This window comes from Chitinophaga sp. RAB17, assembly GCF_052114225.1.
Lineage (GTDB): Bacteria > Bacteroidota > Bacteroidia > Chitinophagales > Chitinophagaceae > Chitinophaga.
Genome location: NZ_JBFREI010000022.1, coordinates 1 through 57671 on the forward strand (window position 1 = coordinate 1; position 57671 = coordinate 57671).

General features: G+C 45.3%; 52 protein-coding genes and 5 tRNA genes (1 of these 57 running past the window's edge). 37 read left to right on the top strand and 20 right to left on the bottom strand.

What is annotated here, in order from left to right; translation table 11 throughout:
• Positions 1–4275: immunoglobulin domain-containing protein (locus tag AB4Z08_RS34905; protein WP_441578412.1), on the bottom strand; the 4275-nt coding region annotated here is incomplete at its 3' end.
• Positions 4276–4703: 428 nt separating this feature from the next.
• Between AB4Z08_RS34905 and rpmI the strand changes: the two genes are divergently transcribed.
• Positions 4704–4901: a 50S ribosomal protein L35 gene (gene rpmI / locus AB4Z08_RS34910; RefSeq protein ID WP_079471802.1), complete on the top strand. Its 198-nt coding sequence runs from the start codon at positions 4704–4706 to the stop codon at positions 4899–4901.
• Positions 4902–4949: 48 nt separating this feature from the next.
• On the top strand, positions 4950–5294 hold the full coding sequence (gene rplT, locus AB4Z08_RS34915; protein WP_441578413.1) for a 50S ribosomal protein L20: 345 nt from the start codon (positions 4950–4952) through the stop codon (positions 5292–5294).
• Positions 5295–5297: 3 nt separating this feature from the next.
• Here rplT and ispE read toward each other — a convergent pair whose 3' ends face one another.
• The 4 genes from ispE to AB4Z08_RS34935 form a co-directional block, all read right to left on the bottom strand.
• Entirely contained in the window at positions 5298–6107 is an 810-nt protein-coding gene (gene ispE, locus AB4Z08_RS34920; protein ID WP_441578414.1) for a 4-(cytidine 5'-diphospho)-2-C-methyl-D-erythritol kinase, read from the bottom strand.
• Positions 6108–6181: 74 nt separating this feature from the next.
• A complete protein-coding gene (locus AB4Z08_RS34925) occupies positions 6182–6781 on the bottom strand; it encodes a bifunctional nuclease family protein (RefSeq protein ID WP_441578415.1) in 600 nt (199 codons plus the stop codon).
• Positions 6782–6971: 190 nt separating this feature from the next.
• Positions 6972–7943 (bottom strand): electron transfer flavoprotein subunit alpha/FixB family protein, encoded by a 972-nt coding sequence (locus tag AB4Z08_RS34930; protein ID WP_441578416.1) that lies wholly within the window; start codon positions 7941–7943, stop codon positions 6972–6974.
• A 36-nt stretch (positions 7944–7979) separates the two neighbouring features.
• Positions 7980–8720 (bottom strand): electron transfer flavoprotein subunit beta/FixA family protein, encoded by a 741-nt coding sequence (locus AB4Z08_RS34935; RefSeq protein ID WP_441578417.1) that lies wholly within the window; start codon positions 8718–8720, stop codon positions 7980–7982.
• A gap of 135 nt (positions 8721–8855) precedes the next feature.
• Here AB4Z08_RS34935 and AB4Z08_RS34940 point away from each other — a divergent pair, with 135 nt between their 5' ends.
• Both AB4Z08_RS34940 and tilS read left to right on the top strand, forming a co-directional pair.
• Complete coding sequence (locus AB4Z08_RS34940) at positions 8856–9167, top strand: hypothetical protein (RefSeq protein ID WP_331968716.1); 312 nt, start codon at positions 8856–8858, stop codon at positions 9165–9167.
• 24 nt (positions 9168–9191) lie between these two features.
• A complete protein-coding gene (gene tilS / locus AB4Z08_RS34945; RefSeq protein ID WP_441578418.1) occupies positions 9192–10529 on the top strand; it encodes a tRNA lysidine(34) synthetase TilS in 1338 nt (445 codons plus the stop codon).
• 47 nt (positions 10530–10576) lie between these two features.
• On the opposite strand, the gene AB4Z08_RS34950 is transcribed toward tilS, so the two are convergent.
• Together AB4Z08_RS34950 and AB4Z08_RS34955 are read right to left on the bottom strand one after the other, a co-directional pair.
• A complete protein-coding gene (locus AB4Z08_RS34950; RefSeq protein ID WP_441578419.1) occupies positions 10577–11203 on the bottom strand; it encodes a rhomboid family intramembrane serine protease in 627 nt (208 codons plus the stop codon).
• Between the two features lie 32 nt (positions 11204–11235).
• Complete coding sequence (locus tag AB4Z08_RS34955; protein ID WP_441578420.1) at positions 11236–11709, bottom strand: 23S rRNA (pseudouridine(1915)-N(3))-methyltransferase RlmH; 474 nt, start codon at positions 11707–11709, stop codon at positions 11236–11238.
• A 124-nt stretch (positions 11710–11833) separates the two neighbouring features.
• Here AB4Z08_RS34955 and AB4Z08_RS34960 point away from each other — a divergent pair.
• The 12 genes from AB4Z08_RS34960 (at position 11834) to AB4Z08_RS35015 (ending at position 20560) form a co-directional block, all read left to right on the top strand.
• Positions 11834–11907, top strand: a tRNA-Arg gene (locus tag AB4Z08_RS34960).
• Between the two features lie 312 nt (positions 11908–12219).
• Positions 12220–12293, top strand: a tRNA-Arg gene (locus AB4Z08_RS34965).
• A gap of 437 nt (positions 12294–12730) precedes the next feature.
• Positions 12731–12804: transfer RNA gene (locus AB4Z08_RS34970), tRNA-Arg, on the top strand.
• A 260-nt stretch (positions 12805–13064) separates the two neighbouring features.
• On the top strand, positions 13065–14393 hold the full coding sequence (locus AB4Z08_RS34975) for a PQQ-dependent sugar dehydrogenase (RefSeq protein ID WP_441578421.1): 1329 nt from the start codon (positions 13065–13067) through the stop codon (positions 14391–14393).
• Positions 14394–14542: 149 nt separating this feature from the next.
• On the top strand, positions 14543–15391 hold the full coding sequence (locus tag AB4Z08_RS34980) for a beta-1,6-N-acetylglucosaminyltransferase (RefSeq protein ID WP_441578422.1): 849 nt from the start codon (positions 14543–14545) through the stop codon (positions 15389–15391).
• Positions 15384–15755, top strand: a complete 372-nt coding sequence (locus AB4Z08_RS34985; protein WP_441578423.1) for a sugar 3,4-ketoisomerase — start codon at positions 15384–15386, stop codon at positions 15753–15755. Before AB4Z08_RS34980 ends, AB4Z08_RS34985 begins: the two co-directional genes overlap by 8 nt.
• Positions 15742–16833, top strand: a complete 1092-nt coding sequence (locus AB4Z08_RS34990) for a DegT/DnrJ/EryC1/StrS family aminotransferase (RefSeq protein ID WP_441578424.1) — start codon at positions 15742–15744, stop codon at positions 16831–16833. Before AB4Z08_RS34985 ends, AB4Z08_RS34990 begins: the two co-directional genes overlap by 14 nt.
• 77 nt (positions 16834–16910) lie before the next feature.
• Positions 16911–18026 (top strand): acyltransferase family protein, encoded by a 1116-nt coding sequence (locus AB4Z08_RS34995; RefSeq protein WP_441578425.1) that lies wholly within the window; start codon positions 16911–16913, stop codon positions 18024–18026.
• Positions 18027–18224: 198 nt separating this feature from the next.
• Positions 18225–18298: transfer RNA gene (locus tag AB4Z08_RS35000), tRNA-Arg, on the top strand.
• 144 nt (positions 18299–18442) lie between these two features.
• Positions 18443–18519, top strand: a tRNA-Arg gene (locus tag AB4Z08_RS35005).
• A 476-nt stretch (positions 18520–18995) separates the two neighbouring features.
• Positions 18996–19523 carry a hypothetical protein gene (locus AB4Z08_RS35010; protein WP_441578426.1) on the top strand — a complete coding sequence of 176 codons (528 nt, stop codon included), beginning with the start codon at positions 18996–18998 and terminating at the stop codon, positions 19521–19523.
• Between the two features lie 29 nt (positions 19524–19552).
• Positions 19553–20560: a hypothetical protein gene (locus tag AB4Z08_RS35015; RefSeq protein ID WP_441578427.1), complete on the top strand. Its 1008-nt coding sequence runs from the start codon at positions 19553–19555 to the stop codon at positions 20558–20560.
• Here the strand turns inward: AB4Z08_RS35015 and AB4Z08_RS35020 are convergent.
• Positions 20545–21294, bottom strand: coding sequence for an HAD-IIB family hydrolase (locus AB4Z08_RS35020; protein ID WP_441578428.1), 750 nt, complete (start codon positions 21292–21294; stop codon positions 20545–20547). The genes AB4Z08_RS35015 and AB4Z08_RS35020 overlap by 16 nt on opposite strands.
• 9 nt (positions 21295–21303) lie before the next feature.
• Positions 21304–23376 carry a transketolase gene (tkt, locus tag AB4Z08_RS35025; RefSeq protein WP_441578429.1) on the bottom strand — a complete coding sequence of 691 codons (2073 nt, stop codon included), beginning with the start codon at positions 23374–23376 and terminating at the stop codon, positions 21304–21306.
• A 416-nt stretch (positions 23377–23792) separates the two neighbouring features.
• Between tkt and AB4Z08_RS35030 the strand changes: the two genes are divergently transcribed.
• The 6 genes from AB4Z08_RS35030 to soxC are packed head-to-tail and all read left to right on the top strand — an operon-like array spanning position 23793 to position 33214.
• Complete coding sequence (locus AB4Z08_RS35030; RefSeq protein ID WP_441578430.1) at positions 23793–26924, top strand: SusC/RagA family TonB-linked outer membrane protein; 3132 nt, start codon at positions 23793–23795, stop codon at positions 26922–26924.
• 18 nt (positions 26925–26942) lie between these two features.
• The gene (locus AB4Z08_RS35035) at positions 26943–28307 is read left to right on the top strand and encodes a RagB/SusD family nutrient uptake outer membrane protein (RefSeq protein ID WP_441578431.1); all 1365 of its coding nucleotides are present in this window, start codon (positions 26943–26945) and stop codon (positions 28305–28307) included.
• Between the two features lie 26 nt (positions 28308–28333).
• The gene (locus tag AB4Z08_RS35040; protein ID WP_441578432.1) at positions 28334–29683 is read left to right on the top strand and encodes a DoxX family protein; all 1350 of its coding nucleotides are present in this window, start codon (positions 28334–28336) and stop codon (positions 29681–29683) included.
• A 10-nt stretch (positions 29684–29693) separates the two neighbouring features.
• Complete coding sequence (locus AB4Z08_RS35045; RefSeq protein ID WP_441578433.1) at positions 29694–31355, top strand: hypothetical protein; 1662 nt, start codon at positions 29694–29696, stop codon at positions 31353–31355.
• Between the two features lie 8 nt (positions 31356–31363).
• Entirely contained in the window at positions 31364–31930 is a 567-nt protein-coding gene (locus AB4Z08_RS35050; protein ID WP_441578434.1) for a c-type cytochrome, read from the top strand.
• 6 nt (positions 31931–31936) lie between these two features.
• Entirely contained in the window at positions 31937–33214 is a 1278-nt protein-coding gene (gene soxC, locus AB4Z08_RS35055) for a sulfite dehydrogenase (protein ID WP_441578435.1), read from the top strand.
• 1 nt (position 33215) lies between these two features.
• Here the strand turns inward: soxC and AB4Z08_RS35060 are convergent, their stop codons facing one another.
• From AB4Z08_RS35060 to AB4Z08_RS35075, 4 genes are all read right to left on the bottom strand, one after another.
• Positions 33216–33629 (bottom strand): hypothetical protein, encoded by a 414-nt coding sequence (locus AB4Z08_RS35060; RefSeq protein ID WP_441578436.1) that lies wholly within the window; start codon positions 33627–33629, stop codon positions 33216–33218.
• 10 nt (positions 33630–33639) lie between these two features.
• Entirely contained in the window at positions 33640–34002 is a 363-nt protein-coding gene (locus AB4Z08_RS35065; protein WP_441578437.1) for a DUF1304 domain-containing protein, read from the bottom strand.
• 34 nt (positions 34003–34036) lie between these two features.
• Complete coding sequence (locus AB4Z08_RS35070; RefSeq protein WP_441578438.1) at positions 34037–34420, bottom strand: DUF2809 domain-containing protein; 384 nt, start codon at positions 34418–34420, stop codon at positions 34037–34039.
• 112 nt (positions 34421–34532) lie between these two features.
• Positions 34533–34853, bottom strand: coding sequence for a KGG domain-containing protein (locus tag AB4Z08_RS35075; protein ID WP_441578439.1), 321 nt, complete (start codon positions 34851–34853; stop codon positions 34533–34535).
• A 294-nt stretch (positions 34854–35147) separates the two neighbouring features.
• On the opposite strand from AB4Z08_RS35075, the gene AB4Z08_RS35080 reads away from it, so the two are divergent.
• The 3 genes from AB4Z08_RS35080 to AB4Z08_RS35090 all read left to right on the top strand — a co-directional run bounded on the left by AB4Z08_RS35080 (position 35148) and on the right by AB4Z08_RS35090 (position 36891).
• Positions 35148–35582, top strand: a complete 435-nt coding sequence (locus tag AB4Z08_RS35080; RefSeq protein ID WP_441578440.1) for a DUF6496 domain-containing protein — start codon at positions 35148–35150, stop codon at positions 35580–35582.
• Between the two features lie 107 nt (positions 35583–35689).
• Positions 35690–35944 carry a hypothetical protein gene (locus AB4Z08_RS35085; RefSeq protein ID WP_441578441.1) on the top strand — a complete coding sequence of 85 codons (255 nt, stop codon included), beginning with the start codon at positions 35690–35692 and terminating at the stop codon, positions 35942–35944.
• A 65-nt stretch (positions 35945–36009) separates the two neighbouring features.
• Positions 36010–36891 (top strand): mechanosensitive ion channel family protein, encoded by an 882-nt coding sequence (locus tag AB4Z08_RS35090; protein WP_441578442.1) that lies wholly within the window; start codon positions 36010–36012, stop codon positions 36889–36891.
• On the opposite strand, the gene AB4Z08_RS35095 is transcribed toward AB4Z08_RS35090, so the two are convergent.
• Positions 36888–38018 (bottom strand): histidine decarboxylase, encoded by a 1131-nt coding sequence (locus AB4Z08_RS35095; RefSeq protein WP_441578443.1) that lies wholly within the window; start codon positions 38016–38018, stop codon positions 36888–36890. The genes AB4Z08_RS35090 and AB4Z08_RS35095 overlap by 4 nt on opposite strands.
• A gap of 166 nt (positions 38019–38184) precedes the next feature.
• Here AB4Z08_RS35095 and AB4Z08_RS35100 point away from each other — a divergent pair, with 166 nt between their 5' ends.
• Positions 38185–38649, top strand: a complete 465-nt coding sequence (locus AB4Z08_RS35100) for an Lrp/AsnC family transcriptional regulator (protein ID WP_133809790.1) — start codon at positions 38185–38187, stop codon at positions 38647–38649.
• Here the strand turns inward: AB4Z08_RS35100 and AB4Z08_RS35105 are convergent, their stop codons facing one another.
• Positions 38650–40620 (bottom strand): tetratricopeptide repeat-containing sensor histidine kinase, encoded by a 1971-nt coding sequence (locus tag AB4Z08_RS35105; protein ID WP_441578444.1) that lies wholly within the window; start codon positions 40618–40620, stop codon positions 38650–38652.
• A 281-nt stretch (positions 40621–40901) separates the two neighbouring features.
• Here AB4Z08_RS35105 and AB4Z08_RS35110 point away from each other — a divergent pair, with 281 nt between their 5' ends.
• The 9 genes from AB4Z08_RS35110 (at position 40902) to AB4Z08_RS35150 (ending at position 51340) form a co-directional block, all read left to right on the top strand.
• A complete protein-coding gene (locus AB4Z08_RS35110) occupies positions 40902–41180 on the top strand; it encodes a SelT/SelW/SelH family protein (protein ID WP_441578445.1) in 279 nt (92 codons plus the stop codon).
• Positions 41181–41414: 234 nt separating this feature from the next.
• Positions 41415–42599 (top strand): hypothetical protein, encoded by a 1185-nt coding sequence (locus AB4Z08_RS35115; protein WP_441578446.1) that lies wholly within the window; start codon positions 41415–41417, stop codon positions 42597–42599.
• A gap of 81 nt (positions 42600–42680) precedes the next feature.
• Complete coding sequence (locus AB4Z08_RS35120; protein WP_441578447.1) at positions 42681–43715, top strand: outer membrane beta-barrel protein; 1035 nt, start codon at positions 42681–42683, stop codon at positions 43713–43715.
• Positions 43716–44090: 375 nt separating this feature from the next.
• Complete coding sequence (locus tag AB4Z08_RS35125; RefSeq protein ID WP_441578448.1) at positions 44091–44897, top strand: DUF6630 family protein; 807 nt, start codon at positions 44091–44093, stop codon at positions 44895–44897.
• 88 nt (positions 44898–44985) lie between these two features.
• A complete protein-coding gene (locus AB4Z08_RS35130; protein ID WP_441578449.1) occupies positions 44986–45342 on the top strand; it encodes a hypothetical protein in 357 nt (118 codons plus the stop codon).
• A gap of 48 nt (positions 45343–45390) precedes the next feature.
• Complete coding sequence (locus AB4Z08_RS35135) at positions 45391–46788, top strand: TolC family protein (protein WP_441578450.1); 1398 nt, start codon at positions 45391–45393, stop codon at positions 46786–46788.
• 11 nt (positions 46789–46799) lie between these two features.
• A complete protein-coding gene (locus AB4Z08_RS35140; RefSeq protein WP_441578451.1) occupies positions 46800–50006 on the top strand; it encodes an efflux RND transporter permease subunit in 3207 nt (1068 codons plus the stop codon).
• An 11-nt stretch (positions 50007–50017) separates the two neighbouring features.
• On the top strand, positions 50018–51103 hold the full coding sequence (locus tag AB4Z08_RS35145; protein WP_441578452.1) for an efflux RND transporter periplasmic adaptor subunit: 1086 nt from the start codon (positions 50018–50020) through the stop codon (positions 51101–51103).
• 42 nt (positions 51104–51145) lie between these two features.
• Positions 51146–51340 (top strand): hypothetical protein, encoded by a 195-nt coding sequence (locus tag AB4Z08_RS35150; RefSeq protein ID WP_441578453.1) that lies wholly within the window; start codon positions 51146–51148, stop codon positions 51338–51340.
• Between the two features lie 370 nt (positions 51341–51710).
• On the opposite strand, the gene AB4Z08_RS35155 is transcribed toward AB4Z08_RS35150, so the two are convergent.
• The 3 genes from AB4Z08_RS35155 to AB4Z08_RS35165 all read right to left on the bottom strand — a co-directional run bounded on the left by AB4Z08_RS35155 (position 51711) and on the right by AB4Z08_RS35165 (position 53353).
• Positions 51711–52358 carry a MarC family protein gene (locus AB4Z08_RS35155; protein WP_441578454.1) on the bottom strand — a complete coding sequence of 216 codons (648 nt, stop codon included), beginning with the start codon at positions 52356–52358 and terminating at the stop codon, positions 51711–51713.
• A 53-nt stretch (positions 52359–52411) separates the two neighbouring features.
• Positions 52412–53026 carry a trimeric intracellular cation channel family protein gene (locus tag AB4Z08_RS35160; protein ID WP_441578455.1) on the bottom strand — a complete coding sequence of 205 codons (615 nt, stop codon included), beginning with the start codon at positions 53024–53026 and terminating at the stop codon, positions 52412–52414.
• A gap of 69 nt (positions 53027–53095) precedes the next feature.
• Positions 53096–53353, bottom strand: coding sequence for a hypothetical protein (locus AB4Z08_RS35165; RefSeq protein ID WP_441578456.1), 258 nt, complete (start codon positions 53351–53353; stop codon positions 53096–53098).
• Positions 53354–53625: 272 nt separating this feature from the next.
• Here AB4Z08_RS35165 and AB4Z08_RS35170 point away from each other — a divergent pair, with 272 nt between their 5' ends.
• Both AB4Z08_RS35170 and AB4Z08_RS35175 read left to right on the top strand, forming a co-directional pair.
• Complete coding sequence (locus AB4Z08_RS35170; protein WP_441578457.1) at positions 53626–55788, top strand: S9 family peptidase; 2163 nt, start codon at positions 53626–53628, stop codon at positions 55786–55788.
• Positions 55789–55929: 141 nt separating this feature from the next.
• Complete coding sequence (locus tag AB4Z08_RS35175) at positions 55930–56319, top strand: hypothetical protein (RefSeq protein WP_441578458.1); 390 nt, start codon at positions 55930–55932, stop codon at positions 56317–56319.
• Positions 56320–56436: 117 nt separating this feature from the next.
• Here AB4Z08_RS35175 and AB4Z08_RS35180 read toward each other — a convergent pair whose 3' ends face one another.
• On the bottom strand, positions 56437–57081 hold the full coding sequence (locus AB4Z08_RS35180; RefSeq protein WP_441578459.1) for a VIT1/CCC1 transporter family protein: 645 nt from the start codon (positions 57079–57081) through the stop codon (positions 56437–56439).
• An 11-nt stretch (positions 57082–57092) separates the two neighbouring features.
• Positions 57093–57671, bottom strand: partial view of an ornithine--oxo-acid transaminase gene (gene rocD / locus AB4Z08_RS35185; RefSeq protein ID WP_441578460.1) — the end only. The gene runs 660 nt beyond the window's last position; the window shows 579 of its 1239 coding nt (coding positions 661–1239); its start codon lies beyond the right edge, outside the window — the gene reads right to left on this strand; it ends in the stop codon at positions 57093–57095.

Consider the following 57671-nt stretch of genomic DNA (forward strand, 5'->3'; position numbering starts at 1 on the left):
ACTGTCCACGCGCACTGTCCACGCGCCGTAAGCACCAAATTCAGTAGGCTTGTTGGCCGCCATGGTAAAGATGGAGTCATTACAATGTATCTGGTTCACATTTGCTTTCGCAACTGCCGGTACATCGTAATTGGTCAGTAACACGGTATCGGTAGTAGCGGCGCAGGTACCGTTGGAGATAGTCCATACCAGGGTAGCGGTATGGCCAGCGAGTACTTTAACTTTTGTAGTATTTAAAGTGGTGTCGGTAATGGTTGCCCATGTTGGTTTACCTACTACTGTCCAGGTGCCATTAGCTCCATATTCGGTTGGCTTGTTAGCGGCCATAGTGAAGATAGAGTCGTTACAATGTAACTGATCCACGTTTGCTTTCGCAACAGCAGGTACATCGTAGTTGGTGAGCAGCACGGTGTCGGTAGTAGCGGCGCAGGTACCGTTGGCAATAGTCCATACCAGGGTAGCGGTATGGCCAGCGAGTACTTTAACTTTTGTATTGTTTAAAGTGGTATCGGTAATAGTTGCCCATGTTGGTTTACCTACCACAGTCCACGCACCATATGCTCCATATTCAGTAGGCTTGTTAGCGGCCATGGTGAAGATAGAGTCATTACAATGTAACTGATCCACATTTGCCTTCGCAACAGCAGGAACATCATAGTTGGTGAGCAGCACGGTATCCGTAGTAGCGGCGCAGGTACCGTTAGTGATGGTCCATACTAATGTAGCAGTATGTCCAGCCAATACTTTAACCTTGGTGGTATTTAAAGTAGTATCGGTAATAGTTGCCCATGTTGGTTTACCCACCACGGTCCATGCACCATACGCGCCATATTCAGTAGGCTTGTTAGCCGCCATGGTGAAGATGGAGTCGTTACAATGTTTCTGATCTGTACCGGCAGTTGCTGCTACTGGTTTTTTGAAGTTGGTGATAAACATGGTATCCGTTGTTGTTAAACAAGGACCATTTGCAATTGTCCAAAACAAAGTAGCGGTATCACCAATATTTACTTTTACAGTAGCATTGGGTAGGGTAGGGTTAGTGATAATTGCATTGGAATTCCAGGTAGTCCACAAGCCGTTAACACCAGGAACTCCTGTTGTGTTACCATTTAACAGGAAGTCAGTAGTACGTTCACATGCACGTTGATCCACATTTGCATTTGCTTTATTCGGTTGAGCAAATACTTTTACTGTCACGGAAGCACAGGTAGTACTGGCACAAGGGCCGGTGCTTGGTGCCATCACAAAGTAAGTAGTGGTAGCGGTAACATTATTAAAGGTAACAACAGAGCTGTCTGCATTGGAAGAAGCAGGATAAACACGTTTGCTGCCCGGATCGCCAGGGCAAGCACCGGTATACCATTTCCAGGTGGCTGCTTTGCCAGTAGAGTCTTTTCCGAGCGAACCTCCAACAACGGTTAGTGTAGTACTACCGCTTACGCATATACTATCTACAGATGCAGTTACACTTGCAGGAGCTTTAGACGGTTCTTCTACAGATAATGAGAAGTAGACTGTTGTATTACATCCATTCAATGAATCTTCTCTCGCAGAAAGTACAAAATCATAATTGCCGGCAGGTGTTCCTGCAGGCAGTGGTACGGTAAAGGAACCAGCCGGAGTTGCAGCGGGCCATGCACCTGTGATTTTTGTGAAGTTCGGCATCTTTCTGGAAGCCAATGCAGCCGGGTTCACATCCAGTATATAGTTCAGGATAGTTCCTGTTTGACTATTATAGGATACAGTAAATGTGGTAACGGTGTTACATACTGGCGCGGCAGTTACTTTAACGGTAGGAGGGTTCTTAACCGTCAACTTGATGATACTGGAACTAGCACCAGCACATACACCGTTGGAAATACTCCAGACGAGTTGCACTGTCTTAGGACGGGTAGCACCAAGAATAGTAGCGATCGCATTGTATGCTGTGTCGTAATTCAACGAAACATCCGCAGCGGTTGTACCTGCACCTAATGTCCATTTACCTTTTTCGCCAACGCCTGGTTTGGTGGCATTCAACTGGAAAGTAGTGATACCACATTGTACTGAATCTCTACCTGCATTACTTGGTGTAAGTGGTTTGGTATTGATCAGCGTAACTCTGTTGGTATCAGTACAGGCAGCCAGCGCTTTATTGGTAATCACCCAGAAGAGATGAACGGTATCTCCGGGTTGTACACCTGTAACGGTGGTTTGTGGGTTAGTGGTATTGGTGATCACCTCCAGTTTATGAGGGCCATCAAACATCCAGGTACCCTGTTGATCTACCGGTGGTGTGCTTCTCTTAATAGTGAAGTCCGGTATATTACATTGTCTGTAGATGGTATCCACATCTGCGTTCGGTACAGATCTGACATTGACAGACACCGTATCGTAGGCGTTACAGGTATGATTATTCAGTGCAATCGTATATTGCTGCGTACCTACAGCTGGAGGTGTATGGTTTAACGATACATCACTCAGGTTACCGATATTGGTACCATTATATTGCCATCTCCAGGAGATACTATCTGCCGGAGCACCTGCGTGGGTTTGAGTGAGATTGATTGTTTTACCCAAACAGATATCGGTTGGTGTAGCCGTCATATCAATGGTCGGCTTCAGATCCACGATCACATTGGCATAACCGGTGTCTCTACATTGTCTTGGTGATTTTGTGACACTATTCCACCCATAGTCAGCAATACCGATAGCAGCAAAGGTGGTATTGACCAATGGATAAGCGGTCATCTTAGGGCCCTTGATAATGGGCAATGTTTGCCATTCATAGGTACTGTATCCGCCGTTGGCCGTTAATATTACTGAGTCGCCTATACATATCCTACCCGAGGAGATAGTTACTTTCGGTTTAGGGAGTACAGAAATTTTTGTGTACAAAGATGGAGAAGCACAGTTGCTGGGGTTATCCTTTTCCAGGATGTTTACCCGGAAATAATAATCCACAATCTGATTGGGATCTCCTTTCAGTGTTCCTACCGGAAAAGTAAGTACATCTGTGTTAATGCCTGTAACGCCGGCTGGAAAAACAGAAACGGCAGGCCAGTTGAGTGTATCCTTGGTATATTGCCATTGGTAAGTAGGATTTGTAAAATAATCCAGCGGGCTATATACTGCTTTAATGGTAACAGGGGCTCCCTCACACAACGAATCCGCCCTTAAAGGCGGYTTTGATTGTCCATCAATAAATGAATAGATATAAGGACTACAATATTTGAAGCTGATATCATCAATGGCGATGTCATTACCGCAATCTCCCAATTTGTCATTTAGAATGCTCAGGGTTACGTTAGTTACATTCGCCGGTGTTTTAAATGCGCCTCCATATTCCTGCCAGGTGGGTGCATCCAGATTCATGGATACATCATAGGTTTTGAACTTAGCAAGCACTGTTCCGGTGGCATCATCCGTGATCTGGAAGGTAACACCGGCATAGTGGTATCCGTCCACGTTACCGGATGCGCAGGTGGAGTTAAATACCTCCTTACTATTGACGTTCATAAACCAGGCACTGAAATTATACATAGAGCCTGGACATACCGGAACTGCTTTTTTAACAAAGAATGTTTTTTTCTCAACAGCAGAGTTAGCGAGCAGCATGCCACCTACTCTGGCAGGATTTGTATTTGGTGTGTGATCGTAAGCTTTCACCCATTCTGATCGGATCTGCGTGTGCCAGAAAACAGTATAACTATTATCTGCAAAATTAGGGTTGCTGCCACTACCATTGGTATAAGTAACATAGTTGTATCCGGTGGGGCTTGGAGGTACGCTGGCGTTGCTGACACTATTGGCAGCACCTGTCGGAAACGTACCAAAGTTTTCCAGGAAATCTCCCACACCTGTATTTTGGCCCAGGCAGGTGGCCATCGAGCAATCCTTTACATATATACTTTTAGAAACGGTGGTTTTAACTCCATTGACATACCCAACGGCCTTGATAGTATATTGACCTTTATCAAGGAATTGTATCGTCAGCGCGTTCTTGTTACTGGGTGCCTCCGGCTTCTGACCAAGCAATTTAGGGCTCAGATCGGGATTCCGCTGGCTGGCATATAGGATATTATAGCTCCCTCCTGTAATGGTCCAATCCACAGAATCAGGGATCTGGCTTACTTTCCAGAAGAATACGTTAGTACTGGCAAAGCTCTTCCAACAAGCAGAATCGGGGAGGTTCATGAACCAATCCCCCGTAGAAGGGTTTTGCCTTGCACTCGCCTGCTTATTCAGCAGGACAAGCCCCAGTAGGAGGAATAAAAAGGTTAATAGTCGTTTCATAGGTGCAAGCAGTTAAGTAAAAAAAGTATCAGGTCTGGTAGTCGGTTTTCTACTCAGTCCTATTGTTCCTCAACTCTTTACATCGATAGAAATAACCGGCGAGGGATTTCCGGTCCATGTTGGGTAATGTGTAAAATGGTTTCATAGGCGTCAGGTGTTTATACATGGTATGGCTAAAATATATAATTAAATTAAGATTAAAATTATAAATAATATAGAGAAATAAAAAAAGTGTTATTATTTATAATATGAATAAGCACGAGATAAGTTGGAAAGAGGGTCAATCGAAAATTGATAGTCAATCGCTTGTGGAGGGGTAAAAAAATATTAATAAGTTATCCACATTCCGAATGGGCGTTTAATTATTTGCACAAGACTGTGCTTTATTGAATTATTTTCATACCTTTGCAGACCAAATTTGATGTAAGATGCCCAAAGTAAAGACACATTCCCGTGCCAAGAAAACGTTCAAGGTTGGTGGGAACGGACAGATTAAGCGGTTCATGGCCTTCAAAAGCCACTTACTGACTAAAAAATCTACGAAAAGAAAACGTAGCTTAAGAGGTAGTACGCTGGTTCACGAAGCAAATCTTAACCTGGTTAAGAGAATGCTCGGAATGCGCTAGTATCTGTCAAAAGAATCGAATTTTATAACCTGAGAAAAAACAAAGCAAATGCCTCGTTCAGTTAATGCCGTAGCTTCAAGAGCCCGGAGAAAAAGGATCTTAAAGCAAGCCAAAGGCTTCTACGGTAAAAGAAAAAATGTTTACACAGTAGCGAAGAACGTTCTTGAGAAAGGACTTACTTACAGCTATGTTGGTCGTAAATTAAAGAAAAGAAACTACCGCCAGCTGTGGATCGCCCGTATCAACGCTGCTGTTAGAGCAGAAGGGTTGACCTATTCTGTGTTTATGAACAAATTAGCCAGCAAAAACATCGACCTGAACAGAAAAGTTCTGGCTGATCTGGCTATGAATGAACCAGAAACTTTCAAAACACTGGTAGCTTCTGTAAAGTAAGACTTACCTGATAGTAAATACCCGATAGCTGACATCCCACAAGATGTCAGCTATTTTGTTTTTAGGAAAGATGCCCAACAAAGCGGAGCCACTCCCGCTCATCGTTGCATACACCGCTCCCGCAGCATATAATTGCTCCTTTATCTTTGCCAGCGCCGGATGTGCTTCAAACACCGGACCTTCAAAATCATTGGTCATCCTGTTTTTCCACTCCGCCACCGGTAATTGTATCATGTCTCTCAGCGCATAAGCAGGAACTTTAGGTGTTAACTGCTTAAAAGCCCAGCCAGTATTCACATGAATACCCGGATGTACTAACAGGAACGAATATCCGGAAAGGTCCAGCGTAATAGGGGTCATTATTTCACCCCGACCTGTAGCAAAACAGGGCTTGTTGATAATAAAAAACGGGCAATCACTTCCCAGTTGCGCCGCATAGTCTACCAGTGCCGCTTCCGTTAACCCCAGCTGAAATTTCTGATTGATTAATTGCAGCATGAAAGCTGCATCAGCAGAACCACCGCCCAAGCCGGCACCTATAGGTATGTGTTTATGCAGATGAATATTTAAAGGTTGTACCTGTGGAAAATCCTGCTGCAGCAAATGAAATGCTTTCAGGCAAAGATTATCGTTTGCATTGCCAGGCACCGTAATACCGCTGCTTTCAAATTGCAAGGAATGGTGTGTAATGGCTTCCAGCGCATCACAGACAGGCAGGGGGTAAAAAACAGTTTCCAGGTCATGAAAACCATCCGGGCGCTTATTGGTAATATGCAAGCCCAGGTTTATTTTACAATTGGGAAATACAATCATGTAACATTCATTGCATAGCAAAACAACAGCTACAGTCTTCAACTGCCGGCTGCATTGATTTTACTGAAAAGAAATTATTTGCTTTTGCGGCTGTTAATCTCATCGCGTATGGCGATGGCACGGATATAATCCTCCTGTTCCAATACTTCCTGTAACAGTGTCGTTAATTCCTCTACATTCATCGCTTTGAGGTCATCCTCTGCACCTTTTTCATGCTCTGAAATGGTAGGGGTTACCGGTTTGTTACTCTTCTTACCGGCAGGATCATCCAGTAAGATACCTGCACTGTTGAGAATATTCTCAAAGGTGTAAATAGGGCAGCCAAAACGAACAGCGAGGGCTAAAGCATCAGATGTACGGGAATCTATCTCGATGGTTTCATCGTTATTGGAACAGATAAGCTTGGAATAAAAAATGCCTTCCTGTAAATTACTGATGACCACCTCTTGCAATTCCACATTAAAGGCGTTCATGAAGTTCTTCATCAGGTCATGTGTTAAAGGCCGGCTGGGTTGCATTTTCTCAAGAGCTACTGCAATCGCCTGCGCTTCAAAGCCACCAATCACAATAGGTAAACGGCGTAATCCATTTACTTCTCCCAGTACCACGGCATATGAATGAGTCTGCGTAATGCTGTGCGATAAAGCAACTATTTCCAGTTCTATTTTTCTCATATCTGTCTTGCGTTGTCGCTGAATAGTTTGTAAGACCGTGAAGTTAGAAAAATATTCCTTATCTAAAAAAAATCTATAATGATAAATGCCTAATATACAAATTACGAATTAAGAATTACGAATTACAGGATCAACACGATCTTAAAGTTTGAACCCATAATTCGTAATTCTTAATTCGTAATTGATGGTCTTATCCTTCTTTAAATTTCTTCACTGCTTTTGTGAGCGCAGGCACTACTTCAAATGCATCACCTACAATACCATAGTCTGCTGCTTTAAAGAAAGGCGCTTCCGGATCCTTATTGATCACTACAATCACCTTACTGCCATTCACACCTGCCAGGTGCTGTATAGCACCGGAAATGCCAATAGCGATGTAAAGATTGGGCCTTACGGTTAAGCCGGTCTGACCCACATGCTCATGGTGTGGACGCCATCCTGCATCTGCAACCGGACGGGAGCTCGCTGTTGCCGCACCCAGGGCTTTCGCCAGATCTTCCAGTATACCCCAGTTCTCAGGTCCTTTTAGTCCGCGGCCGCCGCTGACAATGATTTCAGCCTCCGTTAACGGAATATCCCCACTCACAGTTTCTGTTTTTACCACCTTTACTTTAAAGTCCGCATCGCTGATAGCAGGCGTGAAAGCCTCTACAGTAGCAGTTGCAGTACCTGGAGCTACCGGGAAGGTATTGGGTATAATAGCAATTACCTTGATATCAGATGTAATATTGATGTTGGCAAACGCCTTACCGGAGAACACATTTTTCTTTACCACAAAGCCATTGCTGGTATCCGGATAGGAGATAGCTCCCGATACCAGACCCGCTTTGAGCTTAGCGGCCACTCTTGGCGCCACTGCTTTACCATCAAAATTATGAGGGAAGATGATCACCTTGCTGCCTTCTTTGCCTGCCGCTTCAGCAATAATCTTTGTGTATACAATACTTTCTACTTCATGTAAACGCGCATCTGCAGCGTGTAATACCTTTTGTGCGCCATAATTTCCCAGTGCAGCCAGCTCGTTGGCATCAACAGGGCCCAGCACCAGTGCTGTTGCTGTTGTACCCAGTTGCTCCGCTACTTTAGCGCCATATTGGATGGCTTCCAGCGCCGCTTTCTTGATTTTACCCTGTGCCTGATCGGCAAATATTAATATAGACATGAATAATTTAATTAGTAGTTGAGAGATAGTTTACCCTTAGATCACTTTTGCTTCTTCATGCAGTAACTTCACCAGTTCTTCCACATTATCAGGACTGATGAGCTTAACGCCGGCTTTAGCCGGTGGCAGTTCAAAGCCTACTATGGCAGTAAGACTATCTGCAGCAACAGGTTCTACTACAGTCAATGGTTTGGTTCTCGCAGCCATGATGCCGCGCATATTAGGGATACGGGCTTCTGCCATTCCTTTCTGGCAGGATACTACAACCGGGAGTGATACTTCACATACTTCTTCGCCGCCCTCAATTTCCCTGTTCACCGTAGCCACGGTACCATTCAGATCGAATTTAGCAGCAATGGATACATAGGGCAGTTCCAGCAGTTCGGCCACCATGCCACCTATGCCGGATCCGTTATAATCGATGGTTTCTTTACCGGTAAAAATAATATCGTATTGTTTGTCCCGGGCATGTGCCGCGATCTGGGACGCAATGTAATAACTGTCAGCACTATCTGCATTTACACGGAAAGCCTCATCGCCACCCAGTGCCAGGGCTTTGCGGATAACAGGATCACAATCTGCAGCTCCTACCGTAATAAGATGCACATCTGCCCCTATGGTTTCTTTCAGCTCCAGCGCCCTCACCAATGCATACCATTCATCGTACGGATTAATAATAAACTGTACACCAGCCTCATTGAATTTCGTGTTATTGTCCGTGAAAGCTATTTTTGCAGTCGTGTCCGGAGTTTTGCTGATACATACTAAAATCTTCATGGCCTTAAACTGTTTTATTTAAAAATGCGGTAATAGCAAATATATCTAAATAATGTACGCCAACCGCAGAGGGAGAAGATGATTTTAATCAGCATAACAATTGACATATTGTATAATTAAATAATAACAAACGGCATGGACAGAATCGCACAAATAAAGCAGTTACTGTTGGCAACACCCAACGACAGCTTTCTGAAACACGCACTGGGACTGGAATATATTAAGATCAACGATGACGTGGCGGCACGGCAGCAGTTTGAAGAACTGCTCGCATATGAGCCTGGTTACGTAGGCTCCTATTATCATCTGGGTAAGTTGCTGGAACGTGCAGGCGACAATACAGCTGCCATGAAGGTGTACGAAACAGGAATGGCCATGGCTAAAGCCGGCAACGAAAGACATGCTTATAACGAATTACAGTCCGCCTACGAAGAACTGGCCTATTGATATTTTAAATCCAACAAACAACGGATGCCTCAACATTTAGTAACTAATTTTTCCGCCTACATTTCCCGGCAGCAATTATTCGATCCTGCGCAGAAGGTCCTCCTTGCCGTTAGTGGAGGAGTCGATTCCATTGTGATGGCCTGGTTGTTTAAGCAAGCCGGTTACCAGGCAGGGATTGCCCATTGCAACTTTCAGCTCCGTGGAGCAGAGTCAGAGCGGGACGAAGCATTTGTAAAACAGATGGCGGCCAGCCTGGAATTGCCACTGCACACCATACGGTTTGATACCAACGCATACGTGGCCGAAAATCGTGTAGCCATTCAGGTAGCCGCCAGGGAACTGCGTTATGCCTGGCTGGAACAGGTGCGTGCGGCAGAAGGGTATGCTTTTATCGCCACCGCACATCATATGCAGGACAGCGTTGAAACTGCCCTGATGAACTTTACCAAAGGTACAGGCATCGCCGGTTTGCATGGGATACTTCCCAGGCAGGAACATCTTATCCGCCCTTTGTTATTTACAGAGAAAGATACCCTGGTGGCTTATGCGGCCATGCATAATATTGCTTACGTAGAAGATAGTTCCAACATAACGGATAAGTATACACGTAATTACTACCGTCACCTGGTCATCCCGCGATTGCAGGAAGCTTTTCCGGGTGCGGTGAAAAATATGGCGGCCACGATTGAGCGGATGAAAGAAGCCGAAATCCTTTACCAGGAAGCACTGGAAAAACATCGCAAACGGCTGCTTTTCCAGGAGGGCAATACCTGGAAGGTGCCGGTACTGAAGCTGCAGAAAAGTATACCATTACAAACCATTGCCTGGGAACTGTTTCGTGTATTTGGTTGCTCTTCTGCTCAAGCGCAGCAGGTGCTGTCTTTATTGGACAGCGAATCCGGCAGATACGTAGAAACCGCCAGCCATCGCATTATCCGTAATCGTCAATGGTTGCTCATCACACCACTGGCCACCGTGGATGCGCCATTGGTAGTGATTGAACCGGAACAGGCACATATCCATTTCGGTGGAGGACAATTACATCTGCGCAGGCAGGAAAGGGGCACGAATGCTATTCCTGCCGCCGCAGAAGCAGCCTGGCTGGATGCCGCCCAGGTAAGCTATCCGCTGATCCTGAGAAAATGGAAACAGGGCGATTATTTTTATCCGCTGGGGATGCCCAAGAAGAAAAAGGTAAGCCGATTCCTGATAGATCAGAAATTATCATTGCCGCAGAAGGAAAATGTATGGGTGCTGGAATCTAACAAACGTATTGTGTGGATAGTAGGAATGAGGGTAGACGACCGGGTGAAAATAACCCCTAAAACAAAAGAAGTATTGAGCGTGGAATTTGTTAAATAAGGAAGATGGATTTAGTTACGGAAGAAGTAACTAAATCCATCAACATATTATCTTACAAACTGCGAACGATGCATCAGCATATAAATAAAATCAGTACCTAATTCAGGATGAAACAGCAGTGGGAATACAACACCGAACAAGGCCCCCCACAGATGCGCATCGTGGTTGATATTTCCTCCTCCTTTCCGGGACATATAAGCTGATATACCCAGAAATAAAACACCATAAACAACTGCTGGCATTTTAAGCGCGAAGAATAAATAAATAGACGCCCATGGATTAACAATAATCGCAGTAAATACAATCGCAGAAATAGCCCCGGAAGCGCCCAGCGAAGAATAATCCGAATTGTTGCGATTCTTGATATAGGAAGGTATATTGGCTACCACAATTCCCAGGATATAATATAATACATACACTAGTTTATTATGAAATAAACTGGTGAAAACATCTTCTATAAATCTACCAAAAAACCATAGGGTCAGCATGTTGAACAGCAGGTGCTGAAAATCGGCATGCACGAAGCCAGAAGTGACAAAGCGGTAATATTGCCTGTACCGGTTTACCATATATGGTTGCAGACTTAGTTTATTCAACTGATCATAGTTCTGTAGGGCCGTGTAGGAAATAAGGCAGGTAATAATGATGATAACTAAGCTAATAGAGAATGTCATATAAGCGGGTTGTTATTGAATAATAAATGTAGTTATTGATGGTGATATTTCTCCCTGTTTAAAACGGTATAGGCACGATACAATTGTTCGGTGAAAATAAGCCGTACCAGCTGATGTGGAAAGGTAAGGGGAGACAAGGACATTTGTAACTGCGCCCTTTGCAGCAAGGTGGCATCAATGCCAAAAGCGCCACCTATCAATATAATCAGCTGCCTCGTGCCCGCATTATTGCGCTGCTGCAAAAAATCGGCAAATTGCACGGTAGTCATCATCTTTCCTTTTTCATCCAACGCCAGCAAAAAGTCGGTGGGCTGCAACATATCCATGATAATTTTGGCCTCCTGCTTTTTCAGTTCAGGTACAGATAAACTGGCGGCCTGTTTCACCGTAGGAATCAGTTTTACCTCAAAATCCACGTAATGTTGCAGCCTTTTTTGAAAAACCGCAATGCCATCCCTGATGTAGGGATCATGTTCCTTTCCTATGCTCCAGAGTTGAATTTTCACGTCTTCTAATAATTAATCAATTATTGTAAAAGTAAGTGTAAATCAGAAGATTGCAGCGATTTTTTTAGTAAGTATTTGGCATTTTCGAAAAAACGTATAACTTTGGAATACATTGATATTTATTGGCTCCGTAGCTCAATTGAATAGAGCATCTGACTACGGATCAGAAGGTTTCAGGTTTGAATCCTGACGGGGTCACAAAAGGACAAGGCAGATTTTTTCTCCTTGTCCTTTTTTTATTTATCCCGGAGTGAAATAAAGCAAGCCACCCGGTTTGTGTGGTAGAAGCTCCCGACTCCCGCTCAGCGCTGACTTTCCGGTGTGTATTTGTATAGACTATACTGTTAATTAAGAAATCATTTATCATCTTTTAATATCCGGTAAATAGGCTATGGTAGTCGTTTCGCTGGATATTTTAGGTGGCGTATATACATGCTGGATAGTAGGGTGTAAATTTTTTTTGGTTTAAATAAAAAGTTATTTCATATTTGCACTCCCAAATAGGGAAATGGCTCCGTAGCTCAACTGAATAGAGCATTTGACTACGAATCAAAAGGTTTCTGGTTTGAATCCAGACGGAGTCACAAAAAGAAAAAAAGCCTTCCTGTTATTTACCGGAAGGCTTTTTTATTGCGTGTAATTTTTTCAGTTTTTCTTCACACGTTCCACTCTTCTGTTTTGGGCCATTCCGTTTTTGGTTTCATTGGAAGCCCAAAGGGATAAGGGGCCTACGCCGCCCGCCGTTACCTGGTTTTGTTGATGCCGTATTTGGTGACTGGTTCATTGACTACCGCGTTCACCCGATCTTTTTGATAAAGTCATGTTATGATTAAATTCGCCTGCATTGTCCGTGCGGCCTACTATATAAACATTCCCGCGATATCGGCCGGATCAACCGTTGTCAATATACGCGATGACCGTTCAAATAACGTATATACGTTGCCGGTAGTCACCAAAAAAGTGAAATTTTTTTTGTTAAGTTTAAAACAAATCCTACGTTTGCACTCCCAAACAGGGAAACGGCTCCGTAGCTCAACTGAATAGAGCATTTGACTACGAATCAAAAGGTTTCTGGTTTGAATCCAGACGGAGTCACAAAAAAGGTCTCAGCATTTGCTGAGACTTTTTTTTATGCACCTAAATGAAGGCCAGCACCCAATTGGAGAAAGGTTATTTTAATTGGTCATAACGCAGCCTAAATTGATACCGGGGTTTGTTGAAATAGCCGATGATACTTGGTATTGATGGATTTTTGGTTTAAATTCAGAGGGGAATTATTTAATGAAGGAATTGTTCTTATGACTGAGATAGTCTCAGTGCTATGGTGATTATTTGCCATGTATAATTTATAATTTATGGAAAGGTCCTTTCTGTTTCTAAGTCTTGCCCTGGTAGTAGTTGTTTGGGGTGGGTGTCATGGCGCCCAAACAACATCTTTTCATCCGGTGGAGGATTCTCTGGCCATGGAAAACAATACTCCTCCGGATACGCTTCCTGCACCAGGTGCCACCAAATCGGTGACTAATTTCAGTAATGTAATCGGCTGGCCAAACGATAGCAAACCTATTGCACCGGCGGGTTTTGAGGTCACCAAATTTGCTGACGGCCTGGAGAACCCCAGGTGGATTTATGTGGCGCCCAATGGAGATGTTTTTGTTTCTGAGTCGAATGCTATCAAAAGATTCACGCAGGAAGTGATCAACACGGTGAGCGGTAAAGCTAAATCAGAAAATAACAACATTACCGCTAACCGGATTACGATGTTCCGTGATACCAACAACGATGGACATCCTGATGAACGATACACCTTCCTGAAAAGACTGAATCAGCCATTAGGCATGCTGGTGTTGAATGACGCCTTTTATGTTGCCAATACAGATGGACTGATGCAATATCCTTATAAGGCAGGAATGACAAGCTGTACATCTGAAGGAAAGAAAATCCTGCCTTTGCCTGCAGGTGGCTATAATAATCATTGGACCAGGAATGTGATCAGGAATGAAGAAGGGACTAAGCTGTATGTTTCCGTTGGGTCCGGGACTAATGCTGCTGAACACGGTATGGCTAATGAGAAAGGCCGGGCCAACATACTGGAAGTAAATCCGGATGGTACAAATGTAAAGGTATATGCCAGTGGATTGCGTAATCCGGTAGGGATGGACTGGGCTCCGGGTACGCATACACTCTGGACGGTGGTGAATGAACGTGATCAACTGGGTGATGACCTGGTGCCGGACTATTTTACCAGTGTAAAAGAAGGTGCTTTTTATGGTTGGCCGTACGCTTATTTTGGTCAGCATGAAGATCCCGGCTTCAGGGGGCAGGCAAAAGAACTGGTGAAAACGGCGGTGGTTCCTGATTTTGCGTTAATGGCCCATACAGCTTCTCTCGGCCTGGTTTTTTACAGGAGCAGTGTATTTCCTGAAAAGTACAGAAATGGAGCGTTTATAGGTCAGCATGGCTCATGGAACCGTACTTATCTATCAGGTTATAAGGTGATCTTTGTGCCTTTCCGTGATGGTCGTCCGGCAGGGAAGGCGGAAGACTTTCTGACAGGTTTCATTGCAGATGAATCTAAAAGCAGAGTACACGGTCGCCCGGTTGGTGTGGCTGTTGCTAAAGATGGGGCGCTGCTGGTCGCAGATGATGCATCAAATACGATCTGGCGCGTTGCAATTAAATAGCAGTTGAAAATGCTAGTTTTAATTTCTTTCCTTTTAGTTAAAGATTAGCTGCTACCCCTTACCTTTCAGCATCCAATCAATCGTATGTTGGATTTTACAGATGTTAGTTAATCGAGGTAATCAGTTTACTATTTAACCCTGTAAGAAAAATGCGCATTGCTCATCTCATCTTAACATACACTGATCCCAGACAAACAGAAAGGATGATCAAACGATTGTCCCACAAAAATTTCGACTTTTATATATGCGTAGACAAGAAATATGACATCAAACCGTATCTATTCCTGAAGGCATTATCCAATGTTTATTTCATCAAAAACAGGAAGAGGGTGCAATGGGCCGGATTCAGCACCGTACTTGCAACTTTTGAGTGCATTAAGGAAATTCTCGCCAGCGGCGTTCAATATGATTTTATCAACTTCTTAAGTGGGCAAGATTATCCAATCAAATCAACTACCTTCATCAATGATTTCTTTACTCAACACATCGGGAAGGAATTTTTAAGCTATCGTGATATAGCAAAGGACTGGAAAGAGGGGCTTATCAGAATGGAGAAATACTATCTCAGCGAATACAACTTCATTGGAAAATACAGACTGGAATATCTGATCAATAAAATACTTCCGAAAAGACGATTGCCTTACGGACTGCATCCATACGGTAAGTCTATGTATTGGATGTTAAGCCCGGAAGCAGCCTTATATGTAGTTAATAAAGTCAGCAATGACCCCAAATTACTGCATTTCTTTTCTTTTTGCTGGGGAAGTGATGAGTTTGTTTTCCAGACGGTGCTGCTGAATTCAGTGTATAAAGATAAAGTCGTTAATAATAATTACCGTTATATAGACTGGTCGGCCGGCGGGGCACGGCCCAAAATATTAGATGAAAGTGATGTCGGGAATATGATGAAATCCGATATGCTTTTTGCAAGAAAATTCGATATGGTAAATAGTCCTGAGGTTCTTGATATGATTGACGAACAGTTAACGAATGGCTAATCTGATTAAGATAAAAACGTTTAAAGACAGTAGAGGTATTCTAACTGTGCTGGATAACGTCATCCCATTTGAAATCAAAAGATTGTTTTATATCTATTCAGTGGATAATTCTGATCGGGGAGGGCACCGGCACCATAAGACCTACCAGGCAGCTATCTGCATCAAAGGCTCCTGCAAAATAACTACCAACAACAATAAAATAACAGAGCTGTTTGATCTGAACAGCCCAGAAAAATGTTTATTGTTAATGCCTGAGGATTGGCATGTGATTCATAATTTCTCATCCGATGCGATTCTTTTAGTACTTGCATCTACCGTATTTGATCCTACCGATTATATATATGAGCCGTATGATACTTTATGAAAATCTGAAAAAACTCAATCAACCTTTTGAAGAAGAATTGAAAAAAAAGTTTGCGCTTTTTCTCGATAAAGGCTGGTATATTCTGGGAGAAGAGGTAGCTTTATTTGAACAGGAGTTTGCAGACTATCATCAGGAAAAGTATGCAGTAGGCGTGGCTAACGGCCTTGATGCGCTTATTCTTTCACTTAAGTGTTGTGGTTTTAAAAACGGAGACGAAGTGATCGTGCCTTCCAACACCTATATCGCAACAATTCTTTCGATCATACACTGTGGCTTGGTGCCGGTTTTGGTGGAACCGGATAGCAGTACCTATAATATAGATCCTCAGGCTATCCTGCATTTGCTTACCAGAAAAACAGTGGCCATCATGGTGGTGCATCTATACGGGCAATGTTGTGAAATGAGTGCTATCATGGCAATTGCCCGTGATCATCAGCTGAAAGTAATTGAAGATTGTGCCCAGGCGCATGGCGCAAGATATAAGAATAAACTTGCAGGAACATTCGGTGACTTCGCTGCATTTAGCTTCTATCCCACAAAAAATCTCGGCGCACTCGGTGACGCGGGCGCCATCCTCTGTAAATCAGAAAGTGATTATCTGAGGCTCCGGCAATTGAGAAATTACGGTTCAGAAAAAAAATATTATAATGGTCTGATCGGATATAATTCGAGAATGGATGAACTACAGGCTGCTTTTTTAAGAGTGAAACTTCCCCATCTTAATGAAATTAATGAGCATAAAAGAAAGCTGGCCGCTATTTATACAGCTCATTTAAATAATGCCTTCGTAAAGCCCAGGGTAAATGCGGCTTTTTACAACGTGTACCATATTTACAATATCCTGCATCCGGAAAGAGATAAATTAAAACAGTATTTATCAGAAAATGATATTATCACAGAAATCCACTACCCGGTAGCTCCACAAGATCAACTGGCATTAAAAGGCCATTTAACCGGATATGATTATCCCATTTCTGCAAAAATTCATCAGCACACTTTAAGTCTTCCCTGTTCTTTAATTCATACCGAAGAAGATGTTTTCCATGTTGTATCAGTGCTGAATAAATTCCTTTTGTAGGCAACTTTTCCCCGTTTTTTTTATATTTATAGGAGCAGATATGTGGTGCTGGATAATCAGCAGGTAAAAAACAAATGATGCAGACGATAGCCGTAAAACAAAGATTATTATCCCTGGATTTTTTTCGTGGTCTCACGGTAGCTGCCATGATACTGGTGAATAATCCTGGTAACTGGAGTTATGTATATGCTCCTTTAGAACATTCTAAATGGAACGGCTGTACGCCCACAGATTTGATTTTTCCGTTTTTCCTGTTTATTGCAGGGGTAGCCATTCCCTATGCTTTGGGGAGCCGTAAAGAGGACCCCGGACAACACCGGGCACTCATATGGCAGGCCTTGCGGCGGGGAGCCACCATCATTGCATTGGGCTGGTTCCTGAACCTCTTTCCCAAATTCAACTTTGCACACCTGCGATTTCCGGGGGTATTGCCACGTATAGGGGTCGTGTTTAGTATCTGCGCTATCCTGTTTATTAAAACAAGCCGGCGTACGCAGATCTGTACGGCAGCGGTATTACTGCTGGTCTATTGGGTGATGATGACCTGTATCCCTGTACCGGGAATAGGAGCGCCGAACCTGGAGCCGGAAACCAATCTGGGCGCCTGGCTGGACAGGTTAGTTTTTACACCGGCGCATCTGTGGTCAGGTTCTAAAACCTGGGATCCGGAAGGTATTTTAAGCACCCTTCCTGCCATTGGTACTGGTATATTCGGTATGCTCGTGGGCGCCTGGTTGCGGAGGAAAGACAAAGACGATGCCGTGAAGGTGTCCTGGATGTTTGTGTACGGTTTTGGAAGTGTAGTGCTGGCGCTGATATGGGATCCGTTTTTTCCTATTAATAAATCGTTGTGGACGGGTTCTTTTGTGTTGTATACCGGGGGATTGGCTACCATGGCGCTGGCGGCGAGTTATTGGCTGATTGATGTACAGGGGCATCAGCGCTACCTGGCACCGTTTGTGGCTTTTGGCCGCAACGCGATTACGGCTTTTGTATTATCGGGTCTTGTTCCCAAGCTCCTGGGTTATATTCCGGTAAGGGATACCAATCTGCATGAATGGTTCTATCAGACCGTTTTCGTTAGCTGGTTGTCGCCTTACCATGCTTCCCTGGGCGCAGCCATACTGCTGGTACTGGTAATCCTGGTGCCGGTGGCTATTATGTACCGGAGAAATATCATCATCAAAATTTAAGCGATGTGGTGCCTGTCATCATTAATTCCGTAGGGCTGTACTAACGGGAGCGGCTGCACGAAATATCCCGTTTTTCCCGGCCAATGACCCATTTACCTATTGCGTATATCCATTGACGGTAGTCTGTCAAAAAATATTTTAAGTTTTTTTTGTTTAATTTAAAACAATTCCTACATTTGCAATCCCAAACGGGGAAATGGCTTCATAGCTCAACTGAATAGAGCATTTGACTACGAATCAAAAGGTTTCTGGTTTGAATCCAGATGAGGTCACAAAAAACAGAAAATGCTGCAACACTTGCAGCATTTTCTGTAAAAATGAAAAATCTGAAGAAAAGCTATCAGGTATAAAAAGTTGAAAAATAATTTGTTAGAATAAAAAATTGTTCTACATTTGCAATCCCGAAAGGGAAATACGGCTTCATAGCTCAACTGAATAGAGCATTTGACTACGAATCAAAAGGTTTCTGGTTTGAATCCAGATGAGGTCACCAACTAAAGGACGAATACGAGTAACATCGGGTTCGTCCTTTTTTTATGCCCCCATGTTTTCTCTTTTCCTCGCCTTTTTCTAGTAGGTTGAATAATTTGTATGTGTTATAGTTGTGATATGATTTGTGGAAGGAAGGCCTGCCGGCTGCCCGAAAGCCTGTATCACGGATGTTTTAGGCTGAATTTTATCTCTGTTGTATCTAAATACGCATTTAAAATATTGGGCGTTTTCACTATGATGACTCCGTCGACCTTATGCTTGAGACAGGCTATGTGCATATGGAAGCACCGCAGCAAAGGTGGAGGTGAGGTGGACTTGAGGTGGACTTGATGCGGGGATGACCTCTGGATGTAGAACCGAATCAGAAGAAGGATGGAGGTCAGAACCGGCCATAGCAGCGCTACTTCAGTACGAGGGGATAGCTGCGGAAAGAGATATTGAATTACTGGTTGGTAGGAACAAAATTAAATTTCTCATATGAAAACACTGTTAGTCATTATTCTGTTGAGCGCGGTTTCAAATAATGCTTTGGCGCAGTCTAAACAAAAAGAAAAGATCCGCTTGCTAACCTATGGGCTACCTTATTTTGAAAGAATACCTTTTGAGGAGCAGGTGGCTGCTAAATGGGGCATTGAATTGTATGCCATAGGCGGTTGTGTTATCGAACAACAGCTTATGGATAGTGCCAAACGAGTAAACGAGGTAGCCGAAAAGAAAATAATCGGGAGGTACGGGAAGAACTGGCGTGAAAGATTTAACAAGGAGATAGATGCTTTATTTGCGACACCGGAAAGAGCCGCAGATTTGGTTAATTCCCAGGATTATATCCGGCAGCAGGAGCAGGGTTTAAGAGCATCCGGCGACAGCCTCCACTATACCTGGTCCACCACCCGCAAAAAAGGCGTCTATCACGTATTGGTTTCCGGATCAGTAAAAAATACTATCTTTTACAAGTTGTTAGTAGATTATCCTCAGAGCAAAGTATCCATACTCAGCCGGCGATAATTATTTTACCCAACCGGAAACCAGGAATTATGATACGGATCAAAAAAGACGGCGTGTTGTTAAAACAAACAACGCTGGAATTTGAAAACGAAGGTGTGTTAAACCCCGCTACCATCAGAGACGGAGATCAGGTGCTTTTCTACTATAGGGCGGTTCAACAGGGGAATCATTCCAGCATTGGTTTTTGTAAACTCAGCAACCCGCTAACCGTGTCGGAACGCATGGATAAACCCATTATCTTTCCGGAACATGACTACGAGGCCAAAGGACTGGAAGATCCGCGGGTAGTGAAAATAGACGATCTGTATTATCTTACCTATACAGCCTTTGACGGGGCAAATGCATGTGGCGCGCTGGCCACCTCTACAGACGGTATCAACTTTAAAAAAGAAGGACTGATTGTGGCCCAAATGGATTTCCCCGAGTTTAAGAAACTGGCGTCTACTAATACCACACTCAGTGATAAATACACGCTCTATAACGACTTCAATCCCAAACTATGGGATAAGGATGTGCTTTTCTTTCCCAGGAGAATTAACGGTAAACTGTATTTCCTGCATCGTATAAAACCCGATGTGCAGCTGGTGGCGATCAATGAACTGTCGGAACTGACGCCTGCTTTCTGGGAAGATTATTTTCTGCATTTTAAAGATCATATCCTGCTCACGTCAAAGTATGCACATGAAGTAAGTTATGTAGGAGCGGGGGCTCCACCGATAGAAACAGAATATGGTTGGTTGCTGATCTATCACGGTGTGCATGAAACAAAGCATGGCTATGTGTATGTAGGTTGTGCGGCCTTACTGGACCTGGATAATCCCATGAAAGAAATTGCCAGGTTACCGCATCCGATACTGGTACCTGAGCGGGCATGGGAAATCAGGGGAGATGTAGATAATGTTTGTTTTCCTACAGGCACCGCTGTATTTGACGATACCCTGTACATTTACTATGGCGCCGGCGATGAGGTGATTGCGGCTGGCAGCGTTAGTTTAACGGAGTTACTCAACGAATTACTGGCTCATAAAACAGCATAACAGGCAACAATAGTTTCTATTACCCGCTTGGTTTCATCCGGGTCGCGTACCTTGATACAATCTACCCCGGCAGTTTTAGCTGGATAGTCGTTGCCGCCGGGAAAAATAGCATCCCCGGCAAAAAGCATTTCTGTAATAGAAATATGTAAAATGTCTCTCAGCTTATGGATGCCATAAGCCTTGTCTATGCCGGGTTTGGTAATATCCACAGAAGTGGTGCCGCCCAGGTTGATGGCGAACTCCGGAATGATATTAACCAGTAATGCTTTCATCTGTTGTCTTTTGGCAAAATCCGGATCCCACTTTTTCTTTTCTTCCAAAGGTGCTTCCTGTCCCAGTGCAGAAAAAGTAATCTGGCTGCCACGGTCTTCTATCTGTGAACCCCATACCTGTGGCGGTGTATAGCCAAGTTTATCTACTACACTACTCAGTGCATCAATAATTTTCTTTTTCTCTTCGGGTGTGAAATTCTCTGCATACAATTGCTTCCATTCGCTGGTGTATTCATAGAATTGTGTGCCGCAGGTAGGCAGAATAGATAAACGTTGCAGGCGTTCATCTGTGGGCAGATGGGCCAATACCTGTTTCTCAAACTGGGGCCAGGCGCCACCGGAAATAATGGCGACCCTGGCCACCTGCAGGAGTGCATAAAGTAAGATACTCATTTCATCATCTATGGCAGATTTACTTTCGGCCAGGGTACCATCCAGGTCAAAGACCACGAGTTTTTTCATGAAGCGTAATTATTTTTTCAGCAATGTCAATGCCTGCTCACAGATGTTGTCAACGGTGAAACCAAATTCACGCAGCATGACCGGGCCTGGTGCAGATGCGCCGAACCGGTCAATTGCAATGTTGATACCTTTATCACCGGTATAACGATGCCATCCCTGTGAAATCCCTGCTTCAACGGATATTCTGGCGCTTACGGCAGCAGGCAATACCTGTTCGTGGTATTCCGGTGTTTGCGCTTCAAATAATTCCCAGCTAGGCATGGATACAACGCGAACGGCTATACGTGATTTCAGTTTTTCCTGTGCCGCTATTGCGAGATCTACTTCTGATCCGGTAGCGATGAGGATCAGCTCCGGCGCTGCATTTGCAGCATCTGAAAGAATGTACCCACCAAAACGTAATCCGTCTGCTGACGCGTATTTACTGCGATCCAGCGTAGGCATGTTTTGCCGGGAGAGAATCAGCGCTATGGGTTTATCCGGTAACAATATCGCCATTTGCCATGCGGTAATAGTTTCATTGGCATCACCCGGACGGATCACCACCAGTTCCGGGATGGCGCGTAAGGCGGCCAGCAATTCCACCGGCTGATGCGTAGGGCCATCTTCTCCCATGGCAATGCTGTCGTGGGTAAACACATAAATCACTTTCAGCTCAGACAATGCTGCCAGTCGTATTGATGGGCGCATGTAATCTGAAAAGGTGAGGAAAGTAGCACAGTAGGGGATGATACCTCCATGTGCCGCCATACCATTGGCAATAGCGCCCATCGCATGTTCGCGGACGCCGTATTGTATATTCCTGCCTTCATAGCCCCATACACCGCCGGCAGCGCCCTGTAAATCTCCTTCTTTCATCAGCGGACTTTCAAAGTTCCCGGCATCTTTTAATTCAGTGTTGGTAGAAGTATTCAGATCGGCGGATCCACCTATAAACCCCGGCAGGTGCGGAAAGAATGCCTGTATGATTTTGCCGGAAGCTGCCCGGGTAGCCAGCCCTTTGGCATCGGCAGGAAACGGTTTGATATCTTTGTCCCAGTCTGCCGGCAAAATATCGTGTATCAATGACCGTAGTTCCTTTGCGGGATCGGGATATTTTTGTGCATAGATAACCATTTGCTCTTCCCATTTGGCAGCCTGTTGCTTACCAACGTCAACGGCTCTACGGAAATGATCACTGGCTTCTGAAGGCACCAGGAAATCCGGTGTTAACGGCCAGCCCAGTTTTTCTTTGGTCAGCTTTACATCCTCAGGACCCAGCGGAGAACCATGTGCTGAGGTGCTATCCTGTTTGGGAGAACCATAACCAATATGCGTGCGTACGAGTATAATAGAAGGACGGTCGGTTACCTCCTGTGCCGCCCGTATGGCCTGATCTATGGCTTCGAGGTCGTTGCCGTCTGCTACTTTTTGTGTATGCCAGCCGTACGACTGGAACCGCATTGCATGATCCTCTGTAAAGGTGACGGGTGTGGCGGAGGCCAGCGTGATACGGTTGTCGTCGTATAAATAAATCAGTTTGCCTAACCGGAGGTGTCCTGCCAGCGAAGCGGCTTCAGAAGCCACACCTTCCATCAGGTCACCATCACTGACGAGGGCATAGGTATAATGATCAATCACGGCATCGCCGGGACGGTTATACCGCGCAGCGAGATAGGCTTCGGCCATGGCGATCCCAACGCCGTTGGCAAATCCCTGTCCCAGCGGACCGGTTGTTACTTCTACACCAGGTACTACGCCGCGTTCCGGATGCCCTGGCGTTTTGCTTCCCCATTGACGAAACTGTTTAATCTCTTCCATGGATAAGTCGTACCCGGTCAGATGCAGCAAACTATACAACAACATGGAACCATGACCGGCAGATAATACAAACCGGTCGCGGTTAAACCAGTCGGGGTCGGATGGATTGTGACGCAGAAATCTTGTCCACAGCACATAAGCCATGGCCGCAGCGCCTAAGGGCAGCCCGGGGTGACCACTATCTGCCTTCTGTACGGCATCCACAGAAAGAAAACGAATAGTATTGATACATAATTCATCCAGTGTGGCAGGATTTGGAACGAGAGAGGTGTTGGTACTCATGGAGACTCCTTTTTAGGTGTGAAAAAGATCACACATAGGTCAACAAACATCATGCTCATAAGGTTGCCATAATATTTTTTAATTAGTCTACTGAAATTATAGACTTTTGGAAAAATATTGTATTATTGTACTCTGACGGCTTTCCGGGTCCGCTTTAGGGGACATTCATCCACCTGTTGACATACCCTGTATATCTTTCAAAATATATTCACCATGGACACATCATTACACTTAATGAGGAAATTTTGCTGCGTGGAATTTATCGACACCCGATGTTAGGGTGCAACCATTAAAAATAAAAAGGCCGGAACTGTTGGCGCAGTTCCGGCTGGTAATCAAGGCTGTTGGAGACATTTTTCAGTGATTGTATTTACATACTATCACCGGCCTCATTTTTTCATACCAAAGTAAAGATAATGAAAATTGCTATTGCATGCAGCTGCGGGCTGCTGCTGGCGGCTACCGCGTGGTCACAGGAGCGGGCTTCTCATAGTGCCGACACTACAAAATCTGTGCACAAAGCCGTTGTTCAGAACAACATTTCTCTTTCCGGAAGAATTATTGATGCCAAATCGCAATTGCCCATAGGAGGGGCACTGGTGCACATTAAAGGCACCACACACGAAGTGCAGAGCAGCGCTAATGGAGAGTTCTCATTTTTAACCGGCCAGAAGGTGCCTGTCATCTACCAGATTTCTTCCCTGGGCTATAAACTAAAGGAGGTATACGCGGAGAAATCCAATGCCGGCAATATCCTGTTGGAAGAGCTCAGCACCCAGCTGAATGACGTGGTAGTAGTAGGTTATGGTACCCAGAAAAGGAGGGACCTGACCAGCGCCATTTCCTCCGTAAAAGGCAGCGATGTGGTAACGGTGCCGGTAGCCAGTTTTGATGCACAGCTGCAGGGCAGGGCATCCGGCGTACAAATCAACTCCAATACCGGCGTACCCGGCGATGGGATATTTATCCGGGTACGTGGTACCACTTCCATCAATGCAGATAATAACCCACTCTACATCATCGATGGGGTATTTATGAATAATTCCAGTCTGCAAACAGTGAATTCCGGTGGTCGTCTTTCTTCTCCGCTGGCAGATATCAATCCTGCTGATATTGAAAATATAGAAGTATTGAAAGATGCCAGCGCCACTGCCATTTATGGCTCCAGGGGCGCCAACGGCGTGGTAATCGTTACCACCCGGCGCGGTAACTATAACAGCAAGGCGAAAGTAATAGCAGACGTTTCTACCGGTGTGGCCTGGGCCCCTAAACTTTGGGACCTGACCACCGGCCCGCAACATGCAGAACTGGTGAATGAATTTTATAAAAATTCACTGGCAGATGCTACCGCCGCCAATGATCAGGCAGGCATCAAAAAATACAGCTATCTGCCTTTCCGCGCATTAACAGACAATCCTACTCAAACACCTGCTCCGAGAGGCTTACCTCAGGACCAGCATACGTACGACCGCCTGGACGAAATTTTTCAGACAGCGCCGCTGCAGAACTATAACCTGTCCCTCTCGGGTGGCAACCGGGAAACGAAGTATTACTTCGGTGGCGGCTATACGAAACAGGAGGCGATCCTAAAACCGATTTCATTTGAACGCGCCAGTTTCAAACTGAACATAGATCAGCGTATTAACGATCACATAACAATCGGGTCCAGCAACAGTTTCTCCCGTAGCTTCCGCAGCCAGGGCCGCGCAGGCGATGGCCCGCAGGGAGGGTTGTTACAGGCGGCATTACATACGCCTACTTATCTTCCGGAAACTAATCCCGATGGTTCACCTGCCCGCTGGGCAGGCTTCGATAACGTGCAGGTACTGATTAATAACTATGACGTACATACGACAAGTTTGCGCTACATCGGTAACCTGTACCTGGACGCGACCTTGCTGCCGGATCTGAAGTTTCACAGTAATTTCAGTATCGATTATAACAACTATAACGAATCTGAATACTGGAACAACCTCACACAACTCGGTGCCAGCCCCACTAACGGCCTGGCTACTTCCGCTATCACACAGAACACCTCCTGGATCAATGAACAAACATTGTCCTGGCGCAAGCATGCAGGTGAAAAACATTTCTTCGGTGTACTCGTAGGAAACACGCTGCAAAGCAATACGGAAACATTGACCTCTGCACAGGGTTCCGGTTTCCCGAATAATTCCTATAAATATATTTCTGCTGCTGCTACCCGCACCGCCGCGCAAACATGGACGAGGAGTACCCTGACCTCTTTCTTTTCCAGGATAGATTATAACTATGCCGGCAAATATTATGTGGAAGCCAGCCTCCGTGCTGATGGTTCTTCCAAATTCGGTGATAACTATAAATGGGGCTACTTTCCTTCTGTGAGCGCTTCCTGGCGGTTGAAAGAAGAAAATTTCCTGAAAACAGTCAATAGTATCAGCGATCTGAAACTCAGGGCCAGCTATGGTATTACGGGTAATCAATCCGGCATCAGCGATTTCGCCGCCAAAGGCTTATGGTCTGGTGGGGCAGGATATCCGGATAACAGCAGCGGTGATCAGCCGGGAACGGCGCCATTGCAGTTGCCCAATAAGGATCTGCGCTGGGAAAAAACCAGTCAGGCCAATATTGGCGTAGACCTGGGACTATTCAACGGTCGCATTAACCTGACTGCTGATGTGTATTCCAAGTATACCAGCGATGTATTGCTGTTGCTGCCATCAGCCGGCGCAACGGGCTTCTCCTCCGTGTACAGCAACGCCGGAGAAATCAGCAATAAAGGCTATGAAATAGGACTGAATACCACCAACATTACCACCCGTTCTTTTACCTGGAGCAGCAGTTTTAATATTGCCGGTAATACCAACCGTATTGAAAAGCTGCCTACACCGGTATACCAGTATAACCGCGACTGGATTATTATGAAAGAAGGATCACCGATGTATTCTTTCTGGTTATATAAACAGCTGGGCGTAGATCCGCAAACCGGCAACGTTATTTTCGAAGGCGCCAAAGATGGCAAACTGCCAGTATCTGCCCGGCAGGTAATGGGTAATGCTATGCCTAAGTTTTACGGCGGCTTCAGCAATACCTTCACCTATAAAGGTTTTGACCTGAGTATCCTGTTGTCATTTCAATATGGCAACGATGTATATAACCTGAACCGCTTTTTCGGAGAGGGAGGTGGTACCAGGGATGCCAACCGCGTATTGTTTGCAGATCAGCTGAACCGCTGGCAAAAGCCGGGTGACAAAACAGATGTACCCCGCCTCACCGCTTACGGTTTGAACTACACGGTGGATCAGAACAGCCGCTTCCTGGAAGATGGTTCTTTCCTCCGTCTTAAATCACTCACATTTGGTTACACTGTCCCCAAATCTATCAGCGAAAGATTGCGTATTCAGCAACTACGTGTATACTTCATCGGTAGTAACCTCTGGTTGCTCACCAAATATACCGGACTGGATCCCGAATCAAATGTAACCGGTATACAAACCGTACAGGGACTGGATCTTGGCACACCACCGCAACCACGTAGCGTACAGTTTGGCTTAAACGTAACTCTTTAATTTTCTTAATCATCCTTTATGAAAACATATCGGAATTATATATCGGTATTCTTTTTCTTGCTGGCGACCATGTCCTGCAAAAAATTCCTGGACGTACAACCAAGAGATTCCGTGTCTGATGAACAGACCATCATTGATAAAACATCTGCCAGTACAGCATTGCGTGGCGTATACCGCAAGCTGGCCGCCGATAATTATTATGGCTCACTGTTCCAGACTTTTGGATACCTGCCCGGTGATAATGTGCAATGGACCGGCTCTCAGTCTGTTATCCAACAATTCATTACCCATAAAATATCCGCAGATAACGGCAACCTGCAAAGTGTATGGTCTGCTATTTACGCTACGATCAACGGTGCGAACAACGTAATCTCGAAAGTGCCGGTGGTAGCTGATGCCGCCTTTACTGCGGCGGACCGAAACCAGGTGATCGGCGAAGCATACTTTATTCGTGCACTGAATTATTTTGATCTGGCCCGCACCTGGGGAAATGTGCAGATAACGTTAACGCCTACACTGGGTGCTGACGATAAAGCTGGCCTTAAAGGCAGCACTACTGCACAGGTATATCAGCAGGTGCTGAGTGATCTGAATGCGGCAGACTCCCTGTTGCTGCCACCACCGGACAATGCACAACCCAATCCCGTACGCGCTAACCGCGAAACGGTATGGGCATTGAAGGCTCGTTATTACCTGTACCAATCCAATTGGGCACAGGCAGCATTCTATGCTTCCAAAGTAATCAGCAATACAAAAAATTACGCATTGCAAAAACCTTACAGCGCCTTCTTTTTTCCTGCCAGTGCCATTGCTACGCGGGAGTCTGTATTTGAATTGTCGTACAGCGCTACTTATCTGAGCGGGCATCGTGCCAACTGGCAGCCACCGGCAAACGGCGGTACCCGGCAGTGGGCGCCATCAGATGCTTTGGTGACACTATTGAATGATCCTGCTATTGGCGGCAACCGCAATGCACTGATCGCAAAAACTTCTGCCGGATTATGGTATGGCAATCTTTATTACCGGAGTCCGGCTACCGATCCGGCCTATATTATCCGGATTGCAGAGTTATACCTGATCCGCGCAGAAGCAGCGGCACAGCAGGAAAAACTATCACTTGCCAAAACAGATCTGGATCTGATCCGTGACAGGGCGGGGTTGTTGCCCACTACAGCAGCTGGTAAAGAGGCATTACTGCTGGCCATTGAAAATGAAAGGAGAGTGGAATTAGCCCTCGAACCGCATCGCTGGTTCGACCTGGCTCGTACCGGTCGTGCCGCTGCCGTGTTGAATATTACCAATACACAATTGTACCTGTTCCCGATACCTGCTAACGAAATCGCATTATCGAAAGGCAATCTGAAGCAAAACGATGGTTACTGATCTTATCACCTTATAACAATCAACAAATGAGTAATGTCACTATTGGCGAAACACCCGCCTGGAAAGACTACGAGAAGATTGGGTTCAGGGTATTTTTTATTTATTTCCTGTTGCAGGCGTTGCCGCTCGACTGGAAATTTTACAGCTACCTTTTTTCTACCCGTCTTTTTCATCTTCATTATGAAGATATTTTTAACCTGGCCAATTATACAACACGGTTTAGCGCGGCCCCTGCGAACTATAAAGACTGGACAATTTTACTGGCCATTGCTATTGTGGGGGCAGGTATCTGGACCTATATAGATCGTAACCGCACCCGCGTATACGATGCCGCCTTTTATTGGTTGCGGGTGGTGCTGCGTTACCGGCTGGCATTGGCGGTAATTGCGTATGGCTTTCTTAAAATCTTCACGCTGCAAGCGCCTTATCCGTCTATCAGTAGTCTGAATACGCCTTACGGAGCGTTTACCCGCTGGAAATTATTCTCGCTTAGTCTGGGTATTGTTCCTTCGTATGAGCTATTTCTCGGGTTGGTAGAAGTTATTATTGGGGTGTTATTACTTTTCAGGAAGACAGCATCTATCGGTGCTTTCATTTTCCTCATTTTCTGTGGCAATATTTTCGTTTCCAACCTGGCCTATGATGGCGGGGAGCAGGTATACAGCCTGTTGCTCATTACCTATGCGCTGGCGATCCTGAGCTTTGATCTGCAAAGAATTATAAGGCTGCTTATTTTGCAGCAGCCCACTGCGGCAGCTACTTTTAAGCCGGTATTTGATGGTGCAAAAAGATATAGCAGGCTGGTGTTGAAAACCGTATTCCTCCTGTACTTCATTGTAGTGTATGGTATCAAAACCGGCGCCGGTGCAAAAAATGATCCTTATCAATATCCCGGCAGTAAAGGATTACCGGCTATCAGTGGCTTATACAATGTAGCCACTTTTGTAGTGAATGGTGATACACTGGCTTACTCTTTAACGGATTCCCTGCGCTGGAATAATGTAGTGTTTGAGAAATGGAATACCATCAGCATCCGCTCCAACCAGCCGGCGCCGATAGATTCCAATAATCAGCACCTGGTATTGCGTAATAACGCGGAACGGTTATACGAAATTGAAGGCACCAGTGGCCGGCATTACTACAGCTATACCGCAGATACAGTACAACAGCTGCTCACGTTGCAAAACAGGCATCCGCAATTATCGGCGGAAACATTGTCGCTGCATTACAGTCGTCCGGATAAAGACCGGGTGATACTCAGCGGAATTACCTATAGCAGGGATTCGATCTATGTGGTACTGGAAAAAGTGAAGAAGACTTACCTGCTCGAAGAAGCTGCGAAAGGAAGTGGAAGAAACAGAAAATTAAAACTTTAAACTGATTATCATGTCTCATATCACTCCAACATTAGCAGATGAAACCGTGATCAGGGAAAGCGACTCCCAGGTGCCGCCCGCCATTGAAGCGCCTTTGGCGCAACTACCGGCCTGGAAGGAATATCAATTGATTTTATTCCGTATCGCATTTATATTTTTTATTGCTATCTCTATTCCGAACAGCATAGAGTGGTACAAACAACTGTTGCAGCTCGATTGGTTTCACCTGAATTACCGCGATCTGTATGATATTGCGCGGTTTGGCTCTGGCATTAACTTTTTGGGCAACACCATTTTTGGTAGTCAGTTGTTAGGATATGCCAACTGGATTACCACTGCACTGATAGCTACGGCCGGCGGGCTGATATGGACCGGTATTGTAAAGGCACGTAAGTTGCCCCGGAAAGAATATTACACTGCCTGGTACTGGCTGCGTGTAGTCGTTAGGTATAGAGCCGGTATCGGTATCATTGGGTTTGGATTTACCAAGCTATTACCGGTACAGATGCCTTATCCTTCTTTTGGTATTTTAAATACCAACTTCGGTGACCTTACCGCGCAAAAAATATACTGGTTATCGGTAGGGATAGTGCCCTGGTACCAGGTGTTTGCTGGCGTAGTGGAAATAACGGCAGGTACGTTATTATTCTTCCGGAAAACAACTACCCTGGGTGCTATTTTGTTGTTAGGTGCTTTGGGTGATATTGTGTATGTCAACTTTGCCTATGATGGCGGGGTACATGTATACAGCAGTTATTTTGTACTGCTGGCGGCTTTGTTGCTGGTCAATGATGTGCCTAAAATATATCGTTTGCTGGTACAGGAACGTTTTACCGTCCCCATAAATTATTATCCTTCTTTTTCACAGAAATGGTTGCGCTATACGCGTGTTAGTCTGAAGTCTGCTACCATCTTCCTTTTCCTGGGCGTATTGTTTTACCTGCAGCTCATCAACTTCCTGTATGATCCTTATAAACAGCCGGCAGTGGCGGGCGTAAAACAATTGCGGGGCAGCTACCAGGTAACGGAGTTCCGGTTAAATGACCAGGTGATTCCTTATTCACCACTGGATTCTATCCGCTGGCAGGAAGCTACTTTTGAGAACTGGTCAACATTTACGTACCGGGTAAATACACCACATCCGCTGGATCTTTCCAATGGTGGTGGCGATCCGCAGCGGGATGTGAACCGGACTTTTGAAATAACAGGATTGGCAGGCGGGCAGCGTGCTTTCCACTACTATGCAGATGAAGTCAATAAAGTACTTTACCTGGAAGACAAATACAAACCTATCCCCGACAGGCGTAACCGCACCGCGGGTGTTGGCGGAGATGGCGGGGCACCTGTAGATGAAGCAGCAGAAAAGGCTGCCCGCAAACAGGGGGCTAAAGTAAAAGATAGGTGGATACCGGCGGAGGCGTTGAAAAACATTGGTGATGAAGCGTTGAAGATAGATCCGCTGGCATTATCTGCCCGCAGGGCAAAAGATTATGCAGCTGCTCCTGCCACTGAAAACCGTAAACGTTTCATTGTAAAGTATGCAACAGATAATGGGGCGCATGTTGTACTGACGGGTGTAGATGAAAACAAAAACAATATTTATGTAGTGCTGGATCGCGTAGATAAAAAATATGCGTTAACACCCAGCACATTGAATGCAGGAAAATATTAGGGAGAGATATGATCATTAAACGCTCCTGTTGTTACCGGGTGGCAGCCGTAGTGGTGTTGGGTATGCTCGCTTGCCATACCAACACCCGGCCACCGGATGCCGGCTGGCCATCGCATTTCGGATTTGGTCGTACTGCCACTGCTGCGCAGATAGACTCCCTGAATATTTCCATTGCACCGGATGGCAAAGGATTACCTCCCGGCAGCGGCGATGCGGTGACGGGGCAGTGTATTTATATCACAAAATGTGCGGCCTGTCATGGGGAAACCGGTGCAGAACCAACGCCCAATCGCCTCGTGGCACCTATGGGTGATACTACCCGCGTGAAAACCATCGGTAATTACTGGCCTTATGCGACAACGGTATTCGATTATATCCGCCGTGCCATGCCTTTCAATGCGCCCGGCTCTCTGACGAATGAAGAGGTATACAGCCTCACGGCTTTCCTCTTATACCGGAATGAGGTCATTGACAGCACACTGCAGTTAAATGCCCGAAATCTGCCGCAAATAGTGATGCCCGCGAAAAAATATTACGTGGATGATGACCGCCACGGAGGTAATGAAGTAAAATGAATAGCTATGACATGGGAAGATAAAGACAACAACGGCAAAAAGATACCCAGACGAACAATATTGAGAGCCGCCGCAGTTTCCGCTGCGGCGGCTTTAATGGGAGCCTCCGGTATACAACGTGCGCCAGGCCCCCAGGCAACTACGAGTAAGACAGGAATTCCAGATCCCGGGGATAGTACTTATATGGATCCTACTAAAACTACCGGCACGTTACCCGGAAAACTTGGCACCCGTTCTCCTTTTGAGCAACCAGTAAAAAAGCCATCCGATATTTCATCCCGGACACCGTTGCAGGACTTGTATGGTATCATTACCCCATCAGACCTTCATTTTGAAAGAAGTCATGCGGGTGTGCCACTAATTCATCCCGATAAATATGAATTACTCATTCATGGTATGGTGGAACGCCCGATGATATTTACCCTGCGCGATTTAAAGCGTTTTCCTGCCGTTTCCCGTATTGCCTTTATAGAATGCTCGGGCAACTTCAGATCAGGCAAAGAAACCATGACAGCGCAGGAAATATGTGGGTTGACCAGTCAGAGTGAGTGGACAGGTGTGATGCTGTCTACCTTGTTCCGCGAGGTAGGTGTGAGCCCCCAAGCTAGCTGGTTTCTCGCAGAGGGCTCCGATGCAGCGGTGATGACCCGCAGCATTCCTGTACAGAAAGGATGGAAGGATGCGATGATTGCTTATGGTCAGAATGGAGAGGCCATCCGTCCGGAGCAAGGCTATCCTGCCCGCCTGTTTTTGCCGGGTTGGGAGGGAAATACCAATGTAAAATGGATCCGGCGCATCGAGTTATCTGACGGGCCTTTCATGACCCGGGAAGAGACATCCAAATACACGGAAACCATCCGTGATCATAAGATCCGGCAATTTAGTTTTGACATGGATGCCAGGTCTATCATCACTTATCCTTCCTTTCCACAACAGGTAGAAAAGGGGTGGATAGAAATAAGAGGCATTGCCTGGAGTGGCCGGGGAAAAATTGATAGGGTGGAAGTCAGCACAGATGCCGGCAAACACTGGGTGAAAGCCGTGTTACAGGAGCCTGTACTGGATAAAGCGCATACTTATTTTCGTTACTTGTGGTACTGGGATGGAAAGCCCACAGAAATTATGAGCCTGGCAGTAGATGATACGGGTTATCGTCAGCCTACTATGAAACAGCTTATACAAGCCAGGGGTGCTGATATGGGAGGGTACCACGTGAACCCTGTCACCGCCTGGGTTTTAAAGGGCGATGGGACCGTAGTATTCAAACCGGAAAAATGGAAATAAGTTATTCAAATAAGGTCAGGTCATCACGGGTAATGGCCTGAAAAAGATTTTGCAGCTGGTGAACATGTACTATCGGCCGGCCGTAGGCTACCAGGCCTTCTGCCGCATCAGTAAGCGGCTGGAATACGTCATTTTCACTCCGAACATGTACACTATGGAGCCGGTTATATTTCAGGGAGTATACGTTTTCATCTTCACCATAGTCAGGATCTCCTTTAATGAAGCCAAACCTGGATAACAGGTAAATGTCCAGTATCACCGGGTTGACCTTTTCACAGCGTAGTTTACTGAGTGGCAGCCCGGAATTATAAACATATCCCTGCAAAATGCCTTCTACCACAAAGGCTGTTTCTTCCATGTTATAATCAAAGTAGGATACGTAGTTTCCTATCCTGATGTCTGACTCCTGTATCATGTAAAGGGTCTTAAGAAAATAATATCAGTAATAGCGTGATCAATGCAGGTAATGCCTGTACGAAAAAAATCTTTTTGTCTGCTGTCAGCGCACCATACAAACCGGCTATTATCACGCAGCTTAAAAAGAAAATGGCTACTCTTCCTGCCCACAGCGGCTCTGAAATGAAAAAAGTCCAGGCCAGTCCGGCTGCCAGGAAGCCATTGTACAATCCCTGGTTAGCGGCGAGTGACTTAGTAGGCGGAAAGAGATCCTTCGGAAACTGTCTGAATACTTTAGGGCCTCTTGTTGTCCAGGCAAACATTTCGAACCACAAAATGTACAGGTGTTCCAGCATTACCACTGCGATCCCGATCTTAATGATTATCTGCATAATGGAATTGTTAAATGATACCAGCTAAATATAATCAAATTATCTTTTCAAGTAGCCATGCAAAAGCGAAAGCGAGTAGGGTACCTACTGCATAACATACGCAGTCACTCCAGAGGAAGCCATGTCCGAGGAGAATGCCGGCAGGGGTATTACGGAATTTTACCGCCCATTCGGCCTGGTACAGCTGCTGTACTTCAATAAGCATACATATTATAAAATTGCTGATGCTGATTTTCCACAATGGGGTGAGAGGGTAGAGGAATCGCACACCAAAGAAGATACAGGTGGCGGAAAATACATCGCCTCCATATATACGCACGATTTCAGGAAAATATTGGGGTGCCCACCTGGTGGCAAGTCCTAAAGGGATATTCAATAAAATGAGGAGAAAATAAATCCAGCGTCTTTTTGCTTCCATAGATTGTAAAAAGCGATAAATATAAGAAAGATATTCTTATATGTAGGCCACTGGAAAGATGAATGGCAGAAGAACCAGCCATCCGGAATAAAAAAGCAATAACCCCATTGGGTTATTGCTGGTTATCGGTTTCGACGTTATTTTTCTTTTTTCCGCGGTTAGTACCACCTTTACGGCCAATAGCGGCCATGTGTTCACGATTCTTGCTCACGGCTTCACCGCCTTTTTTACCTGCTGCACGTGCTTCTTCGGAAGTGAACTTATGGGCTACACCTTGCTGATGCGCTGCTTTTCCACCTTCTCTTGATATGGCACGTTGCTGTTCAGGGTCCATAGAAGCAAATCCGCGTTTGCTATGCTTACTTTTTTGTTCCGGATTTTTCTCCTGTACATGGGTTACTGGCGTGGCATGTTGAAATCTGATGTCTTCCATAATCCTGAAGTTTTTTGTAGTGATAGTAGTTAAACAATAGCGATAGTAGTTAAAACATTCTCTTTACCGGGGATCAAGATATGTGCCACCACCTGTTTTCACCACCAGAGGCCGTATTCGCTGATAGCTTAAAAGGAAATAGGGCAATACATTCCACAATCCATAGAATTTTTAACACACTTTCCAGCACCTTCCCCATTTTATTTGTACGAAATCCCTCATTTTCCGTGGCTTATATTTTGTTTTCATATCATCGTTATTTCTTTTTTCTCCACCCATCTAAATTTTTTTGTCATGGCAAAGTATTCAGAAGAATCGCAGCGTAAAGTCAAAAAGACTATGCATGAAATGCACGAGGGCAAACTAAAAAGTGGAAGAAGCAATAAGAAAGTTACGAATCCTAAGCAAGCCATTGCAATAGGCTTGTCTGAAGCGAGAGAAGAAGGCGCCAAAGTGCCTAAGAAAGCGGCAGCGAAAAAAGCAACCACCAAAAAAACATCAGCTAAAAAGGCGGCAGCGAAGAAAACAGCAGCGAAGAAGACAACAACAAAAAGAGCTACTGCTATGAAGGCAACCGCCAAAAAAGCAATGGCTAAAAAAGCCACTGCCAAAAAAGCTACCGGAAGGAAAACTACGGCTAAAAAGACGACTGCCAAAAAGGCCACTGCTAAAAAAGCAGCACCAAAGAGAAAGTCAGCGGCCCGTAAAAAGTCAGCTGCTATGGCTTGAATAACGTAGTTTTTGGATCGTTTTCACCCTTCCAATATAAACATAAAGACCGGTCACTACACAGCACCGGTCTTTATTTGTGGTATATCACTTGCGGCATTTTTTATATGGAAAAGCACAGCATTACGGTGATCATAAAAGGTAAACCCTATGGATTGATCATCACGATCGATGGGGGAGCTTTGGCAACGGCATTTCAAGTCATTCCTGATGTAAGGGAACATGTACAGGAAGAATTTGAACCCCATAGCCAACGTTTTACCACCGATCACAAAGACACCCTGGAAGGAAGCCTCCGTACCGTGGAATCAGAACAAATTGCCCGTATCATCTGGGAAGATATCCTGGATAAAATGAAATAACCCCCGGTTGCTTCACAAATCAAATCACGGTTGTACCTTCGCAATCAAAGCGAGCGTGAATAGCTATGATGGTAACCGATAAAACCTATAAAAATGCCAATCGCAGGGAGCGGATCATATTCCTGGTGAAACTGCTGGTATACCTTGGCATTGTATATTTCAATATTGAACATCCTGCTGTTTATAACAAATTTGTCTGGTTGTTTAAGTTAACCAACGCGCTCTCTTTTTTCCTGGGCGCCAACCTGGTTATTTCCCTCGCCTGGCTGCTGATCTTATCATGGTACACCCGCCGCAATCGCAGCAAGCCTATTGAAAAAGACAACTTTATCCTGGGCATCAACCGGATATCTTCCGTATTAAATACCCTGTTCCTGCTGCTGGCCATTACTTTTTTCTTTGGTGTAAATCCACTGCAGTTCGTTACCAGCATCACCATCGTGGCGGCGGCGATTGCCCTGCTTACAAAAGATTATATCACCAATATGATCAATGGACTGATCATCATGTTTTCAGATCAGTTGTCACTAGGAGATCATGTGCGGATAGGAGATTACAAAGGAAAGGTGATGGATATTACCCTCATCAATGTGGTATTACAGAACGAGGATGATGATATTGTGATTATTCCCAATTCGGTGGTCTTTACCTCTATTGTATTAAACCAGTCCAAACAAAATATCAAAAAGCTGACATTGGAGTTTGAACTGGATCATAAACATCCTTTTACTATCCGCGGACTGGAAGAACGGCTGAGAAACTGTGTGGAAGCGTATTCCCGCAGCTTTACCCCCGAAAGCTTTTCATTGAAAACAATAGAGATCAAGAAAGACTTTGTACAATTTAAAGTGCAGTTGCTGATGCCCCTGGCCAACAAGGAAACGGAGCGCCAGATCAGGCGCGCACTCAACACAGAAATCATGGCCATTGCAGAAGGAGTTGTTTAAGCAACTACCATAGCTGCTATGAGCGTGTCAATGAATTCATCTACCTGTTCCTTACTTACATTGGGCATACAGATAATGTGCGAGCAGCCATTTTCTGAAGCGAGTTGCCACTTACGGCGAATGCTTCCGGGAGGATCCGGAAACACCACCGTAATAGCATTGGGGTTACGCCATGCAGGGATACCGTTTTCGTTCAAACGTTCCGCCGCGTAGGCAGCTACAGCTAAGCTATGCCTGGCCCTTTCCTTTAATCCGGCAGGTCCCAGGCTCCTGATTGCGTACCATAAGAACAATGGACTATGGCCGTTTCTTGAACCGGTGATGGTGGTATCCATACTACCGATATATGCTACAGACCGGGCTATTCTGTCGCGATTGGATTTTCTGGCAATCACCACTCCGCAGGGAATGGGAGCGCCAATAAATTTATGTCCGCTGATGGCAATACTATCTGCTCCATCTGCAAAATCAAATGCAGGCCGGGGATCCAGGAAGGCACTATAGCTACCGGATAAAGCGCCATCAGCATGAATATAATGATGCCGGATAGCCAGGTTTTTAAGGATGCCTTTAATGCGCCTTACGTCATCCCTGGCTTCGGTCATAGTGGTACCTATATTGGCCAGCATAATTACCGGCAGATGCCTGTTCATACGCATCGTATTTTCGAGGTCATCGTAATCAATTTCTCCGTTAGGCAAAGTGCGGATAATAATACCGGGCATATTCAGTAGGTGCAGGTTCTTTTGCACACTGTAATGAGTCGCCTCGGAATAATACACCATCCCTTTGGGGTAAAGCTCCCGCGCAAGATATAATCCGTATAAATTACCCTCAGAACCGCCATTGGTCACATATCCCCACCAGTCATCTTCGGGAGCCCGGAACAGGTCCGCAAAAAATGATACCACCTGCTTTTCCATCTCCCTGGAACCTACTGCATAGGTAGCAGGTACAAAGGGATCACCCAGGTTGTTAAGCGGGTATTGCAGAAAAGGCAGTAAAGGACTATAATCAAAATCTTTAGATACAGGATATCCCAGGAAATCTTTGGTACGGGATTGTACCTGTGCTAACAGTTCATCCAGCGCCGCTTTATCAGCCGCCGCTAACCGGTACTCTTTCATAATCGTTTATTACAGGTAGATAATACTGCGAATGTAGGAGATGCCCATTGAATTAAACTAGTAGAGTAGTTAAAATAGAAAATATATACTATTATTGTATAGTTGATAGTTAAATTAAACTATTATAGAAAGACGGGACGTCTTTTTTAAGATAAATATAACTGCCATGGATACACTGGATAAAACAGACCGCAGGATATTACAGGTATTGCAAAACGATGCCCGGTTAAATACCAAGGAGATCGCGCATCGTATAGGGCTGTCCGTTACTCCTACTTATGAACGGCTGAAGAAGATAGAAAAGAGTGGGGTGATTAAAAGCTATGTAACGCTGTTGCATGGCGACAAAGTAGGTAAAACCCTGATGGCCTTCTGCAATGTATCACTGCAACTGCATTCGCAGCCGCTGATTAAAAAATTTGAAACTGCCATAGCAAAAATGGAAGAGGTGATGGAGTGCTATCACGTAGCAGGCACCTACGATTACCTGTTGAAAGTAGTGGTGGATGATATGCGCAGCTATCAGCATTTTTTAACCAATAAGCTGGCGGCTATCGAAAACATCGGACAGGTACACAGTTCCTTCGTGATGACGGAAATCAAGCACACTACGGCCTTTGGACTGGGTTGATCAGCGTCTTAATACACTTACACCATTCAGGGGATGATCCTGTACCACTACGGTATAGGCGCGGGGATTTATTTCATGATCTTCTGACACCGGGAGGGTAAAGGAAAAGCTGCTGCCACTGCCCGGCATACTGTTAAACCAGATCTGTCCGTGGTTACGTTCCACAAAATCTTTGGACAGGTGCAGACCCAAACCGCAGCCTTTTTCATTTTGGGTGCCGGTAGTAGAGTAGTAGATATTGGAGAAGATACGATGCTGATTCTCCAGCGGAATACCAGTACCATTGTCTTTCACGGTGATTTCAGCTGTTTCTTTGTTGCACTGCGCGGTGATCATCACCTCACCACCCGCGGGGGTAAATTTAATGGCATTGTTAATCAGGTTGCGGAGTACAAGCCGGATCATATCGGGATCAGCATATACCATCATGCTTTTATTCAGTTCGTGCGATAGCTTCACTTCCTTTTGCCTGGCAAGGGTTTGCAGTAAATCAAATTCACGGCTCAACAGCAGCGTTACATCAAAGTCATCGGCTTTTACGCCTATACCTTTCATTTGATTGCTGGCCCACTGCAGCATATTGTCCATCATGTACGCGGTGTTTTTTACATCGCGCCATAGTTCATCAGTATACAGCCGGAACTGGTTGGCATCAATTTTTTCATCTTTCAGCAAAAAGAGCAGGCCTTCCAGGATCGCCAGCGGTGAGCGAAGATCGTGGGAGATCACTGAAAATATTTTATCCTTTACCTGGTTCAGGTTTTCCAGCGTGGCGTTCTGTTCCAGGATAATGCGGTTCTGCATAGATACTTCCCGGTTCTTGTTATTGAGTTCCAGGTATAGTTCCTGTTGTCTTTTATACAGGCGGTATACCATCACTGTAATGAGCAGCAGGGCGAGGAACAGGGCGGCAGCCGACAATACGAGCACACGTTGTTGCTGTATAGTGGCGAGGTGTGTATGTTGTTCTTTCTTCAGTACAATGTTTTCGCGCTGTTTCTTTTCCGATTCATATCTTTCCTCGGAGCGGGAAATCTGCCGGCCCTTTTCTGCATTGAAATAATCAATGTTCCGGTTGCTGTATTCCTTGAAATGATTAAAGGCCGCTACATAATCTTTCCTGGCAGAATCCAGTTCATAGCGGATCTTATAATAGATCATTTCATTTTTGACGTTTCCCAGTTTATCATTCAGGGCTTTGGCATTGTCCAGGTTTTTGTCTGCGCCCTTAAGGTCCCCCAGCATTGTTTGTACTTCGGCGAGGTTCAGATTGGCTTTCACCACGCCCGGTAAATTATCCGCTTCTTTATAATAGGCGGCAGACAGCAGGTGATAGCGCAAGGCGTCATTATAGTTTTGCTGCACCATGGAAATGATACCCATGTTTTCATAGGTATAGGCAAGTCCACGCTGGTCGTTGAGTTCCAGCTTAATCTTTTCCGCTTTCTGCAGAAAGTACATAGCGGAATCATGCATTTTCAGTGCGATATAGGCAGACCCGATATTGTTGAGGGTTTTCCCGATCTCTGTTTTTTCGTTTCGTTTTAATTTGATTGCCAGCGATATTTTAAGATATGTGAGGGCATCACGGGGGCTATTCAGCTCCGTGAAAATATTGCCTACATCATTATTGAGTACCCCGAGCATGTAAGGCTCGCCGATGGTTTCTGCCAGTTTAAGCGCGCTGAGGGTTAGCTGCATTTGTTGATCCAGGTGACCTTTTGTATTTTCCACAAGGGCGAGGTTACGAAGGGCCCATATTCTTCCATTGGTGTATTTAAGACTGTCGCTGATCAACAGGGCTTCTTCTCCGTAGCGGGCAGCCAATGTAGCATCTTTGGTGAAGTAGATCCTGGCAATCCGGTTCAGCAGATTGACTCTTGCAGTATCTCTTTTTATATGGGATTGAAGGGATGTCAGTAAAGAATCATTCACATCCTGTTGCGCTGCTACCGCAGGGGACAGCAACATGAAGTAAAGTGGGATTAAAATACATTTATTCAAAGGACTGGCCGGCAGCATAGTGTATAGTGTTGGCTGTGACAAGGGTGGAGCGATTCGGGGGCGGTCCACTTTAATATAGGTTAAAATTAAAGATAATGTGCCACGATTCAAAGTAAGTTGGGATAAAAAGTGCTTCAATGGTCAGTGTATTTAGTGTTATATCCCTATAAACCAAATAGGGTCGTATCTTTCCGGAAATTTTTATTTTTTTTAATTTGTCGTGTCCAACGCTTAAAATAGTAATGTCAATGAAACCTGTTATTACGATAGAATACTGCCCTAAATGTGGTTGGTTATTAAGATCAGCCTATATGGCCCAGGAATTATTAACCACTTTCACAGAAGATCTGGGTGGCGTAACCCTTCGTCCAAGTGAAACAGGGGGTACTTTTATTATACGGCTCAATGACACCGTATTATTTGACCGTAAAGAAGCCGGGCATTTTCCCGAAATCAAATTCCTGAAGCAGCTGGTGCGTGACCAGGTGAACCCGGAAAAAAGTCTCGGGCATTCCGATAGGGGGTGAATTGCTGGAGGGGATCGCCTTCGGCGATTGTCTTTTTCAGGATTCAACTGACGTAGATGATTTTGTAGTTAAGTAAAAACGGTGGAAGTCTCAACAGATCAATTTCTGCCTTTACTACTCAGTTATAATATCAAAAAAAATTAAAATCCTGCAAATCCTGCAAATCAGTTTAATCCTGAAAAAGACAATCGCCGAAGGCGATCCCCTTCGCTAATTTCTTTACATTTGCAGCCTATGTGTAAAAACCTCCATATCACGGCTTTATTAATTTTATTGGCAGCAGGTGCAAAGGCTCAACAGGATAGCGTTACTCATACAGGTCCCTCACGGGAAGGTATACACGATAGCTTAGCCTTCCGTAAGCGCAGTTTCTTTCCGTTACCGGTGCTGGGTTATTCGCAGGAAAAAGGACTGGAAATAGGAGCGGCCATGTTATATTCCTTTTATACGGATAACAGGAACCCGGATTTAAGCACGCGTAACTCCACCCTGAACCTGATTCCCGCAGTCACCACGGAAAAGCAGTTTAAAATAGATCTCAAAACCAATATCTGGACAAGGGGGAATCTCTGGCATTTTAAAGGTAATYTCCGTTATCATAATTATCCGCTTTACTTTTTTGGTATCGGCGATACTACCCATTATAATACCCGTTCACTGGTAAGTAATATCCGCTATAAAGTGCAGCTGGAAGGGGAGCGGCGTATCACCGGCCATTTTTATGCAGGGGCGTCTATATTATATCAGCACGATACTTACAGCAGCAGTGACAACAAAGGTATTTATACTACCATGCCCCTCACAGATAAGGACGGTGGGTATGTTACTTTTCTCGGCCTCACCGGTATTTACGATAACCGCGATAATGAAAACTATACCCGTCATGGCTGGTGGCTGAAGCTCAATGTGGCCTACGCACCTTCTTTCCTGAGTAAACAACCGCTCTTTAAAGTGGAAGCGCAGGGAACTCATTTTATTGCCTTCTCCCGAAAAAGTACCCTGGGCTTTAATGGTATTTTTAATAGTCTGCAGGGAAATGACCTGCCATTTTACTTATTACCTGAAATGGGGAATGACAATATTATGCGGGGATATTATACCGGCAGATATCGTAACCAGAACTATCTGGCGGGTCAGGCGGAGTATCGTTATCTCGTAGATCCCAAAATGCGTATTCATATCTGGTTTGTAGATATTAAACCCAAATTTGCATTGGCCGCCTTTGCCGGTACAGGTACTGTGTTCTCCAACCGTGATTTTCATTTTAATGGATTTAAGCCAAGCTATGGTGCGGGGATCCGTTATTTCTATGATGAAAACGCGAAACTCACTATTCGTATAGACTACGCCGTTGGTGAAAAGCGCAGTGGGGAATCCAGGCAAAAAGGGTTATATCTTTCGTTGGCAGAAGCGTTCTAGTTAAATGGTTTTGGTGATAGTTATTTGCTAATAATTTGTTAACTTTCAATAGATTAATACAGAACACCAAAACCATTGCATATGAAAAAACTACTCCTATTTGGTGCAGCCGTGCTATTGATGGCTGTGACAGTTACTACCCAGGCCCAGGACATTTCCAACACCCAAACTTCTTCACATTCGAAATGGTATCTAAAGATTGCCGGTGGGTATTTTTTCAGTGTATCCCCGGGTCAGTTTCCTAATGTAGGCCCCTATCCACCACAGGATCTGCATACAGAGTTTAACCCCACCAATGCAAATCCTTTGGATACTATCAGCCGTAAAGTACTGACAGGTTCTTACGGAGAAGGTTTCAGAGGCGGTTTATCCGTTGGTTACAACATCAACAAATACCTGTCGGTAGAAGGAACCTTTAATTACTTTCACAGCAAGAAAAACCTGATGACCCGGCAGCAGACTACCCTGGTTGGCACCAGCAAATCACTGGGCAGCGTGGAATCACATGGTTATGTCAATGCGGTGGATTTTGCACCCAGTCTGGTGGTGAGCCCTGGTCTGGAAAAAGTAAATCCATATGTACGTTTTGGTGTGGTAGTGCCGCTATGGGGCCGCCTGTATATTGAAACGGATGCTACCCAGGTATCGGCAGTCCCTCCGGGTGCACCCGTACCTGCCGGTACTCAGATATTGACTACTATCAATCGTAAAGAAGAAATAAAACCTAACGTAACGGTCGGCTTCCAGGGCGCACTGGGCGTATCTTTCATGGTAGCCTCCCGGTTTGATGTTTTTGTGGAAGCGGAATACCGGAATGTACCGGTGAGGAGCAAGGAGAAAGAAATTACAAGGTATAATGAAACCACTCAGTTTATCAATGGTTCCACAGGCGCTGTGCTGGGCGATGCCAGACCTCCCCGTACACTCAATGATCTCAGTACCGCAGAAAAGAATACCGTGTATGAAACTACATTGGATCAGAACTCTAATACCCCCATCAATCAACAGGGCACCAAGGTTATTTATAAAGATAATAACAAGGCCTCCAATGACCTGAAGTCATATATTAATATAGGCGGACTTGGCCTGAATGTAGGATTGAAATTCCGGTTATAAGCGGATATTGTCTTACTCAGGATTATACTGATTTTGATGATTCCCCGGATTTTATTTAAAAAAAAATGAAGAGAGAGGCAGCGGATAATCACAAAGTAATCTCCTGAAATGCCTTAAAATCTACAAGTAGAAATCTGGAAAATCATCAAAATCAGTATAATCCTGAGTAAGACAAAAACAGCGTTAAGTATTCGTCTTATTCAATAATTTCACTGCCGCCGCAGTAAGCCGCAATGGCATCGCAATTGTACCCCATATTTTCCTGACTTCCTTTTGCCTTCATAATATTTTTTCATAGAAGCATTTCGCCGGTACTTCCCGTTCCTAATTTAACTACTTTTGTTGCTCATCGGATTAAATTTTATGCCAGTTCAAATGCCTGATATTTCACGTGAAGAATTTACCTGGTTAACACAAACCTATGGGAAAGATAGTGGTTACTCGCACATAGATACCAAAGAAAGCGTGGTACATGAAATATTTAAGGATAAGGTCCTTATAGGCACCGCCTTCCTGAATTACGCCTCCTATGAACTGTCTTTCGAAGCTCCCGGACTGCATATCCGGAAAAGTCGCCTCGATAATTACAAACTGCAGGATAAGGCAGTGCTGGTCACAGATGAGATGAATGAGGAAGACGAGGAAGAACTGATGCTTCGCTGGACCACACTGATACAGGAACTGAAGTTACTGGAAAAACTAAACGGCATGACCAATGTCCGTGAACTGCTGGAACAGCTATACCTCGATATTTTTAAAGAAGATGACGCCGAAGAGCTGATCAACCGTTTACCGGAAATTGTATCTCCCAACGTATTGGCTATCTGGGAAGAACTGCATGCCGCATTATCTGCCACGGGTAATGTAGTGGAGTTTGAATGGCAGGAATTTTCAACCACCGGTATTCTCACACTCAACGAACTCGGCCCCCTGCTGCAGGCAGGCATTGTCCTGGAAGCCCCTGATCCCGCTACTTATGAAGAGATCATTGCCGGAGAAGATTTTGCAAAAGAAGTACTGGATTTTGTAAATGAACAAATAGATGCCTACGATCTGAAAATAGTAGCAGTAGGCCCCGGGCTGGATGAATACCAATCCTTCGCCTGCCTGGATATGCAGGATTTCCGACTGGCCAACGCATTGCTGAAAATGGAAGAACTTTGCCTCGTTTGTTTTTTCTAGCACATTAAAATTTGGTTAAAATACCGGGTTCATTCTTGCTATACCAGCCGGTAATCAATATCTTAGTGAATTCGTAAGGATATACCACATGAAATTATTAAGGCAATTATTTTATGTACTGATCACTGTAATGATCCTGCCGGTGGTGCAGGGACACAGTGTGCCTGTACAAAAATCTGTCGTTAATAGTATTCATGAAGCCCGGGCCACTGCTTTTAAAGCGGCCATGAAGGTGCCTGGTTTCAGGACCACCATTAACCGGTTTAAACGCCGGCCTGTTGGTATCAACGACAGCTACGGACATGAAAAAGTTTGTCCGCCGCTTTTATCTGCTGTTACCGCACGATTTATTTATGTAGATAAAATCCAGCGCGGATTTTATTTTAACCCTTACCTCAGTGTTCCCATTCCGCTGAGAAGCTGGAGAGGCCCGCCCACCGCCTGATAACCCGTTTTATCATTTTCTTTTATTTCATTCTTTTTTCAGCGACTTATGAACTTACATATGATCGCGAAGAAGCGGTGTTGGTGGTTGCTATGTATTTTTCCCTTCACTTCTTTGTTCGCACAATCTGCAGCGGATAGCTTTTCGCTGCATCGGGCCATTGCGCTCACACTTTCGCATTACCCGGCATTAAAGGCGAAGCAGGCCCAGGTAAACGCTGGCCAGGCAAGTCTTACAGACACTAAACATAATTGGTACCCGGCTATAAAACTGCATGAGCAACTAGACGCGGGCACAGATAACAGTATATACGGATCCTATTTTACCATGGGGATGATTCCTTCCACCTCCGGCGGTATCCGTGCAGAAAACAATAACGCCATCATGAGTGGCAACATCGCCATGGCCGCCATGACATGGGAGATATACAACTTTGGCGCGTACAACAGTGAGCAAAAAGAAGCTGCACAGTCACTCAAAGTCCAGCAAACCGATTTAAGCAATACGGCTAACCAGCTAACAGTTGCCGTTATAGAAAACTACCTGGAATTTCTGCGTCTGCAGGCGTTGCAAAAAATTGCCAACGATAATATCCAGCGTAATGCGGAAGTCCTGAGAGCGGTAACAGCTACTGTTCTACACGGTCTTAAACCCGGAGTAGACAGCGCCGTTGCTGCGGCAGAGTTATCCAAAGCAAGATTAAACCTGCTGGATATAAAGAATAAATACAGCCAGGTGCGCATACAACTGTCCACTTTCACGGGACTCGACACTGCACAAATACAACCCGATACGGTGAACAACGCCCGGCTGCTTTCCTTACTGGGCGTGGCCGCTCCTGATAGTATCAGCAGCCACCCGATGCTGGAATATTACAATGCGGTTTACCGGGAGCAACGCGCTGCAGAACAGGTGATCCGCAAATCGCGTCTGCCTAAGGTAAACCTGATGGCAGCCGGATGGATGCGGGGTTCCAGCGGATCATTCAATGATGTATACGATAAGAATTTGTGGAGTGGCCTGGGATACAGCAGGTACAACTATTTGCTGGGACTGGGTATCACCTATAATCTTACAGACCTGAAGCGTACACACGAAAAGGCAGCTATACAACAATACAGGTCAGAGGTGGCGCAGCAACAGCTGGAAACCACGCGTACCACGCTGAATGGCTTATTACAACAGGCGCAGTCGGATATTCAGACATCGAGAGATAAACTACAGGAACTGCCTTTGCAACTGGCCGCAGCACAGGCCGCAGCCAGGCAAAAAATGGCATTGTACAAAGGAGGACTTACCAATATTATCGAGGTAACCACCGCCTTATTTGTATTGAACCGTGCAGAAACAGACCTGGTGCAAACCCGTGATGCAGCGTGGAAAGCACTGTTTCGCGCTGCCTATGCAGGCAACAGTATTTCACAATTTTTACCTGATCTGAACTAAACATATTTACTATGTCATTCGTTTCTTCGGCACTGAAAAAGCCCATCGCCGTGGTGGTGATCACCGGCGGGTTGCTGCTCTTTTCATTGCTGTCTATATTGAGTATTCCCATCGACATATTTCCCAAACTTAATCTTCCTACTATCTATGTGATAGAGCCATACGGGGGAATGTCGCCTCAACAGATGGAGGGTTTTTTTGCCACCAGATTGCAGGACCAGTTCCTGTATGTGAACGGGGTAAAGAATATCACTACTAAAAACATACAGGGGTTAACGTTACTAAAGCTCAGCTTTTATGAAAATACGGATATGGCGGAAGCCTCGGCCCAGGTGGCATTACAGGTGAACCGGGCGATGAAGTTTTTTCCTCCAGGTGCTTTGCCGCCACAGGTAATGCGCTTCGATGCATCGTCATTGCCGGTAGGAGAGTTGGTGTTCAGCAGTCCTACAAAATCGTTAAAGGAAATTTATGACCTGGCCGCCACCCGTATCAGGCCTATGTTTGCTTCGGTGCCAGGTTTATCCGCGCCACCGCCTTTCGGTGCCAACTCCCGCTCTGTAGTGGTGAATGTAGATCCACAGAAACTGCGCAGCTTTAATTTAAGTGCAGATGAAGTGGTGGAAGCCATCGCCAAAAATAATGTGATGACTCCTTCGGGCAATATCCGCATCAATAACACCATGTTTGTAACCACGATCAATTCACTGGAAAAACAGGTGGCCGACTTTGGTGATATTCCCATCGTTACCAATGGTAACAACAATGTGTTTATCCGCGATGTAGCCAGGGTGGCGGATGCCACGGATGTTACGGTAGATTATGCGCTGGTCAATGGCAAACGGTCTGTATATATTCCGGTGGTGAAAACTGCCGATGCTTCTACCTGGGAAGTAGTGAAAACACTGAAGTCAAAAATACCGGAAATGCAAAGCCTGCTGCCGGATGATGTAAAGGTGTCGTACGAATTTGATCAGTCGGTATTTGTGATCAATGCGGTGAAAAGTCTTATTACGGAAGGTGCACTGGGTGCGCTGCTTACCGGCTTAATGGTATTGTTATTCCTGCGTGACCTGCGCAGCTGCCTGGTAGTGGTAGTGACCATTCCGGTAGCAGTGTTGTGTGCGGTGATGGGGTTGAAGTTGTCCGGGCAAACCATCAATATTATGACGCTGAGCGGACTGGCATTGGCCATCGGTATACTCGTGGACCAGGCCACGGTAACGATCGAAAATATTCACCAGCACCTGGAAATGGGTAAATCCAAGCGACAGGCTATTTATGATGCCTGTGAGGAAATTGCGTTCCCGCTGGTGCTGATCCTGTTGTGCATCCTGGCGGTATTTGCACCGTCTTTTATTATGACTGGTGTTCCCCGGGCCATGTTCCTGCCATTGTCCTTATCTATCGGTTTCGCCATGATAGCCTCCTTCTTTGCGGCACAAACGCTGGTGCCGGTAATTGCCAACTGGTGGCTGAAAGCCGATAAATATCAGCATGCACATGCAGGACTGGTACTGGATGCAGAAGAAGTGAAAGAAGTCAATGACCACCTGCATGAGGAGCAGCAACACCCGGAGAAAACCACCGGCTTTGAACGGTTCAAACTGGGCTTCATGCGTATACTCGAAAAGGGGATGAACAAATCCCGTTTAGCCGTTACCGTTTATATCGTTGGTTCCCTGTTGCTGGCAGGAGGCTGCTATGTATGGATAGGGAAGGACCTGATGCCGCACGTGAATGCGGGCCAGTTTCAGCTGCGCCTGCGCATGCCGGATGGTACCCGTTTAGAGCGTACAGAAGAAGGGCTGCACCAGGTACTGGGTATCGTTGACAGTACGGTTAACGGGCATGTGGCTATCAGTTCTGCTTACGTAGGGCTGATTCCCAGCAGCTATGGTACCAGTAACCTGTATATTTTTAACAGTGGTACACATGAAGCGGTATTGCAGGTAAACCTGGAAGAAGACTATAAAGTAGCTATTGAAAAGCTGAAAGATCAGCTCAGAGAGAACATAAAGGCAAAAATTCCGGAGATGCGGTTGTCCTTTGAGCCGATAGATCTTACTGAAAAAATTATGAGCCAGGGTGCAGCTACGCCTATTGAAGTGCGGGTGGCAGGCAAGGATATGAAGCAGATCGCCACTTATGCTGAACAGCTGGTAAATCACCTGAAAGAGGTACCTTTTTTACGCGATGTACAGATTGCGCAGCCCTTGCATTTCCCGGTGATCAGCATTCAGATAGACCGGCTAAAACTGGCGCAAATGGGATTGAATATTTACCAGGTGGCGCGCTCTGTTACGGCGTCTACTTCTTCCAGCCGCTTTACAGAAAAAAATCAATGGCTGGATGAAAAGGTCGCCTACACTTACCAGGTACAGGTGCAGGTGCCTGAATACAATATGACAGCGATCAACGACCTGAAAGAAATACCGCTGGTAAAGGGCCAGCCGCGGCCGGTTTTGGCGGACGTAGCTACTTTTTCCACCACAGAAATGCCGGGAGAATTTGACCGTGCCGGTCCTCGTAGGTTCGTGACCGTTAGTGCCAATATTTCCGGTAAAGATCTGGGCGCTGCTACTGCAGCAGTGCAAAAGGCCATCAGGGAAACAGGTACACCCCCCAAAGGATTGATCACAGAATTAAAAGGCGCTTCCAGCCTGTTGGTAGAAACATTAGGCAGTTTACAGAACGGGCTGATGATAGCGGTGGTGGTGATTTTTTTATTGCTGGCAGCTAACTATCAGTCGTTTAAATTGTCGTTGGTAGTGCTGACTACTATACCAGCCGTCATTGCGGGCGCATTGATTGCATTATTGCTGACGGGCGCCACACTCAATCTGCAGTCTTACATGGGCATGATCATGTCTACCGGCGTATCGGTGGCCAATGCCATCCTGATAGTGACGAATGCCGAAAAATTAAGAGGAGAGTACCGGGATGCACGTAAAGCAGCCATCGTAAGTGCGGGCATCCGTTTGCGCCCTATCCTGATGACGAGCCTGGCGATGGTGGCGGGGATGATCCCTATGGCCAGTGGTTTGGGGGAAGCCGGTGATCAGACTGCCCCGCTGGGGCGTGCTGTAATAGGAGGACTGATAGCCTCTACATTGGCGGCCTTGCTCATATTACCACAGGTGTATGCGCTGATGCAGCGTAAAGCTGGTTACGCGTCTCCTTCATTGATGCCATCCGAATCCGATGATTTAAAATAAAAAATAAAATTATGAAGTACTATAAATATTATTTATCGGCATTGAGCGTGATCACAGGACTGGCAGCCTGTAATTCTGCCGCCATGCCGGAAAAGAAGGCAGTAACAGCAGATCGTCATTATATATTAGCGCCGGTGGTGCAGCGTCCGTTGGCAGGCAATATCCGGCTGCCGGGAGCCCTGGCGGCTTTTCAGAAAGTAAGTATTTATCCCAGGATCAATGGGTTTGTAAAAAGTATCCTGGTAGACAGAGGTACTAAAGTAAAGAAAGGACAGGTGCTGCTGGTACTGGAAGCGCCGGAAGTGGCGCAGCAATATTATGCGGCACAGTCAAAGTATATCCAGGCAGCGGCTATGTTTGCCTCCAGCAAAGACAACTACGAACGTACGTTGGCGGTGAGTGCGGAGCCGGGTACTATTTCCGCGCATGATCTGGAACTATCTAAATCCCGTATGCTGGCAGATAGTGCGCTCATGAACAGTGAACAGGCTAATTTCCGGGCCCAGGAAGTGAACCGCAGCTACCTGACGGTGACGGCGCCTTTTGATGGGGTAATTACCGAGCGTAATATTCATCCCGGTGCATTGGTAGGGCCGGATACAAAGGTAGATGATAAGCCTATGCTGATGCTGGAGCAGGAGGACAAGCTGAGATTGATATTGCAGATACCGGAAGTATATAGTGCACAGCTGTCACAACAGTCGGTAATTACTTTTGATGTCAACGCTATTCCGGGACAACATTTCGAGGGAACAATTGCCAGACAGGCCGGGACCCTGAATGATAAGTTTCGTTCTGAGGCTGTGGAAATAGATGTACAGAACGCGCATCATTTACTCAAAGCAGGGATGTATACGGAGGTGTTGTTGCCGTTGAATGGTTCCGCACAGGCCATGCTGGTGCCGTCCAGCGCTATTGTGATGTCTACAGAAAAGAAGTATGTGATCGCCGTGAAAGATCACCATACAAAATGGGTTGATATAGAGGAAGGTAATCATCATAACGACTCTATCGAAGTATTTGGCCACCTGCAGGCAGATGATCAGGTAATCGTAAATGCGACCGATGAAATAAAAGACGGTGTGCGGATTCCCTAGATCCGGCAGTTTTTTTGATACCCTTCTGCTAAACCATGACATATGACGATAAAGAAAACCACCTCCGAAAAGCGCGATCAGAAGATGACGAAGCGTAAAAATGAAGAGATAGCTCCGGCAAAGGGCGGCGCAAAAAAGGAAAGGAATGATGATGGCAATGATGTACTGGAAGGGTATGATGAAGATGAGTATGATAAGAAAGATATCGTAGATGCCAGGCGCAAAAAGAAAAGTTAAAAAAAACGGCCGTCCCGAAGAATCGGGACGGCTTTTCTGCTAACTGTTCCGTCTATATTGATTTTTTTATGTTCTTATTAAAAAAAGAGAACAAATAACATCCACCTAGTAATCAATAACGGATTTACCTGTTGTTCAACTAAAAAAAATTTTAAGCGGGCATGGCAATGCAGCACGTAATACGCGCACAATTCCTGACAGGCTGAAATGGTTTTGGATTTTGTCTGTTGTTGCTGTCGACTATCATAGCGGGCTAACGCTATGCGGATGATGGCTAATTGCTATACTTGTTTATTCTATGTAAATACTCTCCTGGTATGCATCCAGAATAATAACACGGAATGATTTAAAATTGTTTTGAAAAAACAGGCTAAAAATTAAAAAGCTCGCGAAGGCCCAGTGCGAGCATCTGAACGCCAATAACCGCCAGGATTAACCCCATCATTTTGGTAATTACCATCATGACATTGGTACCGATTACCTTTACAATGCGTTCGCCTGCAATGAAGAGAAGATAGGTGATATAACATATAAATGCATAAATGCCTATTACAATGGCGAGGTGTGTGAGATCTTTGGCGGCAGAATAGCTCATAGAGGTGGTAATAGCACCTGGTCCGGCCAGTAACGGCATGGCCAATGGGGTGATGGCTACGCTGATGCCCTGATCTGCTTTTACCGGTTGAGATCCCAGCTTGGGATTTTCTGATTTATTTTCTTTTTCTCCCCGCACCATTTCATACCCGATCACAAATACCAGTATACCGCCGGTAACACGTAAAGCGGCCAATGTGATACCAAATACGTGGAAGATCAGTTTACCGGCAACGCTGAAAACAAGAATAATACAAAAGGCAATAAATACAGATTTGGTAGCAATATTACGTTTGGCTTTCTTATCCATATTGGAGGTGAGCTCCATAAACACCGGGATGGCAGAAATAGGATTTACTATTGCCAGTAACCCCATGAATACCGTTGTAGCAAACGCAATGTAATTATCAAATAATGCCATCATATCAGCAATATAATAAATTTTATTTACCGGCAAAATAAAAGACAGTGGTCTTCTTATGCCCGCAGTCGCGGTAACTGCCAGTTGTTTCTCAGGGTCACCAGCCGGATGGAGACTATAACGGCAATGGCTATACTCTGTGAAATATCGCCGGATAGCCCGGTATAGTGTCCGGCTACCAGGTAGAGGATACCGCCGGCTATGGAAGCTGCCGCATATATTTCCCGGGTAAAAAGAATAGGCTGTTCACCACAGATCACATCACGCAGCAGGCCGCCGAATGTACCGGTGATAACGCCCAGCGCCACACATACCGGCATAGGTAAGCCAAACGCCACCCCTTTGTTGATGCCGGTAATTGTAAACAGTCCCAAACCAATAGCATCGAAAGTGCTGAGTAGCCGGTTGAGTTTTTTTACATAGGAAAAAAACAATGCAGCAATAATGGCTGCTGCTATAATTGCTGTATTGCTTAATTCATCTGTCATCCAGGCAACAGGGGTGGCACCGATCAGCAGATCGCGTATAGTTCCGCCACCAATCGCTGTAATGAAAGCCAGCGCCAGTAAGCCTATGACATCGTACGATTTATTGATAGCTGCTGTTGCGCCCGAAACAGCAAATGCAAAGGTGCCTAGTAATTCTAATACCTGAATAAAGGTGAGCTGCATTCTCCTTGTCTTGATTTAAAATCTAAGATAAGGATACTTTAAATTACCCGGATGAAAATCTGCTACAACTTAATAATCATAAGCCGATTCACCACGTAAGGTACGTTCGATCTGGTTGCTCAGGTCCGGGCTGAATCCTTCCACTTCTATTTTAGGATGATGATCCAGGTAAATGAGAAAACGTCCGGTTTCTTTGGTAACAAGATCATAGATATCTTCCAGTAATGCACAAAGGAGTTTACGGGTAGTTTCTGCAATCTGTGCCAGAGAGCTGTCTTCGAATTGCAGGTACTCGCGGTTTTTATAAGATAAGGCAATCTGTATCATAACTTATGGTTTTTCTGTAGGATTTAAATACACCGGTTATCTCTCACTAACCGGTTGGTTTTCATTATTTAATTATTAATTCTGACATAAAAATAGAAAAAAAGAAATTGATAATTTCCAACTAAAGGGTGATTTTATCCACAAATCAGGAAAAAAAATAAAATATATAATACCTTCAAAAGTTAACCGCCCGCACATCAACACTACCATTCCCATATTGTTCATTTTTTTTCTTTTATAATTTGGCTACCATTGCACATTATTCTTACATAATGAAGAAACTTACACTACTTCTCGTTTTATTTGCACTGTACTGTCTCCCCATGCAGGCGCAGCCCGGAAAGGGCATGAGATGGAGCCGTGACGGACAGTCTTACTACAAGGCTACACCCGCAGGCATCGAATCTAACCCGCTGACCGGTGAACCAGCAACTGTTAAGATCCCCGCATCCACTTATAAGGGACTTGCGTTGAAGGATTTTTATTTTTCGGCAGATGAAAAAAAATTACTGCTGTACACCAATTCAAAAAAAGTATGGCGCTACGAAACCCGTGGTGATTACTGGGTGTTGGATGTAGCCACCGGAAAGCTGCAACAGCTGGGCAAAAACCAGCCCGCTTCTTCCCTGATGTTCGCCAAGCTTTCTCCGGATGGGAGCAAAGTCGCTTATGTAAGCGGGCATAACATCTTTGTGGAAGACCTGCAGAACGGCACAGTAACCCCCATCACCACCGATGGTACCCGCCGTTTCATCAATGGAACTTTCGACTGGGCATATGAAGAAGAATTCGGATGCCGCGATGGTTTCCGCTGGAGCCCTGATGGCAAAAGCATTGCCTACTGGCAGATTGATGCCACCAAAATCCGCGATTTTCTTATGATCGACAATACGGATTCCATTTATTCCTTCACAGTTCCGGTAGAGTATCCTAAAGCCGGAGAAAGTCCTTCCGCCTGCCGCATAGGTGTGGCAGACATTCAAACTGCTAAAACTACCTGGATGCAGGTACCCGGCGATAACCAGCAACATTATATTCCACGCATGGAATGGGTGCCGGGCAAAAATACCCTGATCATTCAGCAACTGAACCGTAAGCAAAACGACAGCAAAGTGATGCTGTGTGATGCTGCTACCGGTAAAGTGCGCTCGCTGTATGAAGAAACAGATAGCGCCTGGATAGACGTGAAATCACGCTGGGATGACGATAATATTGCCGGCTGGGACTTTATTCGCGGCAACAAATCATTTATCTGGGTAAGTGAACAGGACGGCTGGCGTCATCTGTATAATATCAATACAGAAGATGGCAAGGCTACTTTGCTGACACCAGGCAACTATGATGTTATCAGCATCGCTAAAATTGACGAAGCCAATAACGTGATCTATTTTTTAGCTTCTCCTGAAAACCCTACCCAGCAATACCTTTATAAGGTAGCGTTAAGCGGTGGCAAGGCAGAACGCATTACACCTGCGAATGAGCCGGGCAGCCATGAGTATAAGATTTCTCCTTACGGCGCATGGGCAATTCATGACTTCAGCAATGCTTATACTTATCCTGTAAGTGAAAACTTACAGCTGCCTGCACATAAGAGCAGCAGCAACGCCGTGCTGAATGCCATTACCAAATCGGCTGCTGCACCTAACAAACCGGAGTTTTTCCGTGTCACCACTGTTGATGGCGTTACCATGGACGGCTGGATGAGCAAGCCCGCTAATTTTGATCCGGCTAAAAAGTACCCGGTTGTATTTTATGTATATGGAGAACCAGCCGGTGCTACCTCGCTGGATGCAATTGGAGCGGGTCGCAACTTCCTCTATGATGGCGATATGGCTGCAGATGGATACCTTTATGTTACGCTCGATAACCGTGGCACACCTTTACCTAAAGGCCGTACCTGGCGCAAATGTGTGTACCGTAAAGTAGGTTTAATCAATGCCCGCGATCAGGCCATGGGTGCAAAAGCGCTGATGCAGAAATATCCGTTTATTGATCCGGAACGTACGGCTGTATGGGGCTGGAGTGGTGGCGGCTCTATGACGCTGAACCTGATGTTCCAGTATCCTGAAATTTATAAAACCGGTATCGCTATTGCCGCAGTAGGCAATCAGCTGACCTATGATAACATATACCAGGAACGCTACATGGGCCTGCCGGAAGAAAACCGCGAAGATTTTGTAAAGGGTTCTCCTATTACTTATGCGCGTAATCTGAAAGGCAACCTGTTGTATATTCATGGTACCGGTGATGACAATGTGCATTATCAGAATGCGGAAATGCTGCTGAATGAACTGATCAAATATAACAAACAGTTCCAGTTCATGGCTTATCCTAACCGCACCCACAGTATCTCTGAGGGACAAGGTACTTTCGAGCACCTGTCTACTTTATATACCAATTATTTGCGGACACATTGTCTGCCAGGAGGAAAATAGGAATTACGAATTACAAATTACGAATTACGGATTTGTGGGGAGATCTTGAGCTGTTGTCTCCCCATAAATCCGTAATTCGTAATTTGTAATTCGCAATTCTTCCCATTTCTCACTTACCTTTGCATCCCTAAATAGAAAAATATGTCCAGGACGGGTATTATTGGTATACTGGCAGTATTGCTGGTAATTGTATGCGCTTTTTTGCCATGGTCTTTTATAGAAAGCCGGCATCTGACCTTCACGGGCATGGATGGTACCGGCTCCAGTTACGGAGAACCAGGTAAATTGAGCATCATCCTGTCTGTATTGGCAATTGTGATATTTGTTATCAAAAATAAGTGGGTGTCGAGGATTAACCTGTTTATTGTGGGATTCCTGGTGGCGTGGACTTTCAGGAATATGATCCTGTATTCGCGTTGTGAGATAGGAGAGTGCCCTCATCCGGGTATAGCATTGTATGTATCGATGGGTGCTGCTTTGGTAGCATTAGCTTGTGTGCTCTTTGCCAAATCACCTGAAAGCACAAAGTGAAAAGCATAAAGTGAAAAGCATAAAGCAAAAAGCTATTGAAGCGAATGATCAAGACGAAGTATATGTCCATTCGCTTCAATAGCTTTTTGCTTTATGCTTTTCGCTTTATGCTCCTTCTCAGCTGATCGTTTTATGAAGTATCCATACCCCCGCCAATATACCAGCTCCCATTAACCAATAACGTAAAATAACGGGCAGCGGACGTTGTGCCGTTATTCTCGCTTTGATAAAACTGAAAACTGTTAATCCCAGGAAAACCAGCATAATACTGGTTTGTGAGGCAGCCGGAAAATTTTCATTAGAAAGATAAGGCCCCAGCGACATAGATCCTCCCAATAGGAAAAAGAAGCCGGTAAGCAAGGCATGTTGTATAGCACGTGAACGGCTGAACGTAGTTTCGGTTACTTTTTCGTGTTCCAGGATCTGCTCCCAGGTGTGGGCATCTTTTTCCATCTCCTCTTCAATATGTGCAATTGTTCTTGCATTGATGTCGAGATGCTGCAGCTTGGTTCTTTCTTTATCAGACAGCAGTGCGCTGTCGTGTTCTGCATCACCTTTATTAGCCTGAAAGGCGCTGAACATTACGAGGAGTCCGCCTATCAGCCAGATGCAGATATGCAGGGTATAAAAACGCTGTACTTCAATCGGGAATACCTGTATTACCTGCGTAGCAAAGAACAACAGGAAAAGTCCGTCGGGAAAACCGATTAAAAAGTCTGTTTTCCATCCGGAGCTCCGGATGGCTTTATGGGATGACGTCATACTACAATTAACTAACTGAAAGCCTGTTCAAGACTTCTTTTGATGATTTGCACGCAATCCAGGATCTGACCGGCGTTAATGGTCAACGGAGGTGCAAACCGTATTTTATCTCCATGCGTTGGCTTAGCCAGCAAGCCATTTTCTTTTAACGTTAAACACAGGTCCCACGCGGCTTCCGGATCTTTATGCTGAATAATGATCGCATTCAGTAGTCCTTTTCCGCGTATAGTAGTAATATAGGAAGAATGCAGTTCCTGCAGGCCGTTACGTAGTAACTGCCCCATGGCGGCTGCATTTTCAGCCATTTTTTCGTCTTTTAATATTTGCAGGGAGGTGATGGCCACCTTGCATGCCAATGGGTTACCGCCATAGGTGGAACCATGTTCGCCAGGTTTTATGGTCAGCATAATTTCATCATCCGCCAGCACGGCGCTCACCGGCAATGTGCCGCCAGACAAGGCTTTGCCAAGAATTAAGATGTCGGGACGAACATTTTCATGATCGCAGGCCAGCATCTTACCGGTACGGGCAAGTCCTGTCTGAATTTCATCGGCAATAAATAATACGTTGGCATCCTGGCAATACTGCCG

Bases quoted from the DNA above. Each gene is read 5' to 3' on its own strand.
- AB4Z08_RS34950 (WP_441578419.1), bottom strand. From the start codon at position 11,203: ATGACATTCTCTATTAGCTTAGTTATCATCATTATTACCTGCCTTATT.
- AB4Z08_RS35075 (WP_441578439.1), bottom strand. From the start codon at position 34,853: ATGGAAGACATCAGATTTCAACATGCCACGCCAGTAACCCATGTACAG.
- AB4Z08_RS34985 (WP_441578423.1), top strand. From the start codon at position 15,384: ATGGCTAATCTGATTAAGATAAAAACGTTTAAAGACAGTAGAGGTATT.
- AB4Z08_RS35095 (WP_441578443.1), bottom strand. From the start codon at position 38,018: ATGAAAGAGTACCGGTTAGCGGCGGCTGATAAAGCGGCGCTGGATGAA.
- AB4Z08_RS34975 (WP_441578421.1), top strand. From the start codon at position 13,065: ATGGAAAGGTCCTTTCTGTTTCTAAGTCTTGCCCTGGTAGTAGTTGTT.
- AB4Z08_RS35125 (WP_441578448.1), top strand. From the start codon at position 44,091: ATGCCTGATATTTCACGTGAAGAATTTACCTGGTTAACACAAACCTAT.
- AB4Z08_RS35100 (WP_133809790.1), top strand. From the start codon at position 38,185: ATGGATACACTGGATAAAACAGACCGCAGGATATTACAGGTATTGCAA.
- AB4Z08_RS35110 (WP_441578445.1), top strand. From the start codon at position 40,902: ATGAAACCTGTTATTACGATAGAATACTGCCCTAAATGTGGTTGGTTA.
- AB4Z08_RS35030 (WP_441578430.1), top strand. From the start codon at position 23,793: ATGAAAATTGCTATTGCATGCAGCTGCGGGCTGCTGCTGGCGGCTACC.
- AB4Z08_RS35180 (WP_441578459.1), bottom strand. From the start codon at position 57,081: ATGACGTCATCCCATAAAGCCATCCGGAGCTCCGGATGGAAAACAGAC.
- AB4Z08_RS35090 (WP_441578442.1), top strand. From the start codon at position 36,010: ATGATGGTAACCGATAAAACCTATAAAAATGCCAATCGCAGGGAGCGG.
- AB4Z08_RS35135 (WP_441578450.1), top strand. From the start codon at position 45,391: ATGAACTTACATATGATCGCGAAGAAGCGGTGTTGGTGGTTGCTATGT.
- AB4Z08_RS35080 (WP_441578440.1), top strand. From the start codon at position 35,148: ATGGCAAAGTATTCAGAAGAATCGCAGCGTAAAGTCAAAAAGACTATG.
- AB4Z08_RS35155 (WP_441578454.1), bottom strand. From the start codon at position 52,358: ATGATGGCATTATTTGATAATTACATTGCGTTTGCTACAACGGTATTC.
- AB4Z08_RS35050 (WP_441578434.1), top strand. From the start codon at position 31,364: ATGATCATTAAACGCTCCTGTTGTTACCGGGTGGCAGCCGTAGTGGTG.
- AB4Z08_RS35150 (WP_441578453.1), top strand. From the start codon at position 51,146: ATGACGATAAAGAAAACCACCTCCGAAAAGCGCGATCAGAAGATGACG.
- AB4Z08_RS35010 (WP_441578426.1), top strand. From the start codon at position 18,996: ATGAAAACACTGTTAGTCATTATTCTGTTGAGCGCGGTTTCAAATAAT.
- AB4Z08_RS35145 (WP_441578452.1), top strand. From the start codon at position 50,018: ATGAAGTACTATAAATATTATTTATCGGCATTGAGCGTGATCACAGGA.
- soxC (WP_441578435.1), top strand. From the start codon at position 31,937: ATGACATGGGAAGATAAAGACAACAACGGCAAAAAGATACCCAGACGA.
- AB4Z08_RS35060 (WP_441578436.1), bottom strand. From the start codon at position 33,629: ATGATACAGGAGTCAGACATCAGGATAGGAAACTACGTATCCTACTTT.
- AB4Z08_RS35105 (WP_441578444.1), bottom strand. From the start codon at position 40,620: ATGTTGCTGTCCCCTGCGGTAGCAGCGCAACAGGATGTGAATGATTCT.
- tkt (WP_441578429.1), bottom strand. From the start codon at position 23,376: ATGAGTACCAACACCTCTCTCGTTCCAAATCCTGCCACACTGGATGAA.
- AB4Z08_RS34930 (WP_441578416.1), bottom strand. From the start codon at position 7,943: ATGTCTATATTAATATTTGCCGATCAGGCACAGGGTAAAATCAAGAAA.
- AB4Z08_RS34935 (WP_441578417.1), bottom strand. From the start codon at position 8,720: ATGAAGATTTTAGTATGTATCAGCAAAACTCCGGACACGACTGCAAAA.
- AB4Z08_RS34940 (WP_331968716.1), top strand. From the start codon at position 8,856: ATGGACAGAATCGCACAAATAAAGCAGTTACTGTTGGCAACACCCAAC.
- AB4Z08_RS35165 (WP_441578456.1), bottom strand. From the start codon at position 53,353: ATGATACAGATTGCCTTATCTTATAAAAACCGCGAGTACCTGCAATTC.
- tilS (WP_441578418.1), top strand. From the start codon at position 9,192: ATGCCTCAACATTTAGTAACTAATTTTTCCGCCTACATTTCCCGGCAG.
- rpmI (WP_079471802.1), top strand. From the start codon at position 4,704: ATGCCCAAAGTAAAGACACATTCCCGTGCCAAGAAAACGTTCAAGGTT.
- AB4Z08_RS35040 (WP_441578432.1), top strand. From the start codon at position 28,334: ATGAGTAATGTCACTATTGGCGAAACACCCGCCTGGAAAGACTACGAG.
- AB4Z08_RS35140 (WP_441578451.1), top strand. From the start codon at position 46,800: ATGTCATTCGTTTCTTCGGCACTGAAAAAGCCCATCGCCGTGGTGGTG.
- AB4Z08_RS35015 (WP_441578427.1), top strand. From the start codon at position 19,553: ATGATACGGATCAAAAAAGACGGCGTGTTGTTAAAACAAACAACGCTG.
- AB4Z08_RS35065 (WP_441578437.1), bottom strand. From the start codon at position 34,002: ATGCAGATAATCATTAAGATCGGGATCGCAGTGGTAATGCTGGAACAC.
- AB4Z08_RS35160 (WP_441578455.1), bottom strand. From the start codon at position 53,026: ATGCAGCTCACCTTTATTCAGGTATTAGAATTACTAGGCACCTTTGCA.
- rplT (WP_441578413.1), top strand. From the start codon at position 4,950: ATGCCTCGTTCAGTTAATGCCGTAGCTTCAAGAGCCCGGAGAAAAAGG.
- AB4Z08_RS35175 (WP_441578458.1), top strand. From the start codon at position 55,930: ATGTCCAGGACGGGTATTATTGGTATACTGGCAGTATTGCTGGTAATT.
- AB4Z08_RS34980 (WP_441578422.1), top strand. From the start codon at position 14,543: ATGCGCATTGCTCATCTCATCTTAACATACACTGATCCCAGACAAACA.
- AB4Z08_RS34990 (WP_441578424.1), top strand. From the start codon at position 15,742: ATGATACTTTATGAAAATCTGAAAAAACTCAATCAACCTTTTGAAGAA.
- AB4Z08_RS35020 (WP_441578428.1), bottom strand. From the start codon at position 21,294: ATGAAAAAACTCGTGGTCTTTGACCTGGATGGTACCCTGGCCGAAAGT.
- AB4Z08_RS35120 (WP_441578447.1), top strand. From the start codon at position 42,681: ATGAAAAAACTACTCCTATTTGGTGCAGCCGTGCTATTGATGGCTGTG.
- AB4Z08_RS34925 (WP_441578415.1), bottom strand. From the start codon at position 6,781: ATGAGAAAAATAGAACTGGAAATAGTTGCTTTATCGCACAGCATTACG.
- AB4Z08_RS35045 (WP_441578433.1), top strand. From the start codon at position 29,694: ATGTCTCATATCACTCCAACATTAGCAGATGAAACCGTGATCAGGGAA.
- AB4Z08_RS34995 (WP_441578425.1), top strand. From the start codon at position 16,911: ATGCAGACGATAGCCGTAAAACAAAGATTATTATCCCTGGATTTTTTT.
- AB4Z08_RS35170 (WP_441578457.1), top strand. From the start codon at position 53,626: ATGAAGAAACTTACACTACTTCTCGTTTTATTTGCACTGTACTGTCTC.
- AB4Z08_RS35035 (WP_441578431.1), top strand. From the start codon at position 26,943: ATGAAAACATATCGGAATTATATATCGGTATTCTTTTTCTTGCTGGCG.
- AB4Z08_RS35070 (WP_441578438.1), bottom strand. From the start codon at position 34,420: ATGGAAGCAAAAAGACGCTGGATTTATTTTCTCCTCATTTTATTGAAT.
- AB4Z08_RS35085 (WP_441578441.1), top strand. From the start codon at position 35,690: ATGGAAAAGCACAGCATTACGGTGATCATAAAAGGTAAACCCTATGGA.
- ispE (WP_441578414.1), bottom strand. From the start codon at position 6,107: ATGATTGTATTTCCCAATTGTAAAATAAACCTGGGCTTGCATATTACC.
- AB4Z08_RS35130 (WP_441578449.1), top strand. From the start codon at position 44,986: ATGAAATTATTAAGGCAATTATTTTATGTACTGATCACTGTAATGATC.